The sequence below is a fragment of the Winogradskyella sp. genome, assembly GCF_028289625.1.
Taxonomy (GTDB): domain Bacteria; phylum Bacteroidota; class Bacteroidia; order Flavobacteriales; family Flavobacteriaceae; genus Winogradskyella.
On the sequence record NZ_JANQOM010000034.1, the window covers coordinates 1 to 57,671 of the forward strand.

52 protein-coding genes (1 of these 52 running past the window's edge) are annotated in these 57,671 nt (G+C 35.2%); 10 read left to right on the forward strand and 42 right to left on the reverse strand.

What is annotated here, in order from left to right:
- Positions 1–180: 180 nt before the first annotated feature.
- From Q0992_RS06985 to Q0992_RS07010, 6 genes are all read right to left on the reverse strand, one after another.
- On the reverse strand, positions 181–1,020 hold the full coding sequence (locus tag Q0992_RS06985) for a 1,4-dihydroxy-2-naphthoyl-CoA synthase (RefSeq protein ID WP_299521618.1): 840 nt from the start codon (positions 1,018–1,020) through the stop codon (positions 181–183).
- Positions 1,021–1,204: 184 nt separating this feature from the next.
- Positions 1,205–2,035, reverse strand: coding sequence for a S1-like domain-containing RNA-binding protein (locus tag Q0992_RS06990; RefSeq protein WP_299521619.1), 831 nt, complete (start codon positions 2,033–2,035; stop codon positions 1,205–1,207).
- A 116-nt stretch (positions 2,036–2,151) separates the two neighbouring features.
- Complete coding sequence (locus Q0992_RS06995) at positions 2,152–2,490, reverse strand: DUF2853 family protein (protein WP_299367353.1); 339 nt, start codon at positions 2,488–2,490, stop codon at positions 2,152–2,154.
- A gap of 106 nt (positions 2,491–2,596) precedes the next feature.
- Positions 2,597–4,357: a 2-succinyl-5-enolpyruvyl-6-hydroxy-3-cyclohexene-1-carboxylic-acid synthase gene (gene menD, locus Q0992_RS07000; protein WP_299521620.1), complete on the reverse strand. Its 1,761-nt coding sequence runs from the start codon at positions 4,355–4,357 to the stop codon at positions 2,597–2,599.
- A gap of 30 nt (positions 4,358–4,387) precedes the next feature.
- A complete protein-coding gene (locus Q0992_RS07005) occupies positions 4,388–5,503 on the reverse strand; it encodes a chorismate-binding protein (RefSeq protein WP_299521621.1) in 1,116 nt (371 codons plus the stop codon).
- Between the two features lie 4 nt (positions 5,504–5,507).
- Entirely contained in the window at positions 5,508–5,933 is a 426-nt protein-coding gene (locus tag Q0992_RS07010) for a PaaI family thioesterase (protein ID WP_299521622.1), read from the reverse strand.
- Between the two features lie 54 nt (positions 5,934–5,987).
- On the opposite strand from Q0992_RS07010, the gene Q0992_RS07015 reads away from it, so the two are divergent.
- Both Q0992_RS07015 and Q0992_RS07020 read left to right on the forward strand, forming a co-directional pair.
- Positions 5,988–6,626, forward strand: coding sequence for an esterase (locus Q0992_RS07015; protein ID WP_299521623.1), 639 nt, complete (start codon positions 5,988–5,990; stop codon positions 6,624–6,626).
- A gap of 191 nt (positions 6,627–6,817) precedes the next feature.
- Positions 6,818–7,390: a GNAT family protein gene (locus Q0992_RS07020; protein ID WP_299521624.1), complete on the forward strand. Its 573-nt coding sequence runs from the start codon at positions 6,818–6,820 to the stop codon at positions 7,388–7,390.
- Here Q0992_RS07020 and Q0992_RS07025 read toward each other — a convergent pair.
- From Q0992_RS07025 to Q0992_RS07070, 10 genes are all read right to left on the reverse strand, one after another.
- The gene (locus Q0992_RS07025; protein ID WP_299521625.1) at positions 7,387–7,710 is read right to left on the reverse strand and encodes a YtxH domain-containing protein; all 324 of its coding nucleotides are present in this window, start codon (positions 7,708–7,710) and stop codon (positions 7,387–7,389) included. The genes Q0992_RS07020 and Q0992_RS07025 overlap by 4 nt on opposite strands.
- Positions 7,711–7,839: 129 nt before the next feature.
- The gene (locus Q0992_RS07030; RefSeq protein WP_299521626.1) at positions 7,840–9,333 is read right to left on the reverse strand and encodes a serine hydrolase; all 1,494 of its coding nucleotides are present in this window, start codon (positions 9,331–9,333) and stop codon (positions 7,840–7,842) included.
- A 21-nt stretch (positions 9,334–9,354) separates the two neighbouring features.
- Entirely contained in the window at positions 9,355–9,963 is a 609-nt protein-coding gene (locus tag Q0992_RS07035) for a GntR family transcriptional regulator (protein ID WP_299521627.1), read from the reverse strand.
- 170 nt (positions 9,964–10,133) lie between these two features.
- A complete protein-coding gene (locus Q0992_RS07040; RefSeq protein WP_299521628.1) occupies positions 10,134–11,573 on the reverse strand; it encodes a serine hydrolase in 1,440 nt (479 codons plus the stop codon).
- A gap of 150 nt (positions 11,574–11,723) precedes the next feature.
- Positions 11,724–12,734: a hypothetical protein gene (locus tag Q0992_RS07045; protein ID WP_299521629.1), complete on the reverse strand. Its 1,011-nt coding sequence runs from the start codon at positions 12,732–12,734 to the stop codon at positions 11,724–11,726.
- 83 nt (positions 12,735–12,817) lie between these two features.
- Entirely contained in the window at positions 12,818–13,441 is a 624-nt protein-coding gene (locus Q0992_RS07050) for a HEAT repeat domain-containing protein (protein WP_299521630.1), read from the reverse strand.
- Positions 13,438–13,974 carry an RNA polymerase sigma factor gene (locus Q0992_RS07055; RefSeq protein ID WP_299521631.1) on the reverse strand — a complete coding sequence of 179 codons (537 nt, stop codon included), beginning with the start codon at positions 13,972–13,974 and terminating at the stop codon, positions 13,438–13,440. The genes Q0992_RS07050 and Q0992_RS07055 overlap by 4 nt, the downstream gene beginning before the upstream one ends.
- A 117-nt stretch (positions 13,975–14,091) precedes the next feature.
- Entirely contained in the window at positions 14,092–15,132 is a 1,041-nt protein-coding gene (locus tag Q0992_RS07060) for an alpha/beta hydrolase (protein ID WP_299521632.1), read from the reverse strand.
- A gap of 353 nt (positions 15,133–15,485) precedes the next feature.
- Entirely contained in the window at positions 15,486–16,343 is an 858-nt protein-coding gene (locus Q0992_RS07065) for a hypothetical protein (protein WP_299521633.1), read from the reverse strand.
- Positions 16,344–16,555: 212 nt separating this feature from the next.
- Positions 16,556–17,596: a CaiB/BaiF CoA-transferase family protein gene (locus Q0992_RS07070; protein ID WP_299521634.1), complete on the reverse strand. Its 1,041-nt coding sequence runs from the start codon at positions 17,594–17,596 to the stop codon at positions 16,556–16,558.
- 307 nt (positions 17,597–17,903) lie between these two features.
- On the opposite strand from Q0992_RS07070, the gene Q0992_RS07075 reads away from it, so the two are divergent.
- Positions 17,904–18,764 (forward strand): GyrI-like domain-containing protein, encoded by an 861-nt coding sequence (locus Q0992_RS07075; RefSeq protein ID WP_299521635.1) that lies wholly within the window; start codon positions 17,904–17,906, stop codon positions 18,762–18,764.
- Between the two features lie 182 nt (positions 18,765–18,946).
- On the opposite strand, the gene Q0992_RS07080 is transcribed toward Q0992_RS07075, so the two are convergent.
- The 4 genes from Q0992_RS07080 to Q0992_RS07095 form a co-directional block, all read right to left on the reverse strand.
- Positions 18,947–21,187 carry a glycosyltransferase gene (locus Q0992_RS07080; RefSeq protein ID WP_299521636.1) on the reverse strand — a complete coding sequence of 747 codons (2,241 nt, stop codon included), beginning with the start codon at positions 21,185–21,187 and terminating at the stop codon, positions 18,947–18,949.
- Positions 21,180–22,220 carry a pesticidal protein Cry7Aa gene (locus Q0992_RS07085; RefSeq protein ID WP_299521637.1) on the reverse strand — a complete coding sequence of 347 codons (1,041 nt, stop codon included), beginning with the start codon at positions 22,218–22,220 and terminating at the stop codon, positions 21,180–21,182. Before Q0992_RS07085 ends, Q0992_RS07080 begins: the two co-directional genes overlap by 8 nt.
- 162 nt (positions 22,221–22,382) lie before the next feature.
- Positions 22,383–23,627 (reverse strand): sigma-70 family RNA polymerase sigma factor, encoded by a 1,245-nt coding sequence (locus Q0992_RS07090; protein ID WP_299521638.1) that lies wholly within the window; start codon positions 23,625–23,627, stop codon positions 22,383–22,385.
- The gene (locus tag Q0992_RS07095) at positions 23,627–23,974 is read right to left on the reverse strand and encodes a YciI family protein (protein WP_299521639.1); all 348 of its coding nucleotides are present in this window, start codon (positions 23,972–23,974) and stop codon (positions 23,627–23,629) included. The genes Q0992_RS07090 and Q0992_RS07095 overlap by 1 nt, the downstream gene beginning before the upstream one ends.
- Positions 23,975–24,194: 220 nt before the next feature.
- Between Q0992_RS07095 and Q0992_RS07100 the strand changes: the two genes are divergently transcribed.
- On the forward strand, positions 24,195–24,563 hold the full coding sequence (locus Q0992_RS07100) for a hypothetical protein (protein ID WP_299521641.1): 369 nt from the start codon (positions 24,195–24,197) through the stop codon (positions 24,561–24,563).
- Here the strand turns inward: Q0992_RS07100 and Q0992_RS07105 are convergent.
- From Q0992_RS07105 to dnaK, 6 genes are all read right to left on the reverse strand, one after another.
- Positions 24,547–25,494, reverse strand: coding sequence for a nitronate monooxygenase family protein (locus Q0992_RS07105; protein ID WP_299521643.1), 948 nt, complete (start codon positions 25,492–25,494; stop codon positions 24,547–24,549). The genes Q0992_RS07100 and Q0992_RS07105 overlap by 17 nt on opposite strands.
- A gap of 56 nt (positions 25,495–25,550) precedes the next feature.
- The gene (locus tag Q0992_RS07110; RefSeq protein WP_299521704.1) at positions 25,551–26,771 is read right to left on the reverse strand and encodes a class I SAM-dependent rRNA methyltransferase; all 1,221 of its coding nucleotides are present in this window, start codon (positions 26,769–26,771) and stop codon (positions 25,551–25,553) included.
- Positions 26,772–26,824: 53 nt separating this feature from the next.
- Positions 26,825–27,886 carry a hypothetical protein gene (locus Q0992_RS07115; protein WP_299521645.1) on the reverse strand — a complete coding sequence of 354 codons (1,062 nt, stop codon included), beginning with the start codon at positions 27,884–27,886 and terminating at the stop codon, positions 26,825–26,827.
- Between the two features lie 12 nt (positions 27,887–27,898).
- Positions 27,899–28,675: a hypothetical protein gene (locus tag Q0992_RS07120; protein ID WP_299521647.1), complete on the reverse strand. Its 777-nt coding sequence runs from the start codon at positions 28,673–28,675 to the stop codon at positions 27,899–27,901.
- On the reverse strand, positions 28,662–29,210 hold the full coding sequence (locus Q0992_RS07125) for an RNA polymerase sigma factor (protein WP_299521649.1): 549 nt from the start codon (positions 29,208–29,210) through the stop codon (positions 28,662–28,664). The genes Q0992_RS07120 and Q0992_RS07125 overlap by 14 nt, the downstream gene beginning before the upstream one ends.
- A gap of 323 nt (positions 29,211–29,533) precedes the next feature.
- Positions 29,534–31,441, reverse strand: a complete 1,908-nt coding sequence (gene dnaK, locus Q0992_RS07130; RefSeq protein WP_299521651.1) for a molecular chaperone DnaK — start codon at positions 31,439–31,441, stop codon at positions 29,534–29,536.
- 184 nt (positions 31,442–31,625) lie between these two features.
- Between dnaK and Q0992_RS07135 the strand changes: the two genes are divergently transcribed.
- Positions 31,626–32,129: a hypothetical protein gene (locus Q0992_RS07135; protein ID WP_299521653.1), complete on the forward strand. Its 504-nt coding sequence runs from the start codon at positions 31,626–31,628 to the stop codon at positions 32,127–32,129.
- Positions 32,130–32,193: 64 nt separating this feature from the next.
- Here the strand turns inward: Q0992_RS07135 and Q0992_RS07140 are convergent, their stop codons facing one another.
- Entirely contained in the window at positions 32,194–32,649 is a 456-nt protein-coding gene (locus Q0992_RS07140) for a nuclear transport factor 2 family protein (RefSeq protein WP_299521655.1), read from the reverse strand.
- Between the two features lie 106 nt (positions 32,650–32,755).
- Here Q0992_RS07140 and panB point away from each other — a divergent pair, with 106 nt between their 5' ends.
- The 3 genes from panB (at position 32,756) to Q0992_RS07155 (ending at position 34,807) form a co-directional block, all read left to right on the forward strand.
- Positions 32,756–33,574, forward strand: a complete 819-nt coding sequence (panB, locus tag Q0992_RS07145) for a 3-methyl-2-oxobutanoate hydroxymethyltransferase (RefSeq protein WP_299521657.1) — start codon at positions 32,756–32,758, stop codon at positions 33,572–33,574.
- A gap of 132 nt (positions 33,575–33,706) precedes the next feature.
- Entirely contained in the window at positions 33,707–34,060 is a 354-nt protein-coding gene (locus tag Q0992_RS07150; protein WP_299521659.1) for a four helix bundle protein, read from the forward strand.
- A 39-nt stretch (positions 34,061–34,099) separates the two neighbouring features.
- The gene (locus Q0992_RS07155; RefSeq protein ID WP_299521661.1) at positions 34,100–34,807 is read left to right on the forward strand and encodes an RluA family pseudouridine synthase; all 708 of its coding nucleotides are present in this window, start codon (positions 34,100–34,102) and stop codon (positions 34,805–34,807) included.
- On the opposite strand, the gene Q0992_RS07160 is transcribed toward Q0992_RS07155, so the two are convergent.
- The 7 genes from Q0992_RS07160 to Q0992_RS07190 form a co-directional block, all read right to left on the reverse strand.
- Positions 34,804–35,469: a sensor histidine kinase gene (locus Q0992_RS07160; protein ID WP_299521663.1), complete on the reverse strand. Its 666-nt coding sequence runs from the start codon at positions 35,467–35,469 to the stop codon at positions 34,804–34,806. The two genes, Q0992_RS07155 and Q0992_RS07160, sit on opposite strands and share 4 nt — an antisense overlap.
- 819 nt (positions 35,470–36,288) lie before the next feature.
- Complete coding sequence (locus tag Q0992_RS07165; RefSeq protein WP_299521665.1) at positions 36,289–36,678, reverse strand: hypothetical protein; 390 nt, start codon at positions 36,676–36,678, stop codon at positions 36,289–36,291.
- A 133-nt stretch (positions 36,679–36,811) separates the two neighbouring features.
- Complete coding sequence (locus tag Q0992_RS07170) at positions 36,812–37,660, reverse strand: biotin-dependent carboxyltransferase family protein (RefSeq protein ID WP_299521667.1); 849 nt, start codon at positions 37,658–37,660, stop codon at positions 36,812–36,814.
- The gene (gene pxpB, locus Q0992_RS07175; protein ID WP_299521669.1) at positions 37,653–38,381 is read right to left on the reverse strand and encodes a 5-oxoprolinase subunit PxpB; all 729 of its coding nucleotides are present in this window, start codon (positions 38,379–38,381) and stop codon (positions 37,653–37,655) included. Before pxpB ends, Q0992_RS07170 begins: the two co-directional genes overlap by 8 nt.
- Before the next feature lie 7 nt (positions 38,382–38,388).
- The gene (pxpA, locus tag Q0992_RS07180; protein WP_299521671.1) at positions 38,389–39,129 is read right to left on the reverse strand and encodes a 5-oxoprolinase subunit PxpA; all 741 of its coding nucleotides are present in this window, start codon (positions 39,127–39,129) and stop codon (positions 38,389–38,391) included.
- Positions 39,129–40,352 (reverse strand): Nramp family divalent metal transporter, encoded by a 1,224-nt coding sequence (locus Q0992_RS07185; RefSeq protein WP_299521673.1) that lies wholly within the window; start codon positions 40,350–40,352, stop codon positions 39,129–39,131. The genes pxpA and Q0992_RS07185 overlap by 1 nt, the downstream gene beginning before the upstream one ends.
- Positions 40,352–41,464, reverse strand: a complete 1,113-nt coding sequence (locus Q0992_RS07190) for a DUF2891 domain-containing protein (protein WP_299521675.1) — start codon at positions 41,462–41,464, stop codon at positions 40,352–40,354. Before Q0992_RS07190 ends, Q0992_RS07185 begins: the two co-directional genes overlap by 1 nt.
- 142 nt (positions 41,465–41,606) lie before the next feature.
- Between Q0992_RS07190 and Q0992_RS07195 the strand changes: the two genes are divergently transcribed.
- Together Q0992_RS07195 and Q0992_RS07200 are read left to right on the forward strand one after the other, a co-directional pair.
- Positions 41,607–43,778, forward strand: a complete 2,172-nt coding sequence (locus tag Q0992_RS07195) for a hypothetical protein (RefSeq protein ID WP_299521677.1) — start codon at positions 41,607–41,609, stop codon at positions 43,776–43,778.
- A gap of 102 nt (positions 43,779–43,880) precedes the next feature.
- The gene (locus Q0992_RS07200; RefSeq protein WP_299521679.1) at positions 43,881–46,031 is read left to right on the forward strand and encodes a hypothetical protein; all 2,151 of its coding nucleotides are present in this window, start codon (positions 43,881–43,883) and stop codon (positions 46,029–46,031) included.
- 162 nt (positions 46,032–46,193) lie between these two features.
- Here Q0992_RS07200 and Q0992_RS07205 read toward each other — a convergent pair whose 3' ends face one another.
- From Q0992_RS07205 to Q0992_RS07240, 8 genes are all read right to left on the reverse strand, one after another.
- Positions 46,194–47,561: an outer membrane beta-barrel protein gene (locus Q0992_RS07205; RefSeq protein ID WP_299521681.1), complete on the reverse strand. Its 1,368-nt coding sequence runs from the start codon at positions 47,559–47,561 to the stop codon at positions 46,194–46,196.
- The gene (locus Q0992_RS07210) at positions 47,558–48,040 is read right to left on the reverse strand and encodes a sigma-70 family RNA polymerase sigma factor (protein ID WP_299521707.1); all 483 of its coding nucleotides are present in this window, start codon (positions 48,038–48,040) and stop codon (positions 47,558–47,560) included. Before Q0992_RS07210 ends, Q0992_RS07205 begins: the two co-directional genes overlap by 4 nt.
- A 174-nt stretch (positions 48,041–48,214) precedes the next feature.
- A complete protein-coding gene (locus Q0992_RS07215) occupies positions 48,215–49,492 on the reverse strand; it encodes a hypothetical protein (RefSeq protein WP_299521683.1) in 1,278 nt (425 codons plus the stop codon).
- A 250-nt stretch (positions 49,493–49,742) separates the two neighbouring features.
- Positions 49,743–51,347: a hypothetical protein gene (locus Q0992_RS07220; protein ID WP_299521685.1), complete on the reverse strand. Its 1,605-nt coding sequence runs from the start codon at positions 51,345–51,347 to the stop codon at positions 49,743–49,745.
- Between the two features lie 41 nt (positions 51,348–51,388).
- Positions 51,389–52,927 (reverse strand): YifB family Mg chelatase-like AAA ATPase, encoded by a 1,539-nt coding sequence (locus tag Q0992_RS07225; protein ID WP_299521687.1) that lies wholly within the window; start codon positions 52,925–52,927, stop codon positions 51,389–51,391.
- A 60-nt stretch (positions 52,928–52,987) separates the two neighbouring features.
- Positions 52,988–53,587 (reverse strand): N-acetylmuramoyl-L-alanine amidase, encoded by a 600-nt coding sequence (locus Q0992_RS07230; RefSeq protein WP_299521689.1) that lies wholly within the window; start codon positions 53,585–53,587, stop codon positions 52,988–52,990.
- Positions 53,588–53,714: 127 nt separating this feature from the next.
- On the reverse strand, positions 53,715–57,278 hold the full coding sequence (locus Q0992_RS07235) for a T9SS type A sorting domain-containing protein (RefSeq protein WP_299521691.1): 3,564 nt from the start codon (positions 57,276–57,278) through the stop codon (positions 53,715–53,717).
- A gap of 104 nt (positions 57,279–57,382) precedes the next feature.
- Positions 57,383–57,671 carry the 3' portion of a T9SS type A sorting domain-containing protein gene (locus Q0992_RS07240; protein ID WP_299521693.1) on the reverse strand. 3,278 nt of this gene lie beyond the right edge of the window, so 289 of the gene's 3,567 nt are visible here — the last part of the coding sequence; the start codon falls outside the window, past its right edge — the gene reads right to left on this strand; the stop codon is at positions 57,383–57,385.

Consider the following 57,671-nt stretch of genomic DNA (forward strand, 5'->3'; position numbering starts at 1 on the left):
TTTGAAAGTATCTGTAAACTTATAGTAGTTAATATTGCCAAAACCAATATCCACCAGCTAAAACGGCCATTATAATAGGCGAAACAGGTTCCTAAGATAATTCCTGAAACAGAAAGCGGAAGTGTTCTGAGTCTCATGGCAGAAAGCCATGGTCTAATTTCTTTCATACCAACTCATAGGTTATGGGATCCATTTTTTTGGAAAGTTAGGTTTCCTTTTCTCCAAAAAGGCATCTCTACCTTCTTTTGCTTCATCCGTCATATAAGCCAAACGTGTTGCTTCGCCAGCAAATACTTGCTGACCAACCATGCCATCGTCGGTTAGATTCATAGCAAATTTCAGCATTTTTATAGATATTGGTGACTTAGCCAATATCTCTTGAGCCCACTGATAAGCGGTAATCTCTAACTCGTCATGTGGAATAACTGCATTGACCATTCCCATGTCCAAGGCCTCTTGCGCTGAATAATTTCTGCCCAAGAAAAATATCTCCCTTGCTTTTTTCTGCCCCACCATTTTGGCTAAATAAGCCGAGCCATAACCTCCGTCAAAACTCGTAACGTCAGCATCGGTTTGTTTAAAAATGGCATGTTCTTTACTAGCAAGTGTCAGGTCACATAAGACATGTAAACTATGTCCGCCACCAACAGCCCAGCCAGGAACTACAGCAATCACGGCCTTGGGCATAAAGCGAATAAGGCGTTGTACTTCTAAAATATTTAAGCGATGGTAACCGTCATCTCCAACATAACCTTGGTGACCTCTAGCTTTCTGGTCTCCACCCGAACAAAAACTCCAGACGCCGTCTTTAGAAGATGGCCCTTCTGCACTTAATAATACGACTCCAATGTTTACATCTTCATTGGCATCATAAAACGCATCGTAAAGCTCTGAAGTCGTCTTTGGACGAAAGGCATTTCGCACGTCTGGACGATTGAATGCTATCCTAGCGACGCCATTACATTTATGATAAGTTATATCTTTATAAGATTTGGCAACTTTCCAATCTATATGACTCATTTTTCTCAATAATTTGACAGCAAAAATAAGGAATTAATAATAATTGATTTGTAGTTTATAATACAATTACTAAACCTGTTTTTGAAATAGAAAATCATTTTTTGAGTTTAACGGAAATACATTTTAAAGCTTGGAAGAAACCGTAGAATAGGTTGAAGAAGTAATATTTATAACAACTTGATTTCTACTTAAGGTATATACCGTCGTCCTTTATCTCTATTTGCCGTTCTTTATAAAGTGAGCCAATAGCCTTTTTAAAGCTCTTTTTGCTCATTTGAAGCTGTTCTTTAATGTTTTCTGGACTCGACTTATCATGAAGAGGAATAAAACCATTGTTATCCTTTAATGCATTCAAAATAAATTCTGCATTGGGCTCAATATTTCTATACCCTATTTCGCTTAAGGAAATATCTAGTTTATTATCGCGACGTACTTTCTTTACAATGCCTTTCAGCCGATCACCAACACTAATATCTTTATAAATATCATCCTTAAAGACAAGGCCCAAATGTTTTTTATTCACAATAACATTCATTCCTATTTCTGAAGGATGAGAGACTATTAAATCTACCTCATCGAACTGGGAAACTGTTAATTCTTTATTATCTAAAAAGCGATTGGTTTTACTCGAAGCGACGAGGCGTTCGGTTTCTTCATCCAAATAACAGTAAACCAAATACCATCCGCCTGCCTTCATTTTAAATGCTTGTTCCTTAAACGGACAGAATAGTTCTTTCACCAAGCCCCAATCTAAAAAAGCACCAAACTTGGTGACTTGATTACAACGCAGTAATGCAAAGTCCCCCTTTTTTACATAAGGCTTATCTGTTGTGGCAACAGGTCGCTCTTCATTATCCAGATAAACAAAAACCTCTAGTTGGTCACCGATTTCAAATTCCTCAGGCACATAACGATTAGGTAGCAGAACCTCCCCTTCATCACCATCACCTAAAAACAAACCAGGTTCGGTATCCCTTAAAATCTCTAATGTATTGTATTCGCCTAAATGTACCATGGCACAAAGGTATTGATATTAGCGATATACTGAAACGAATTTTTATATAAAGAAAAACGCTGCAATTGTACAATTACAGCGTCGATATATGATTTGTGTGCCTAATACTTAATTATTTAGTAAACAGATGCTTTATTAAAATGTGTTACTAATAAGTAATACACAACTGCTCTGTATTTGTTTCTGTTAGATTGCCCATAGGTATCCATAACGGATGCAATGGCACCATCTAAATCGTCACTCTCGCTAAGCCCCAATTTTTTAATTAAAAAATTGTTCTTTACAGTAGCTAATTCTTTTTCATCAGAACCAGATACTGTAGATGAATCAGCATTGTAAATTGAAGGTCCTAATCCTACAGTGACTTTAGTTAATAAATCCATATCAGCATCTACACCGCATTTTTCCTTTAAGTCTGCAGCATACTTGGCGATTAATTCATCTCTTTTACTCATCTTGTTATTTGTTTTAGGTTAAATATTATTGTTCCTCTAAAGGTAAGTATTTTTTAGACACACAAAAAATGATATGGTCACGTCTAATTGATATTTAACCTAAAAATTACTTTATAAATTTGAAGTAGTTTAAAAGAATCTCGTCATTGATTTCTGAAGGCGTAAATATTTCTAATAATTTTGGACGACCTGAAGCTTCATAAAATGAATCAAAAACCGTATTTAAGTCTTCTTCATTGGAAGCCTTTAGATATTCAATCCCAAACATATCACAAAGTTGAATAGCTTTTAAATTATGTTTAGTTTCAAAATACATATCGAAATTTTTAGTGTTTTTATGACCAGGTAAAATCCTGAAAATTCCACCTCCTTGATTATTAACAACTATGATTCTGAAATTGTTAGGAATATAATTATTCCAAAGTGCGTTGCTGTCATAGAAAAAACTTAAATCGCCAGTAATAAATGTTGTGCGCTTTTTGTTAACGACAGCTGCACCAATTGCTGTACTGGTGCTACCATCTATACCACTGGTTCCTCGGTTACAAAACACTGTGATATCTTTTCTCAATTGAAACAATTGTGTGTATCTAATAGCTGAACTATTACCAACTTGCAATTGGCTTTGCTTTGGAATACTCTTGAGCAAGATATTGAAAACCGTAAAATCTGAAAATGGAATGGTCTTTAAATAGTGGTCATGCAGTTGACGACGCTTTTGTCTTACGGCTAGCCAAGATGCTTTATAATCACTTTTCGCATGGAACTCAATCTGGGGAAAGAAGGCTTCAAAAAAAGTATTAACTGATAGTTTTATGTGCTTATCCAAACTAAAAAATGTATCATTTGCGCTAAATGCACCAACATGCCAATGGTGTTGTGGTTTATATTGTCGTAAAAAGGCCTTAATCTTTTTAGATACTACCAAACCTCCAAGCGTTAGTAAAACATCTGGTTGTAGCAATTCAAATTCCTTCTCCTCTAAAGGAGCAATAATTTTATCAATTTCAGGGAAAAAATCACAATGGTGTAAATTGGAGGTGGTTTCCGTAAAGACCAAAATACTGTCATCATCAGCCAATTCCTGCAACCATTGTTCTTCTACAGAATTTGGTTGAAGTACACCAACCAGAATCATTTTTCTCTTGGCTAAGTGCCAAATATCCAGCAAACTTTTAATCTCAAAATCATCAACCGCTTCTTTTCTATCCTTTAAGCTAAAAGGTTTGGGATTGATGGTTAATTCATCAACGGTTTCATATAAAGGCTCATCAAAAGGAATATTAATATGTACTGGTCCAGAATTAATTCGTGCTACTGTTAGAGCATCGTGGACTTCGGATTCATTATAGGTCTGAATTCCTTTTTGAAGTCCAAGGAAATGTTCGAGTTTATTCTCTATACTCTTAAGAATGGGCAATTCATCATCTTGCCCTTTGTGACTATCCTCTTTAAGGTCTAACTTCAAACTCGTACTGTACAAAACATGCTCTCCATAGACATTTTTTTGTTTTATTGTTTGTCCGTCTCCTATGTCAACTAAATGCTTTGGTCGGTCCGCTGATAAAACCACAAGTGGAATATTGCTGTAGTAGGCTTCAGAAATTGCCGGATAATAGTTTAACAAGGCACTACCAGAGGTACAAACCACAGCAACTGGTTCCTCTAATTGTTGTGCAATTCCTAAAGCAAAAAAAGCAGCACAACGTTCATCTACGATACTATAACACTCAAAAAAATCATCATGAGTAAACCCAATGGTTAATGGTGCATTTCTACTACCGGGTGAAATCACAATGTGCTTCACATGATGTGTTTTGCATTCGGTAACAACCGTTTGAGCCAATGGGATTTTAGAGTACTTCATCAAACCACAAAAATAAGGAATCTCTTTATTTTAGCTTAAAACGTTAAGGATTGTTTTGGCTTTGTTTACGGTTTCCTCCCATTCTTTTTCCGGAACGGAATCCTTTGTAATTCCACCGCCTACATAAATGATGGCCTTATCAACCTTAAGCTGCATGCAACGTAGATTTACATAAAAATTAGAGTGTGTTTTTATTATGGCATACACATTATTCTCAACATTTCTCCTATTCGTATTTCTGGTTATAGACTGTTTCAAATTGAGTTCCCCTAAGAATCCTGTATAATATTCTCGGTTGTAACCTTCATAATTTAGAATAAAGTCTTTCGCTTCTTGTTTTGGAAAACCGCAAACGGCTGGTGTAGGATGTAAAACTTCGATTATTGACTTTAGGTTATAATCGTCTTTAATGATGCTTCTAATGTAGGTCTTAAGATGTAAAAGGTTACCTGCCCTTACCGTTTCTACCTCCGTAATGCTTACTTGACTCGTGTAAGGTGCTAGTTGTGTCGTAATATAATCCGTAACGATTTGTTGTTCTTTATACTCTTTATCCGTCCATGGTAACTGATCATTCTCCGAGTATGGTTTCGTTCCAGCCAATGAAATAGTTGTTACACGTTTTCCTTCTACTTTGAACAACAGCTCTGGAGTCGCACCCAACCATAGTCCTATTTTAGGGTGATACCAACAATAGACCATGGCGTTCTTGTAAGTATTGAAGAGTCTTTTGAACACCTCGATTGGATGATCTGAACCCGAAGGTTGTTCTACTTTTCTAGATAATACTACCTTTTCTAAATTGTTACTTTGGATATTTGCTATACCCTTTGTAACAAGGCTAATATGACGCTCCTTATCATTATGATTTATCGAGGCTGATTCAAAATGATTCTTCGTCTCTAAAGCATTAATTTCCAGTGCATGGTATTCACATTGATCTTCATGTAATAATATACTTTTGTTATTTAGATTGAATGGCGCAAACACAAAACCGCTTTCCGAAAAATCAGTTGTAGTGTGTAATTGGTCATCGTTTTGCAACCAACATTTAATAATCGAATTGATTGGCCTACTATAGACCACAAAAGGTAATCGCTTCTTATACTGATGTTCTAAGGCTTCAAAAAAAGAATCTACAGTCATTAATCTACTTCTTCTTTGGCAATGAAATAGTCGAAAGCCTGCAAATAGACACTAAATTATCAGCTTCGTCCGTAATTCTTATATCCAATAATTGCGTAGTACGACCTTTGTGCAAAAATGTTGCTTTTGCATAGACATAACCCTCTTTTACGCTTTTAAGGTGGTTGGCAGTAATCTCTAACCCTCTTACAAAATAGTTATCTAAATCCGTAAAAATATGTGAGGCAAAACTACCGACACTTTCCGCTAAAGCGGCTGTGGCTCCACCATGCAAAACACCATCGGGTTGATGCACTCTTGGTGTTACTGGCATTCGTGCCACTAAAAAATCATCACCATAATCAACAATTTCAATTTCTAAAGTTTCCATTAATGTGTTTTTACTAACCGCATTAACTCTTACGAGGAACTCTTCTTTAGATTTTTGCATATAAAATGAGTAGTTTTATTGTCGATTACAAAAATACTGAAACTACCAAGAATAATGAATTCGGAAGAAAAAGAAATCACCTATCAAACAAGTAACTCCTACTCTACTTTAAATATGCTAACGGAGGCTACCAAAACCGTTTGGTTTGTATGCCATGGCATGGGCTATTTAAGCCGTTATTTTATGCGTTACTTTAAAGATCTTAATCCTGAGGAAAATTATATTATAGCACCACAAGCACCCAGTAAATATTACATTCAGCCTAAAATGCACGTCGGTGCCAATTGGTTAACAAGAGACAATACCAAGGCCGGAATGCAGAATATCCTTAACTATTTTGACTCTATTTTTGAAGCCGAGCAAATTCCAGAGCATCTTAACCTCATCGTTTTTGGCTATTCGCAAGGCGTCAGTGTTGCCATGCGCTATATGGCTTACAGAAAATTACAATGTTCGCAGTTGGTTTTGCATTCTGGTGGTATTCCAAAGGAGTTGACTGCTGAAGATTTTGAGTATTTAAATACAAATACAAAAGTGAAGCTCATTTACGGTACTGAAGATGAATATTTAGATGAAAACAGAATAGCCCATGAGACGGAGAGAGTGAAAGACTTATTTGGTCAACGTGTGACCATACTTCATTTTGAAGGCAAGCATATCGTTAATGTTGAATATATAAATCACCTAGTTTAAGACAAACGTCATCTCTCGATACGCCCAACGTTAGCAGTCGGGACACTGGAACTGATAGAAAAAATTGAAATGTCATTACGAGGAATGAGGAACGAATGACGTGGTAATCTTATTAAATTAACAACCACTAACAAACAGATTGCCACAGCTACGCTTTTGCGTAGCTTCGCAATGACAGAACATGAAGTACTATGAAAGCACCAAGCCTTGAAAACAAACGTGTACGATTGAGTCTTTTAGACCTGACCAATTACCAACATCTTGAAGACATCGCCCAAGAAAAAGACCTTATCTTTTATTCCCCTTCCGATATTTCAACTCCCAAAAAATTAAGAGCCTATGTACAATTGGCAGTGGATGGCTTTTACCATAAAACCATAATTCCATTCATCATTTATGATAAAAAAAAGGAAGCTTATGCTGGCTCTACACGCTTTGGATTAATCCACTGGAAAAATAAATTATTACATATTGGATGGACTTGGATTGGTCATGAATTCCAAGGTACTGGGTTAAATGCCAACATGAAGTTTTTAATGCTTCAATATGCGTTTGAAACCTTGGAATTTGAAAAGGTAGAATTCAGAATTGATGAACGCAATACTAAATCGAGACGCGCTGTTGAAAAATTAGGTGCAACACTAGAGGGTATTTTGCGTAAGGATACGCTTATGAAAGACAGTTTTAGACGAAGTACTTGCTGCTATGGTATACTAAAAGAAGAATGGCCGCATATTAAAGCGACCATTTTTAAAAACTTTTAACTCGGCTGTTGTAGGGTCTTGTTCTTTTCTTTAAGAATCGCTAATTGCTTTTCTAAAAAGGTAATGGCTTGTTCGGTTTTGTAACTGGTTTTAGAAGCAAATTCTTTCAAATCTTCCTTAAACTTGTCCTTACCAGACTTTGCCGCTTCAGACATATCTTCTTTTACTTCCTTAAAATCACTGACCAACTGATCTTTAACTTCTTTACCTTCTTTTTTTAATTTGTCTCTTGTTTCACTGCCTTTGTCTGGTGCGAATAATACTGCAACACCAGCGCCTATTAAAGCACCTAAAACAAGTGCTCCTTTATATTGTATCATATCGTTTTCGTTTTAAGATTAATAATTCCTTTACTTGTTAGTAGTAAAATCTACTGATTTGTTACAAACAAATTCAATGCCAAAACATTAGCATTAAAATAAGCCTCTTAAAACTTATGAATTATTCTTCTAACCTTTAGGTTGACTCTCAAGAAGTTCTTTTAATTTCTTCTGTGAAAAGTCTTGATCAGGTTTCATTTCTAAGGCTTTTTCATACCATTTTATGGCCAAATCTATGCTATCCATGGCCTTGTAAGCATCGGCCACGCTATCTACCCAACCTGCATGCTCAGGTTCTAATTCGGTATTAAACATAAATACTTCCAATGCCTCTTTCAAATAATTTCTATCTATTAACCAATAGCCTAAGTCATCTATACCTCCACTATCAAACGTGTAATCCTGTGGTGATTTCTGCTTTTCTTCAAAATAGACTTCTTTGACTTTTTCAATCCCATCTGTAAGAACATAATCTTTTAGTTTGAAGTGAATAGGCCCACGTGTTCGAAGCGTATCATTAAAAATGATATTCTTTAATATAATTGCCGCATTACTTTGTCTCCAGAAATAGTCTGTGTTTGTCATCATGACGATAGCCGACTTTTTCTCTGGCATAAACCCAAAGAAGCTATTAAATCCCGTATCTTGACCATTATGATAGTAAATAGGTGACTCGTTAATCCTTCCAGGAAACCAGCTTAGACATACCTTTCTTTCGTCTTTAGGCGTATGTACAGTCGTTAATAACTCATAGGATGCTTCGCTATAAATTTGCTTTCCGTTGATCATACCTTTATTCAAATAGACTTGCGCCCACAGTAGCATATCCTCAACATTGGAATGTAAAGTTGAGCTTCCTGCATGCCTTCTGTTATAAGGATAAATGTCACTTACTTCATTTTGAAGACTATCTCCAAAGACATGGGGTTGCGTTGCCAAATCCTTAGGCACTTCTGGCTTAAAGAAGGTACTATTCTTCATACCAATAGGTTCAAAAATATGTTGTTTCATGTAGTCCTCAAAAGTCATCCCAGATGCTTTAGCAATGACATCGCATAGAATATCGAAAGCAGGATTACTGTAACTATATGCTGTACCTGGCTCAAAATCCAATACTTCGGTTTTCTGACTTCTAGCGTAGCGTTCAGCCGCACCATCATCATATTGTGGTTTGTCCCATTCATAATCACCAGTATTAGGGATACCCGAAGTATGCGCTAACATCTGTTTTATGGTAATGTCCTTATAACGCTCATCAGCCATCGTATAGTAAGGCAGATAATGCGTCAACTTTTCATCTAAATCAACCTTCCCTTGTTCTACCAATTGGACAATAGCCGTAGCTACAAAAGGCTTAGACACCGAAGCCATATGAAATAAAGATGTCGTTGTTAATGAGTCCTTGGTATTTAAGCTTTTTACTCCATGAGCACCCTTGTAAATAATAGTATCATTTTTTATCATACCAATCACTATACCAGGTGCATCAAACAACTCTTTTTGTTTAAGTACGGTCTCTTCAATTTTTAAAGCTTCTGGGGAAAGTAAATTTTTTTCTTCTTCTTTTTCTTTACAATTGAAAAGTAAAAGGAGGCAAACGATGGTGTACAGTGTTTTTTTCATTATTAAAATTATGGTTTTTAGTTATTTTGATTGATTCTTTTTGAGTTTATCAATGATGTATTGCACACCTTGAATCCAATTATCTTCGACATTAGCTACTGCTTTATTAATATTATTAGAGGCCAAATGACCAATGATTTTTTCGTGCATAGCTATTGATGTTAACTTTTGGTCTTCGTTCCAAAAGGCGTAATCATACAAACTGATTCTCACCCTGAGGTTTTCAATGATTTTGATGGCTAACCCATTATTATAGGTCTCAATGAGTTTTTGATGAAACAAGCGGTCGTAATCCAACATTTCTAAAGCGTTTTTCGCATTTATAAACGCAGCATTTATACGTCTTAATTCTTCAATTTGTTTGGAGGTATACGATGAATTTTTAACGGCATTACACTCTAGTACAGCCATTAGATTATAAATCTCTTTAGCTTCAGTAATAGACAATTCCATCACAAAGAAACCGCGATTGGCAATGTAATTAACGATACCTGTTTCTGATAACTGCGTTAGCGCCTCTCTAATCGGTGTAACACTTAGCTCTAATTCTGAAGCAACACTAGGAAGTGAAATGCGTTCTCCAGGTTTTATATGACCAATAAGAATATGCTCCAGGAGAATTTTTTTCACTTCATCTTTAAAAATTATTTTTTTCAACATATTCATAAAAATAATATATCGTATATGATTTTAGTATGAAAATTATATAAATGCTGTATAACACTTATTATTTTTCAACTTGTTAAACTAAAGATAACTTTATCACATAATTGTTACACCTGCTACATAAAATATTATTGCTATTTTACTTTTTTACCATTATACCTAGTAACTTTCATACTTGTTACCGATTCATTTTCAAAACTAAATTCAAAATATAATCCTGTTTTAGCACTAAAGAATAAGGTATCTGACTCTGGTAATAAAAAAATAGAATTGGTCACAAGACCTCCTCTAAATTCCAAACCATTATCCTTTACAATGATTTCGGATGTGATGTCCTCGGAAAATTGATATTCGCCAACATAGCGTAATAGTTGCTCGTTAGATTGTTCATTATACTTTCTTAATCTTGGGTAGACTCCTGGTAAATCATATTCTTTTGCGATGCTCAAAAATATCTCTTTTATAATATCATTCCCTTTATCAGAATTAACCATAATTGCTACAGAAATAGGATGCTCCTTCCAAATTCTTAGGTCGGATACAAAGCCTTCGTCCGAGCCACCATGCCCAAACAAATGCTCAACCACATAAGGACCCATACCTTGATTATTACCATAATCGGTAAGCATTTCGTTGACCGTTGTCGTCTTTAAAAAGCCATCTTTTTGGGTTTGATAGGTGTTTTGGATTTCCTTTGCCCATAACAAAAGTTGAGAAGGTGTTGTCCAGAGTCCAGCAGCAGCCATTTCTGGATAAGTGTGCCATTTTCCAGTTACTTGAGAACCATCAGATTTATAACCCGCAGCTGCTATACCATGATAAGCCTTTGGCAGTGGGTTTTCATAAGTACTCGATGTCATACCAAGAGGATTGAGCACTTCGTCTTGCATAATATCATAAAAATTTTTCTGCTCTATTTCTGTAAGCATTAGTTGCATTATGGTATAACCACCACCAGAATAACCTACCTTTTCGCCAGGTTCCCTAAAGACACGTACTGGGTCCGTGTTACCCTTGCCATCCAATATGTCTAAAATACTAGGGATTTTATCATCAACAGAGTAGCCCGGAAAACCATGAACGGTAAGTCCTGCAGAGTGATTTAAAAGACGCCTTAAAGTCACTTTCTCTTTGGTTGTAAATTCGTTTTCTGGTACTTTCCAACGTTTTAAAACGTCATTGACGTTATCATCTAAATTGAGTTGGCCTTGTTCAACAAGTTGAAGCGCTCTAGTAGCCGCAATAGGTTTGCTAATAGAACCTGCCTGAAACAAGGTTTTTGCCGTAACCTTTCTATTCTCACTAGTATCTGCCATGCCGTAGCCTTTAGCCCATTCTACAACACCATTATTCATAACAGCTATACTAACACCATGAATATTTAATTCCTTTATTCGCTCTTCAATATTATAGTATTTAATACTTACACTATCCCCATATTGAACTCTTAAATTGGACTGAAGACCATTTTCTATTCTGTAGATTCTTTCTTTTAAACTTTTATTCTTTTCATTCTTTTGACCGTGACAACCACTAATAATAAATAGGGTTGCGACATAGCATAATATGCGCATAATCGAATTTTTAAAATTAATTTTTTGATGAATTTTTATAAGCTACCGCATGGAATTATCATAAATTACCATGCAGTGCTTAAGGTTTTAGAACTATTAATTCTAAAAAATGTGAAGATAATCTAGCTGGATAACTAGATTTTTTAAGATTTAATCTTGCTTTCTTAAATAAACGCTTCCTGAACCTGCGTCTAATTTCATCTTTGTATTGCCAGATTTTAACTGAAGCTCCATCCCTTTTACGCCGTTAACTATGGTTTCGTTTAACACCTTAAAATCAATATTGCTTAAAATGCGATATCCAGTGGCATCAACGTTGAGATCAACACCATTAGGCAAAGTGACATCTATATAGCCATCATTACTTACCAATGAGTATAACTTTTTAGGGGCCTCATCAAAAACTACTGTGATGTTGCCTCCAATGGTATTAGCTATAACTGGCCCATCCACATTGGTGAGGTTAATAGATTTGTAGGACGTGGAGATTTCTACGTCTCCTTTAAAATCTGATAATGTCCATGGTTCAGATGTTGTTCTCAGGAAGAAAGTATTTGAATTTTTCTTTTTACAGTTTTCAGCATTCCACGATAGTTTAATGCTATTTGGAATTAATATTTCATACTTATTATTGGCTTGAAAAAAGCTATTGAGTTTTGTTGTGACATCTTTCTTCGATTTCCCTTTTTTATCTTTGACAAAATACGAGTAACCATCTACCTTGCTCTTATCCGATACACTATAATCATAGTCTTTAATGATTAACTCTCCGGGTTTTTCTATAATATTTAAATACAGATTATCTGCCGGATTAGTGGATTTATTGCCTAATGGTTTTAAACCTTTCTCTAACTCTGCATCCTTATATTTTGAGGATAACAGATAAAAACTTTGCCCTGATGATTCCTCTAATGAATCTAATGATCGTTCTCTCTTTATTAAACTACCGTCTTTGTTATCAAAACTATAATAATAGGAAAAGCCTGATTGGTCAAGACTCTTAATGACCACCTCATCCCCATCATAGCCTTTAATGGTCATATGCGAATTGGAGCATATTTTTAAAGTCCCCTTGTTGAATTTAATTCGTTTTTCTTTGTCTTGTGCATGAGTTACTCCTGTGATTAAAAGAAGTGTAACTATTGTGATTATGTTTTTCATTTCTGTTCGTTTTTTAGTTCACCGTAGCTTTTTCAGCCTTCGTAGCCATAGCAACTATGGCGAAGTTGGCTAGCGTAAGCGAATTATTGATTTAACATGGCTAATAATGCTGATGCATTGTCTTTTACTAATGGTAAAGATTCTTTATCCTCCATAATTTTTTGCAACGGTGCTTTGGCACGTTGTTCTCTTAAGATAGCGATAGATTTTATGAGCTTAAGTTGTACGATAGGTTCATTTTCGGTACCTAGAGCATCAATAAGGTTATTTCTAACCATTTGATTATCCGGGAACTTTAATAGCGCATCGATAACAGCAATCTTAGAATTAGCATCAGAATCCTCTTTTAGGATTTTGAAAAACGCATTGAGAATTTTTTCGTCCTCTTTTTTATTCTGAAACTCATCTTCTATGTCGTAAATAGCTTCTAAACGCGAACTATTGGTATCACTCTCATCTAAGGCAGTTACTAGATTGTCTCTAATCTCATTTTGCTTCATCTGCTCATTGTAGAAATAACCAACAGTGATCAGTAATGCCACACTTGCTGCAATAGAGGCATATCTAATAATGTGTAATCGTCTTACGCGACCTGATGGATGAAGTTCCTTTTTTAGTCGAGCTTCAAAATCCAAAGATGCACTTTCTGGCATTTTTTGGTCATCAAAGTCGGATTTGTGCTCCTTAACAAATTTCTCTAAACTCATAATACAATACTATTTTGCAATTGTTCCTTTAAAAGACGTTTCCCTCTTACATATTGATTGCGTACCGTGCTTTCCTTTAAGCCCAATTGCTGTGCTATTTCCTTATGGGAATAGTCTTCAATGAGGTACAGCACAATAATGATGCGGTATTTATCCTTTAAATTAGCTATCGCTTTTTTAACGTCTTCAAACTTTAAAGACTTTTCCTCGTAATCGTCTTGTGTGTCTTCTGTTTCTGGAAGTTGATTGGCATCGTGTAGCCAACTTAATTTCTTTTGCTTCCTTAAAAAATCTAAAGCACAATTCACAACGATACGTTTTAACCAAGGCCCAAGGTTAAGGTCATGTTCTAACTTCGACATATTCTGAAACGCTTTTATAAAAGCATCGTGCACAGCGTCCTGCGCATCGTGTTCGTTTTTAATAATCCTATAGCTCACGTTATACAGCATATCCTTGTACATCTGATATACTTGCATCTGCGCTTTTAGATCATTCTGCTTGCATGCTCTTATTAATTCTGAACGTTCCAAAAATTAGTTTTCGATAGGTTAGTTTTCTTAAAAACGTAAGACATTAAAAAATGTCACAAAAAATTGAATTTAATTTTAAAATTAGGGAATGTTTGGGATATCTGAAGAGAAGTCATCTCACAGGTCAGCTAACCAATCTGATATAGTTTGTAAAAACCCTTCTGGTCGCTCCCAAGTTAAGTCATTGTCTTGAAATTCATAAAAGCCACCTGTTTTACACTTAAACATATTATGATTAGCTTCTGGGAATGATTTTATAGTCAACTCAGTAGCTTTACCAAGCGTGCTTTCATAAAGTGCTTTGGTTTTTTTCCAATCGACATGCATATCTTTCTCTCCAAATAGGGCTAAAACAGGACAACTGATATTCATCAACATGGTATCAAAATTTTCAATGACTATGGGTAATCCAGTGACCTTATCGAGCTTTTGTGTTATGGCTGTTTCCTGATACTTATAATATGCTTCTTCCTTGTAAGGACCACCATTAAATCGCAATATAAATGCATTCTTACTTAGATTTGGTGCCGCTTTTTTAGCACTTTCAAAACTACCACCAGTATATTGAATCTTAGTCGCTTTTGACCATTCATCAGTTAATAAACTAATGGAATCTTTTGGTACTCCTTCTATACGTAAGTTATTTTCTAAGAGGTACTTAAAGTTTTCTTTACCATCTACACCACTAATCGAAATCCAAAAGGCAATGTCTTTATATTGATTAATGATGATTGGATTGACCCAACTGGCTCTGCTGCCACCATATAATCCAATATTATCTGATCCTGAAATTTTCTGTTCTTTAAGCACATTAATAGCTGCAATAGCCTCGGAAGCACTATCGTATACGGTTTGACCATAACTAAACGTACCTGTACTTTGTCCACAGCCTATTTTATCCCACATATAAGTGGCATAACCACTATTTACAATAGTTGTTCTGATATCGGCGTACCAATTTTGAGCAACGGCATTAGTTTGACCAGAACCATGCATAATAAGCACCAAACCTCTAGGAATAGTATCCTTAGGCATATCTAAAACACCATTCAGCGTTTGATTTTGATAGTTAAATTCGAAGATTTGTCTTTGTTGTTGGGCAGATAAAAAGAGTGTTATAAAAAGACTAAAATAAAGTAAGGTATGTAGTCGTATCATTCTAAGTGATCATATGGATATGATTCAAAGACCACTTAGAATTGAAAATGTTACAGTTTTACACTAGTTAGAACAAGTCGCACTAATTTGGATTGTTGCACTAAAATAGTTGCTTTCATAATATGGTTTTGTGCTTAGACTAAGATAAGGGATTAAGATTTAATGTAAGAATATAAATAAAATTGAGTTACACTTATTGTGCTGGTTTATGGTCTAAGCATTTATTTGAAAGTCCTAATTACTCCAAATTTGTTCATTATCCAGGGCATGAACCATATATGCTATTGCAAAACGTATTTACACCGTCGATCTTAATCAATAATTTTTTTGTTAACTAACAAAATTAGAAATAATTAATCTAGAATAATTTTGAGGGAATCTCGCTCTCCTTTACTAGCTGAAAGTTTGATAATGTACTGTTTTTGGTCAGCAAAAATACCAACGGCACTAGTATTTGGTGGATTAGTTCCTATGTTTAAGGCTTCTATTTCGATAATGTTTTCTCCTAATTGCAGCTCAATATCAAAAAATTTACCTTCATTAGAAAGACCTAAATTTGAATCTAAAACTTTGCTATTTAAATAAATATTAATGCTATCATTATCTTCTACATCTCTGTCCCAGACCTTAATCTTGATATCTTTTGTAAAAAGTTTAACTTCTTTCTTATTCAACTCTATGGTTTCGTAATTAATTGAATCTGTAGTAGTTATTTGCTCTTCCTTTATTTTTTGAGTTTGGTTATCAATTCTGCTTTTAGTTAGCTTGAATGTTCCTGGATAACATTTTCCATTCATGAATTTTTTATTAATAGCATCATAAGTATTAGTGGAGTCCCATATTCCTACTATAGTTAATTCGTTATCTATTTCGTCTACTTTGATACTACCTCTAAACCTCTTAAGGCAAGAACCTGTAAATCCCGATTCAGGGCTAAATTGCACTTTTATAACTTCATTTTCTTTTATTTCTATAATATTTTCTTTTATTGAACCCTCAAATTTGTAAGATGTATAGCAATTTAAATCGTTTTGAACATATACTGATGTTCCTGATAGCATATACCCATTTTGAATAATATTTACCTCCATGTCCCAGTCATAAGGCTTATTATTTTGTATAATTTCACCACTCCATTTTCCACTCAAATCTTGGCTAATGGACAATAATGGAATTAAAAAAGTAAATGATAGAATGATAAATTGTTTCATAATATTTTGAAACTTATATGTGTTCAGTTATAATTAAACTTATTGGATGATACTAAAGCTAGTTTAGCACTTGTAAGCGAAGTTAGTTTTTCTGTATCAAGAAATCAATATGTAGAACTACGTAATTATAAACAATACAGCAAGATTGGAAAAGTGATGCTCTTATTCTACCTTTAATTTTGTAGTCAGTGGAACAAAGCACATGGCAACAACTAAACAAGTGCCGTTTTCACCCTAACCGTTTCAACACCTTCAATAACATCATGTAACAACATTTTTTTTGCCTTGCTATCGCTAAAAACCTCTTGCATGTTTTTTACAATGCCATAAGGGATGTTGTTTTTTTCAAGATGAGACACCCAATACCTTGCTGTTTTTTGGACGATGCACTCACTAATTTTAAGGTTTAAAGCGACTCTTTTAGTTACACGTTGGGCATTGGTTTCAAACCCATCATATTCTATTTTTAAAAGATTATATAGATTTTCAAACTGTTTATCTGAACCAATGGCCAAAACAAGTAATTTGTCATCTTTTGTTGTGTACATATCTCCATAGGGTGCAATATTGGGATGCTGGGTGCCCATAGGTTGTGGAATATGCTTTTCCATTAACCAATTCGTCGCTTGATTTGCCAAAGAAGCCAATGCACTCTCGTAAAGTGATACTTTGATATGCTTTCCTTTACCAGTTTTTAATTTGTTAATCATGGCGCAAAGAATGGCTTCCTTTAAGTGATGCGCAGCGAGAATATCGATTAGAGCCACTGGCATTTTCACTGGGTTTCTATTCTGTTCACCATTCATATACATAAATCCGGTTTCAGCCTGCAAAACCACATCAAACGCCGGTCTTTGATTGTCATTACCAAAACCTGTAAGTTCTGCATAAATGAGCGTTGGATTGTAGGGCTTTAGATCATCATAACTCAATTTAAGTTTTCTAGCAGTATTCGGTTTATAATTGCTTATGACAATATCGGCATCCTTCAAATGATGAATTAAAATATCATAATCTGTAGCATCCGTTATGTTAAGAAGTAAACTTTCTTTCGAATAATTTGCAGCACTATAATAGACAGATACAGGCCTTTCTTTAGATTCTGTTGGGAGTTTCCATGTTCTTGTAACATCACCATTGGTGAGCTTATTTTCTATTTTAATAACCTTGGCACCCAACTCTGCAAAGAAAGTCCCTGTTAAAGGGCCCGCCAAGACACTTGACAACTCTAATACTTTTAAGTTTTCGAACATAAGATGATTTCAAAAAAAAGTTTTTATTCATCGTTAAGAAAAACCATGATTATCGTCTGTATTCATAGATTTTTCCTTTGTTACATTAATGATCACCAACGTTAAAATCACTTTACTAAGCTGTGTAAGGGTTCAATTTATCATGTGATGGTGGAACATTTTCAACACATATAAGCGAAGTTAGTGTTTCTATCCCAAGAAATCAATATGCAGAACTGCACAATTATAAACTTATAAACGGTTTAGCAAGATTGGAAAAGTGATTCCCATAGCCTACCTTTAATTTTGTAGTCATAAAACAACGTACATGGCAGCAGCACCCAAAACCAAGCACATTTATCAAGAGCAACTCAATACCGTTGTGGAATACATCCATAACCATTTGGATCGCAAAATTGATATCGCTCGGTTGGCTGAACTATCTCATTTTTCACCCTTTCATTTTCATCGCATTACGCGTGCCATGCTTGGAGAACCTATTGGCACTTACATTACCAGAGTGCGTATTGAAATGGCGGCTCGGCTTTTACGGTATTCTGACAATTCGGTAGAGCAAATCGCCTATAGTGTGGGTTTTGAGACACCCTCTTCTCTATCCAAAGCCTTTAAAAACTACTTTGGAATCTCGCCAAGTGCCCACCGCAACAAAAAAGAATTAGTAATCAAAAAACAGAACAGAATGACTACAACACTCAACATCAAAACACCAAAAATTCTAGACCTCAACGATCAAAATTGTTTGTATTACACCATGTATGGTGCCTACCAAACTCTAGACTATGCCAGCGCCTGGCAAAAATTATGGGCAGAAGTGAAATCCCAAAAACTATTTACCAAAGGCATACAGATGATAGGCTTACCTTACGATGACCCAAATGTGACGGATCCAAACAAAACCCGTTATGACGCTTGTTTGATCATCCATAAAGACGCCAAACCTAATGGTGACGTCGGTGTCAAAACCCTAAAAGGTGGTAAATATGCCATGTTCTTATACCAAGGGAGCTACAAACATTTCCCACAAGTGTATGACTATATGTTTAATGAGTGGTTGCTTAATACCACATATGAATTAAGCGATGCACCTCCAAGAGAACGCTATATCAGCCATCCCGACCGTGTGGCCGAAGACAAGCTAAAAACGGAATTTTATATTCCGATTAAGTAACAACGACAAGCCATTCACTGAAGTACAATTAAGTGTCAGTTCGAGTGATTCCGAAATATGAGGAATCGTATCGAGAACTACTTTTAGTTAAATAAGAGTTCTCGATACGTCGCGCCAAAAGCGCGACACTCGAAGTGACACAATTTTTTAGTTTTTAATGGTGTAAAACCACAATGAGAAGGTCAGCTAACTTGTTCTTCTAATTGTCGTTGTTTGAGTAATTTTTCAACCGTCAATAAAGATACCAAATACGACAAGGTGGATTCCGCTCCTTGGTTAAGATTGACTCCATGTGCTTCTATACCGTCGTGACCACCACCTGTGGCTGGATTATAAACAATTTGATGCAACACGTTATTACCCATAAACCAGGTAAAGGCACAGATAAGTAAATCGTAGTAACGGTAATCATTAGTCACTTTGTAAGCAATCTCCAAACATTCAATAAGCGAGGCGATTTCAACGGGTTGCTGACCAAATTGGTCAATATGATTGGTACTTTCCTTGGTGATTTGGCTACGGTTAGAAATCGGATTGATCATCCCTTCATGATACATATTGGCAATTAAGAATTCTAAACTCTGAACAGCAATGGTCTTGTACTTTTCCTTTTTGGTAATCTCAAATGCATAAAACAAACCTTCTGGAATGTCACTGTTAGAATAACTTAAGTTATTCTCAAACCAATGCCATAATTCGGAAGCCGTATTGTCGTATAACTCACAGAGATAGTCTGCCAACGTCGTAATTCGCGATTTAAAATCGTAAGTGTTATTGGCTAGCATCAATCCTGAAAAAGCTTTGATTAATTTCCCAACAGCTCTTGGGGATTTTACCTGTGGTATTAAAGGGATGTAAGTGTTTAAAATAGCTTTAGCGGTAGCTTTTGATTCTGGATTTGATGATTTACTATTAAGCACTTCACATAATCCTAAAACAGCCCTTGATGCCGCTTCGTCGGTATTGACATAATAGTTCTGGTCGGTAAACTTACCAAACTCATCTACATAATTCAAAAATATACCATCCTTGAGCTGACACGATTTTATAAAGTTCAAATAAATCGCTTCAAGGTAGGTCACGGATTCATCTTCAGGATATATAGCACGATACTTTAACAAGACGTAAAGCGCTCTAGCATTATCATCCAAGGTATAGCCGTATTCCTTGTTTGGGTATTCAAAATCCGTAAATTGATACATGCCAATCTCATCAGTGATATTGATGAAGTGATCAAGATTAAGTTTTGGCTTTGTATAAACTAGTCTGCCTTTAATCTTCAAGATATCCTTAAAAATATCTGCATAAGCAATTGCAATATTTTCCCAAAGGCCTTTGCGCGATAGGATATGTGCCCTTATGCTTAATTCCTTTCTTAAAGCCTCGTCATCAATCAGTTTATTAATTTTTGAAGCCAAATCCTGGCTATCCCCAAAATCGAACGACAATGCCGCATTCTGGTCTAAAATCTCCTTAGCGTGTGAAATTGGAGTGGTTAAAACGGCGCATCTGGCTCCTAGAGCATAGGTTAACGTACCACTAATCGCTTGTAACGGATCTTTGGACGTAAACAAATAGATATCGGTCATTTCGAGATACTCCAATAACTCGTCTAATTCCAAAAACCTATTGATAAACCGCACATTATCCTCCAGCCCATTTTCTCTCACCTTTTGCTCTAAGTATTCCCTGTAGCTCTCGCCTTCGTGCTTTATAACTTCAGGATGTGTTTTTCCTAATACAAAATATATGGTGAAATCGCGACGCGTCACTTGCTTTAAGGCATCTAGTGCCAATTCAATACCTTTATTTCTGCTCAGTAGCCCAAAGGTGCTTAGTACTATTTTGTTTTCGCAATTGTATTTGGCCTTTAAAACCTGAGGTGGTACTGACGGTCTAAGGTGAAATCCGTGAGGAATGATTTTAATTTTATGCCCAGGGATTTGATACGTATTTATCAATAATCGCATGGAATGCGCTGTCATCACAATGGCTAATTCACTGTTATTGATAAGATTAAACACTACGGATTGCATTTGTACTTCTGGATTTGGTAATACCGTATGAAGTACCAAAACATATGGTTTAGTCAATCTTGTGGTTAATTCTAAAATATCTTTGCCAAATTCCCCAGAATACAATCCGAATTCATGCTCTAAGACGACAAGTTTTATGGAATCATCCGCATTGATTTTTTCTGAAAGTGCTATATAGCCATCAATCGATTTTTCAACTTCAAAAATAACTTCTGGTGGATAGATTCTATCCACTTCAGAATGTTCATTGAGTGCCGCAACTACCAAATCAAAATTAGATTTAAATGATTTATTAATTGCGTTAATGGTATCTTGCGTAAATGTTGCTATACCACATTCTCTTGGTGGATAGCTATTTATAAAAAGGACTTTGGGTTTACTAATCATGGCTAGGGAATTTTAATAGTTGTTCTAGCAATTCTGAAAGCTTCATTCTCGCTACGGCAATGGTATTATCTGCAGCACCGTAATAGATATAGAAATCATCTTCAAACAAACTTGTTCCTGAAGGAAAGCAAACGTTATTCACATAACCCACTTTTTCGTAAGGCTGATCTGGTGAAAATAAAGGTGTATTGAGCCTGTGCGTCACCTTCGTAGGATCTTTCAAATCCAACAATGCTACAGTAGCATGGTAATTTCTTCCTTTTGGAGTTGATTGTACACTATGATTAATAAGCAACCAACCTGCTTTAGTTTTTATGGGTGGTGCGCCAGCACCAATATGCATATTTTCAAAATCGAACAAAGGATCCATTAATATGTATTGATTGAGGTGAAATAAATAATCTTTCCAGAAGGCTTTATCCAAATCTGAAAAACTTTTAAACTTCACCCACTGCATCCCTGGCAATAATCGGTGTATCATCATAAAATGGCCATCGATCTTTTCGGGAAACATTACCACATCTTTATCCCATACCTTATATTTTGTTTTATGAATCAATCCACGGTCGATATAAGTCTGCAGATGCTCAAAATATTTTGGGAAGATAGATCTGTTATTATCTAGCGCTATTTTATAGGATTGTAAGGACGCTGATGGTGTTATGATGCCGTGCTTTTCAAATTGTTGAAGATCAGTGCTCGTAGCTAAGCAGCCAAGGGCATTCTTTCCATCGTAACCAGTGTAAGTCACATAATAAACATCATCAATCTTTACGATTCTTGGATCTTCGACACCATGAATCTCGTAGTTCTTTTCTGGGATAAGTATTGGAATATCGTGTCTAGACTTTAAACTAATAGGACCATCAAATTCGCAATAGCCAATGGTCGAAAAATTGCCATCCTTAAAAGCACGGTAAAGCATTTTCACATCGTTACCTTCTTGAATTACAGCAGGATTTAAGACTCCAGCACTTTCAAAATCGTGCGATGTGGCCTCTAAAATAACACCAAGCTTTTCTACCTTTAACATAGCTTAAAATGATAAAAGCTAAATATATGGAAAATAAATGGGTGTTTTATTAACAAACTGATAATATATAGATATTAAAATGGGAATTTTACAATAATCCTTAAGGTTTAGCCGTGACTTTTCAGAGCATATTTTAGTTTGTAGTCTAAAGTTTTTCATCAATTAAGCTTTAGATAAAAGTTCTGTATATTTTCTTTGTAGATAATCCTTTTCTGAAGTGTTATTAACACGATTTAATGCATTTAGGAGATGGTCTAACGCCAGCTTTAGGTTGTCTTGTTCAGCATAGAGATCGGATTTTGCCGCATAGTAAAGATAACTTCGTTGTTCTAGTTGATCTGGATCTATCTGCTGAAAGTAATTATTAGATTTATCATAGTCCTTAATCTGTATACATATTACTGCCATTGTAAGTAGATGAATTGGCATGGGTTGTAAATTGTTAAGTGCTTCATACCATTGTAAGATTTTATTCCAATCCGTATCTTCAAATGATTTTGCTCGTAAATGTTCGGCAGCTATAGCAGCTTCGTAATGATAGCAGGAAAACACATCGGCTTTAACAGCTTTATACATAATGGTATTGCCTAATTCGACTAAAGGGAAATGCCAAAGGTTTCGATCTTGTTGTTTTAAATCTAGTATTTCATTATTGAGACCTATTTTTGCTTCTAACCTTGCTGAATGAAAACACATTAATGCGAAAAGTGCATAGCTTTCCGAAGTTCTAGTATCCTTATGCTTTAGCAGCAACTGACATAAACGCATGGCTTCACCACACAAATCCTTACGTATTAATTGATCCTTGTTATTAGAGTGAAAGCCCTCATTAAAAACAAGATAGAGTACTTCCATAACACTTTCTAGCCGGTGTTGCAGTGCTTTTCCTTTAGGAATATGAAATTTTATGTTAGACTTTTGTATGGCCTTTCTTGCCCTAGATAGGCGTTTCTTAATAGTTTCTTCTTTAGTTAGTAACGCTGTAGAAATCTCTTTAATACTAAACCCAGAAATAGTTTTTAAAGCAAATGAAATACGATCCCTTGGATCTAATTTTGGGTGACATGCCGTGAAAACCATTCGTAGCTGTGCATCTTCTATTTCAGAATCTAAAAATAATTCATTAATAGCGATAGCATCAGTTCCCGTTTTAATTGATGACCTATATTTTCTCTGAGTATTTAATGCTCTAAAAATATCAAGGAGTCTGTTCTTTGCAGCTTTGGTCAACCAAGCTTCAGGGTGCTTTGGTATTTCTTTTCTCCAAGAAATACTAGCCTTAATGAAGGTATCTTGAACAGCATCTTCGATGATATCGAGATGTTTCAGCCCGAATATACGAGTTAAGACAGAGACCATCTTTCCACTATGATGGCGAAACAGATGGTCTATGTCTTTATGTTCCATTATTTATCGAAAACCATCACTTCTCTAATCTCTACAGTTCCACCTAAATCGTAATCTGGAAAGTCTTGTGCAATTTCTTCTACGGCATCAAAATCTTTGGCTTCCACTGTGTAGTAGCCACCAACAATTTCTTTTACTTCAGCAGATGTTAAATCTGTTACCGTTCTGTTTTCCCCAACAATACGTCGTATTTGTGGTGTCAACGCTTCACCACCTCTTAAAATACCTGCTTGTTCCATTTTATTGCCCCAAGCAAACCATTTGCCCATTCTGCTCTGTAATTCTTCAGGTGATAATCCTAAATCTGCGTAATCGGCTCCGATGAAAATCATCATAAAATTTTTCATAAGTTCTAAAATTTAAAAGTTTATATCCTTAAGACGTTTCTTAAAATATAAAAGGGGACACTTTTCTTATTTTTTTTAAATATATAAACTATAAACCACTTGAAAAACAAAATTAAAAGTGATAATTATTACCATTTAATCGTATAAATGGCTATTCAAACGATTAAAAAGTCTATTATGAATAATTAAACATACTTTTCAAAATAGATACTAACCAATCATGAAATTGATAATCACGTTATTAGCTTTTAGCTTTTTCAATTTAAGTCTATCACAAGTTACTTTAAAAGATGAAGGTTTACATTTTGCTACAGGTGCTGTAATATCTGCTGGAACTTATGCCTTAGTCTATTCAACAACAAAAAACAAAAAGAAAGCATTTTGGTATAGTCTAGGAATTTCTACTTTAGCTGGACTCTCTAAAGAGATCCATGATGGTTTTATTATTGATGGAAAATTTGATACTGGTGAATTTGTGGCCACTGCACTTGGTGGATTAACAGCCAGTTACACCTTTAATATATTCACAGGAAAGCAAAAGAAAAAAAAGAGAGAAAAGGAGTTAGAAGCTACTAAGCAACGAGCTTAGTTACGATGTCCTTTACTGGTAGTATTTCTTTAGTATGCTCTATACTTGGTCCGGCTACCCAAACCGTTTTATAGGTTGCTTTCTTAGCAGCCTTCTCTGTAGCCTTCATACCAATTGAAAAACGTATCATCTTTACCCACTTTTTTAGTTTTCGGTTTTTGTTGAGAAGATTTTCTATCCAAGTGGCCTTAGTACCAATTTTTTGAACATATGGCGTATTGATGACCGTACAAGGTGTGCCCGAAATACGCTCGGTCATAATAATATCTTCAGCTCCATAGTCCACACAAGCCTGCTTATACTCTTCGGTAACATTAGCTTCGACTGAGGCAATAAAAGGGCTTCCTACGGATACACCTTCTGCACCATAACTCAACATTTCATCTATATCTGCCTTGCAACCTACTCCACCTGCTGAGATAACGGGAATTGAACAGTTAGCATTCAATTGTTTTATCAATTCTTCTGGCGAAAGATTGCCACGGTGGCCTCCAGCTTCATTATTAACTGCAATAAGTGCATCAGCACCCAATGCTTCAACTTTTTTAGCAAATCTTAAATCCGTAACATCACAAAACACTTTAATACCAACTTTATGGGCTTGCCGAATTGTTTCCTCTGGACTTCCAAGTGAGGTAATAATAAAGTCACAGCCTTCTTTACATAATACTTCGAGTTGTCCTTTGTACTTTATATTGGATTTATTGACTATTAAATTAAATCCAAATGAACCACCTTCAGCCTTATTCTTGTGCAACTCTTTAATTGCTTCCGATAACTCTTCGAGCGTTCTATAATTTAATGCAGGAATACAACCAGCAATCCCAGACTTCATAGCCTCTGTTACCATGGCCACATTAGATACCAAAAACATCGGCGCTTGTATTACTGGGTACTTGATGTTAAGTAATTCGGTCAGTTTTGTTTGCATCGTTAGGAAGAATTTTTTCCAAATATACTAAAATATATTATGCATGCATAATACTTTTATTCCAAAAAACGATAATAGCCACATTTTAAATAAGCCCCTTCTGGGAATGTGACCGGATGGTCGATATCATGTTGAGTTTTAAGTATAGTTTTAAAACGCCTAGGTTGAGAATTTAAGACATTTTGGTTAAGGTCAAAAAACGACTGCGCTAAGACTCTTGAAGAACATGATGCCAATACCAATAACCCTCTTTTTGCTGTAAGTTGAATACCCAACTCTGCCAGTTGTGTATATTTCTTTTTTGCTAAATCTACTTCGGATTTTTGTTTTGCAAAGCTCGGTGGATCTATGACTACCACATCAAAGGTTTTTTTACGCTTTATGAGTTTTTCCATTTCTTGAAAAGCATCACCAGCTATGGTTTTATGTACCCCTGAATAACTATTACGTTTTCCGTTTTGAACTGCTACTTCCAAAGCTTGTTTACTAATATCCAAACTTGTGACTTCGGTAGCACCATTGGCCAAAGCATGAACAGAAAATCCTCCTGCATAAGAAAATACATCCAATACTGTTTTACCCTTACTTAATTCACCAACACGTCTTCTGTTATCCCTATGGTCTAGAAAATAACCTGTTTTATGCCCTTTAATAACATTAGCTGAAAAATGAACACCATGCTCTACAAATTCTACGACTTCATTTTCTAAAGTTCCATGGACGATATCACCATCTTCTAGACTATGATTTTTACTGTTTTGAAGATTTCTACTTAAGCGAATTACTGTACTATTGGCATTGGATATCTCTTGAAGGCTTTGTAGTATCGGTTCTAGATAAGGCAACCATATTTCAGAATAGAGCTTTACGACCAAAACCCTATTGTAAATATCAGCGATTAGTCCTGGAAATCCATCATTTTCACCGAATATAAGTCTATAACTATTGGTATTGGTCTTTAACAGTTCCGATCGCTTATTAAAAGCCACTTCAATTTTATGATGAAAAAAAACAGCATTGATTTCTACTTTTGTTTGGCCATTATGAATGATTTTTATTCGTATTGGGGAATCAGCATCATACAGACCAATACCAATGACTTTGTTTTTATTTTTACTAAAGATAATCGCCAAGTCTCCTGTCTTGGCATTGGCATTAATTTTAACAATACTATTGGAGAATACCCAAGGGTGTCCTTTGACTACGGATTGTTCACCTTTAACATTAAGTTTTACTGCAAGTCTTGAAATGGTTCCTTGTTTTAAAATGCGATTGATTAAGCTTGTGTAATTTAAGAAATTTCATAGTAGTGCAACCAAACGGGTCATGTTTAATTAAAATCAATTCTTAAGCCAATGGAAAGGTTGTGAATATCCTGAGGATTATTTCTAAACATCGGATTGGCATTGTATTTAACATATAGACTAAAGTCTCGAAAACCTACATAAGCGCTTGGTCCTAAGATAATATCATTCATATTAAAATTACCATCCTGATGTAATCTAATACGCTCGTTACCTTCATTATATCTTATAAATTGTGAGGTGAATACTCTAAACCCGATGAAACCACCAAGTCCAAACCGAAATCCTCTTTGCGTTCGTAAGTAGGTCTGCTTTGTATCACTATCAAATTGAGGTTTAGATAAATCTATCTCCAAATGTATTGGTATGGCCAAATATGTATTTGCAAATCTTGTGCGCTTTAAATTAAAATCGGTCTCTTGAAGTGATGTTTGCCCATTTTCGTTTACAAAAATCGTATTATCAGCCTCGGGTCTAACTTCATCAATCATTGTAGACAATCCAAGCTTCAGATTCCAAAGTGCAGAGTCTTCCTTCAATCGGTACTTAAATGTAAAACCTACTTCAGCATATCCGAGCGGATTAACCTTGAAACCGTTACCATAAAAGCCTCCACCATCATTAGTAACCATACCAGCAGCAAGAGCCACTATAAATTGAGTTGTCCAACGTTTTTCGACCTTTAATCCAGTAATAGAATCCTTCTTTAAATTGCTTTCTGACAGTTCAAATAAGAAAAAGTCCCCATCATAGTCCTTTGATTCAAAAGATTTTAAAGTACCATCGGCTTTGGCTTTAACCAAACTCTGTAGCTTTAGTTCTTCCTTAGCTATAGCATCATTAATTTTTGACGCATGGTATTCTGCTAAACGGGTTTTTTCTACTTTGGCTTGTTCTTCACTGATTTCTTTTTTTCTAAGTTTTTTATCTATTTGGGCCAATGCTTTTTTTAAAGCACTTTTTTCGGCTTTTGAAATAGAATCAATACTATTGGCAATTTTAGAAGCTTCTTTTTCAAACCTTCCATTTTGAGCAAAAGTAATTTGTATTGAACACAAGGTTATTAATAGGAATATTACATACTTCATAATTCGAGGTTTTTAATTGTTGCTTTTGTTGTTTTCATTGCTTTTATAATTTCTATTAGCTAAAGCTTCCTTCACTTTTTTAAGTTCTCTTCTCGCCTTATTGAAAATCCCTTTATTTTTTTCATCAAACCGTTGTCGTTCTATTTCAAGCAAAAGTGCTTCAGATTCCACATACTTATCTTGTGGCTTTTTTAGAGTCTCATTCAACTTTAAGGAACTGCTATCAGTGGTTAAAGAAGCTAGTAAATCTTCTGCCGTGATGTATATAAACTGGTTTGGTAATACTGAGATTGCAGAATCTACCTTGAAAACAGTTTCATTTTTAGGTTCCAAAAGCTCTGATTTAATACTAGCTAGCATCTCTTTGTGTTGTATGGGCAATTCATCATGTTTAATTTCGGTTTTGACTGTTACAACTTTGACTTTTGGTTTTGGGTCTTTTTCGATTTCTTGAACACCAACTACATTATTGAAACTATCAGCTCCCTTAGCCTCTAATTCTCTTTTAATGATTGATGGTTTTTGTTCAATTGGCAAAGGCTTATTATCATTGACAATCTTAGGGGTTGGTTCCGACTCGTTTATACGTTCTAGCATCATTTTTGCACCTACATAACATAAGGTAACAACAATGGAAGCTGCAATAGCATAGCGCAACCAGATGACCTTTTTTTCTTTTCGCTTAGAGTTTAAAGCAGCTATCAAACGCTCTCTAGCTTTGTCCGTGGGAGTTATTTCGCGATTGTTAATAATCTCTTTTATTAAATCCTCCGTATTATCTCGTTCCATAGTAATTAGACTTTAAATGTGCCAATCGTTTTCTAAGTAAGGTTTTGGCGTGCGCCAGTTGCGATTTTGATGTCCCTAAACTAATTCTAAGTAGTTCTGCTATTTCTTTATGCTTATAGCCTTCCAAAACATATAAGTTAAATACCGTTCTGCAGCCTACTGGTAAGCTATCAATAGCGCTTTGAACGTCGTCTAACGTATTATCATAATTCTCTATTACTTGATTAGAAAAATTGTGATTATATACCTCTACAACACTAAATCTATTCTTTTGAACACGTAAATAGGAAATGCATTCTCTAACCATAATTTGTCGCAACCAAGCTTCAAAACTCCCAATGGGTTTGTATTTATTAATATTTTGAAGGGTTTTTTGAAACCCTATGAGCATAACGTCTTCAGCAAATTGCAGGTCTCTGATATACTGTCTGCAGACACTGAGCATTTTGGGTGCGTAGAGGTCATAAAGTGCTAATTGTGCCTTTTGGTTAGACGTCTTAGCCAACCTAATAAGCTCTTTAACACTTTGATTCATAGAAATTAGTTTAGGCATCCTTTCGCTTTCTATTATTAAAAACGCTTTTGGATAAAAAAAGGTTGGATGCGTCGTTAAGTTTTTTTGTGAAAGTTAAAAAAGATGGGCAAAGTCTAAAATTGAGGGCATAAAAAAACGCAATCAAATTAAATGATTGCGTTTTTGTTTTTTGAGATTCCTGTCTTGCGCCTCCGCTAAAGCTTCCGCGACATGCATGTGCTCAGTGTGACAGTTTGGAATGACACTTTATTTATATGAGATGCTTCGACCATGCTCAGCATAAGCGACTCACACAAATTGTATGCAGCAATTAGGTTCGCTGCTTACTTGACTTCTTCGAAGTCTACGTCTTCTACATCGCTGCCTTCATCAGATGGTTGTCCATTTGAACTAGCATCAGGACCCTCAGCACCGCCTTGTTGTGCTTCTGCTTGTGCTTTGTACATCTCTTCACTAGCCACTTTCCAAGCTTCATTGATTTTTTCTAAAGCTGGCTCTATCACTGCAATGTCCTTAGTTTCGTATGCCTTTCTTAATTCTTCCAAAGCATCTTCAATCGGCTTTTTCTTATCATCAGATAACTTATCCCCAAATTCCTCCAATTGCTTTTCGGTTTGGAAAATCATAGCATCTGCCTGATTCAATTTATCTGCAGTTTCTTTGGCCTTAGCATCGGCTTCGGCATTGGCTTCTGCTTCTGCTTTCATCTTTTCGATTTCCGCTTCGGTTAATCCAGATGAGGCTTCAATTCTGATGTCTTGTTTCTTACCAGTCGCTTTGTCCTCTGCAGATACTTTAATGATTCCATTGGCATCAATATCAAACGTTACTTCGATTTGAGGTGTTCCGCGTCGTGCTGGTGGAATGCCATCCAAGTGGAAACGACCAATAGTTTTGTTATCCGCTGCCATAGGACGCTCGCCTTGTAGTACGTGAATCTCTACCGATGGCTGATTGTCAGCTGCTGTTGAGAATATTTGCGATTTCTTCGTAGGAATCGTTGTATTGGCTTCAATCAACTTGGTCATTACATTACCCATCGTCTCGATACCTAATGACAATGGAGTTACATCCAATAATAAGACATCCTTAACATCACCTGTTAATACTCCTCCTTGAATACCAGCACCTAGAGATACGACTTCGTCTGGGTTTACACCTTTGCTTGGTGCTTTTCCGAAGAATTGCTCTACGGCAGCTTGTACAGCAGGAATACGTGTTGAACCACCTACTAAAATTACCTCATCAATATCCGACTTCGATAAACCTGCGGCTTTTAAAGCGGTCTCACATGGCTCAATTGTACGTTTGATTAAATCATCAATTAATTGCTCAAATTTAGAACGTGACAATGTACGCACTAAGTGTTTAGGTCCACTCGCTGTAGCTGTAACATATGGCAAGTTAACTTCAGTCTGTGAAGATGATGATAACTCAATCTTTGCTTTTTCAGCGGCTTCCTTAAGACGCTGTAAAGCCATAGGATCTTCTCTAAGGTCGAGACCTTCATCACTCTTAAATTCTTCAGCTAACCAGTCGATAATTCTTTCATCAACATCGTCACCACCTAAGTGTGTGTCACCATCTGTTGATAATACTTCAAAAACGCCATCACCTAGTTCTAGGATAGAAACGTCGTGTGTACCACCACCAAAGTCGAATACTACGATTTTCTGGTCTGTAGATTTCTTATCCAATCCATAAGCCAAAGCTGCTGCTGTTGGCTCATTAATAATACGTCTTACCTTTAAACCTGCAATTTCACCAGCTTCTTTAGTCGCTTGGCGCTGTGCATCGTTAAAATAAGCAGGTACCGTAATTACCGCTTCAGAAACATCTTGTCCTAAATAATCCTCAGCGGTTTTCTTCATTTTTTGAAGAATCATTGCCGATAATTCTTGTGGTGTGTATAAGCGACCTTCAATATCCACCCTTGGTGTATCGTTATCACCTTTTACCACCTTATATGGTACGCGTTCTGCCTCTTTTTTAGATTCAGAATATTTATTACCCATAAAACGTTTAATAGAATAAACTGTTTTTGTTGGGTTAGTTACTGCTTGTCTTTTTGCTGGATCACCAACTTTAATTTCACCTCCTTCTACGAAAGCAATCACCGAAGGCGTTGTTCTTTTACCCTCAGCATTTGGGATGACAACCGGTTCGTTACCTTCCATCACGGAAACGCAAGAGTTAGTTGTCCCTAAATCAATTCCAATAATCTTACTCATAATATTAGTGTCTATATGTTGTTCTGTTTTTAATTTTAAACTCGCTTTCTATAAGTCAAGTATTATGCCATGACAAAAATTATGACATGATGTCATACACCTTTTTTTAAAAAGAATTATCTATTCAGTATCAGTTTGGAATAGCATTTGATACATAAATAAAAATAATTTAAACCATTTACCTATGAAACGCATATTATCCTTTATTACCGTGTTTGCTTTAGTATTAACCGCTTGTGAAGGCGATCCTGGACCTCCTGGACCTCCTGGTTTTGATGGGCTAGATTCGGACCAATTTGCAGCTGAGGCATTTGAAATAGTCTTAGACTTCACTCCTCAAAATAATTATGAATTTATTGAGCCCTATGGTTTCCCTGTTGCTCAATCGAGTGTTACTCTTGTTTATATTTCTTGGGAGGTTGATAATGGCCAGGATATCTGGAGGCTTCTTCCACAAACTGTAATCTTTGAAGACGGCAATGATCTCGTATACAATTTTGATTTCACCCAAAACGATGTTAGATTTTTCCTTGAAGGTTCAGACCTAGATGGTTTAGACGCAGTATGGACACAGGCTCAAGTTTTTAGGGTCGTTGTATTACCAACATTAAACGCAGGGCGATTAGATGTATCAAATATTGATGCCGTTATGGAAGCCTATAACATAACATCCTTTGAAAGTAGATAAATAGATCATATACAAAACTAAAAAGCCGAAATCAAGATTTCGGCTTTTTCATTAGTCTTGTTTATTATTTACACCCTTCTTTACGCCTAGTATCCACGAGGTAAATAATTCTCCATTTATTATCTTCTTTAATCAACTGAAAGGAATTCACGCCACAATGGCTAAAATTTCCGTTATACCAAAACTCATAGGGTGTCCAAGCATTGGCCATCTTACCATCAACCTGAATACTGAAACTTAGGAGTTTCTCCTCAAACGTATTATCCTTTGGTATGCTCGCAATACTTTTTATGAACTTTTCGTAGCTGCTTTCTTGAAGAATTGTTTTACCTTCTTTATTTACTGCAATGGTTTGTAATTTAATATCACCTTTAGCCATAGACTTTAAGGCTACAGTGTCTTGCTTATGGAAGGCATCAAAGAACTTAATTATAGTAGCTTTTACCTCATCCTTTTCGGAATTCTGAGCATTAATATTTAATCCCAGACATAGAATAAGTATCCATATTGGTTTTTTCATGATTGATATTGTTTTGACTGAAATTAAGTATTCGCTACTATTTCTAAAGGGCATTAAACAAAAGTTTAACAAAACTCTTATTTTTACGTACTCTAATATATACACTATGTCAATCGCCAAAAAAGAATACAAAAGAATTACCGTAAAGACTTTAGTAGATATGAAGTCTAAAGGTGAAAAGATATCAATGCTCACCGCTTATGATTACACGATGGCAAAAATCGTTGACGGTGCTGGAGTTGATGTTATCTTGGTAGGTGACTCTGCAAGTAATGTCATGGCTGGCCATGAAACCACACTGCCAATTACCTTAGACCAAATGATTTATCATGCATCTTCGGTCGTAAGGGCTATTGATCGTGCTTTAGTAGTGGTTGACTTACCGTTTGGAACCTATCAAAGTGATCCTAAGGAAGCTCTACGCTCTGCTATACGAATTATGAAAGAGTCTGGCGCACATGCCGTAAAATTAGAAGGTGGCAAGGAAATTAAAGAGTCCTTAAAACGCATTTTAAATGCTGGAATTCCAGTGATGGGCCATTTGGGTTTGACCCCACAATCTATCTATAAATTTGGCACTTACACGGTTAGAGCCAAGGAAGAACATGAAGCGAAACAGTTAAAAGAAGATGCTTTAATGCTAGAAAAAGCAGGTTGTTTTGCCATAGTTTTAGAAAAAATTCCTGCCGCTCTTGCAAAAGAAGTCGCCGAAAGTGTTTCGATTCCGATTATAGGTATTGGTGCTGGAGATGGTGCTGATGGCCAAGTTTTGGTACTTCATGATATGATTGGAATGACCCATGAATTTAATCCACGATTTTTACGGCGCTACATGAATTTGTATGAAGACATGACCAAAGCTATTAGTCAATATGTAGAGGACGTAAAATCTGAGGAATTCCCAAATGACAAAGAGCAATATTAATTTAGATTGTTGCTCTATTGGATTTTTGGATTACTGGAGAATTGGATAATTAGACTATTGGACTTCTTACATGGAGATTTGTTTTATCAAGTTAATTAGCCAATAAACTCAAATTTTAATACACTTTATTGCATGGCTCACAATTTCAAGGAACTACAAATTTGGAAAAAAAGCAGAGTTTTTTGTTCGAAAATATATAATGCCACTTCGAGATTTCCCGAATCAGAAAAGTTTGGACTTACTAATCAGTTGAGAAGAGCTTCAATCTCAATCCCCTCAAATATCGCAGAAGGTTCTTCGAGAAATTCTGATAAAGATTTTTCGCGATTTCTTCAAATTACTTTGGGCTCTGCATATGAAATCGAAACGCAATTATTAATTGCCAAAGATCTTAATTTCATCAAAGAAGAAGAACTAATGGAACTTTTGAATGAATTGAATTCGATTGTGAAAATGACTTCAAAGTTTAAATCTACTCTTAAATAAGTCCAGATATCCAAAAATCTGACGTTCTAATAATCTAATATGTCTAATCAATCCACAAAGTCTAACCCATCCAACCTTCAGGTTCTATACGAAGACAATCATATTATCGTCGTTAATAAACGTGCTGGCGATATTGTACAAGGTGATAAAACCGGTGATGCACCTTTAAGTGATATTGTAAAGGATTTTCTAAAACAGAAATACAAAAAGCCTGGTAATGTGTATCTCGGTGTGGTGCATCGGCTCGATCGGCCAACGACAGGAATTGTACTTTTTGCAAAAACCAGTAAGGCGTTACCAAGATTAAATAAATTGTTTGCAGAAAAAAAAGCAAAAAAAACCTATTGGGCTTTGGTTAAAAACAAACCGCCAAAGAGCGACGACCGACTTATCCATTGGCTAAAAAAGAATCCTAAAAATAATAAATCTACTGCTTATAACAGTGAAGTTGAAGATAGTAAAAAAGCTATTCTCAACTACAAAATCATTAAAAAACTCGACTATTTTTATCTGTTGGAAATAGATTTAGAAACTGGACGACACCATCAAATACGTTCGCAATTGTCTAAAATTGGCTCACCAATCAAAGGGGATTTAAAGTATGGCTTCCCAAGAAGCAATAAAGACGCGAGTATCAGTCTTCATGCAAGGCAGTTAGCATTTATTCATCCTGTAAAACAAGAATCCTTAATCATCACAGCACCTGTACCAATTGATGCCCTTTGGCAAGCTGCTAACGAATCTTAAATATCTCGATAAGGATATATTAATTTGAGTTTAGTGCCTTTATTAAGTTGCGAGTCAAGATGAAATTCGGCATTAATTAATTCGGCTCGTTTTTTCATATTGGTCATTCCCGAACCTTGTTCTACAAGTTTAAGGTCAAAACCAATCCCATCATCTTCTACATCGATTCTAAGAGCCTTAGGGCTATAATTTAAATAGACCTTTAGATGTTCTGCCTCGGCATACTTGAGAGTATTTGAGAAAAACTCCTGTAGTATTCTAAATAAAATAGTTTCGTCTTTATTGTTTTCAAAATTTTCGTTTTCTCCAACCATTTCCAAGCTTGCCTCAATTAACCCAGATTTATTTAAACGATCAATTTCATTTTTTACTGATGCACAAAATCCAAGCTTGGCTATTATATCGCTATTTAGTGATTTAGATAGATTTCTCACTTCAGTCAAACTTTCCCTTAAGGCTTCCGATGCGTTGGCCACTTTCGGTTTTACATCATCATTGACTATTTTGGCAACGACATTCATCTGCATAGTAGCCACGGATAGTAGCTGGCCAACATTATCGTGTAGCTCTCTACCGACGTGCTTTAGGGTTTCTTCCTGAATTTCTTGTTGGGATATTAATAGCTCTTCATCAAATTGTCTTTGCTGCTCGGCATTTTTCATTAAGAGTTGGTTCTTTCGCTTTTGGAAAGTCAAAAAAAACACTACAAACACAACAATTAAAGTAACTACAAAAAAAACTACATAAACGATTAATGCAATTTCTTCCTTGCTTATTGTTTCTTGAACTGAATTGTATAAAGAAAAGCAAATGTAAAGCATGAATACAAAAAGATATTAATAGCAAACATAAACACGTTTCGAAATGCAATAAAGCTATTGTTTATTTCATAAAAATAGCCATCAAAAGTGAATAAAGGTGCTGCACATAAATAAAACAATAATATACCGGTACTTATGTAAAAAACAGGTAATTTGTAAAAAATTAAGACATTATCACTTTGAAGTAATTCTTTATAATATAGAATTACAAAAGTAAAAACTATGAAGGTCTCTAAAAACATATTATAAGGAAGTGACATGTAAAAGAATGTTCCACTTAACATAAAATATAAAATGGTAAAGACAGTGTAGATAATAGTGGAAATTTTGATTATAATCCTTGATGATTTTTGATTTAATATATTATAATAAAATTTTCCAAATACAAGTACTGAAACTACAGAGAGTATGTTATAAAGCCAAGTGTTTGAGCAGAATACGCTATTTTTTATCCAAATAAACCAGTTGATGTCATAATTATTTTGAAGTAAATAACCATACATACCAACAGTTTCAATAAAGATGACAAACCACAAATACCAAATGAAAATTTTCATTTGAGTATCTGTAGTTTTTAAATAATAATAAGTGCCAGCCAAAGCAGCCACTAATTCTATAATATGTATAGCTACTAGATAACTAGACACTATTTAAACATTTTTATTGCGGATAATTTGCATTAGGTGGTTGTCCCATTCCACCTCTATTTAAGCCATTAGCACCTGGCATATCACCACTTTCTTCACCACCATCTTTACCTAAGCTACCACTTGCCGTAGGTACAATGAACGATGTGGTATAGCCTTTTTGCCCATCTTCATCTGGATAAGCACCACAGTAAATACGGATACCATCTATTTTGTAGCCTAAATCTTTGGCCTGTGCTTCGGCATACGCTAAGTAATCTTTGATGTCTTGGAGAGGATACCAGACAGAACGATTGTCTGGCCGTTTTGTAATCTCATTGCTAATTAATTCATGACGCTCTGAATAGGCATCATTTAGTGCTTTCGCCTCTTTGGGCGTAATCAAACCTTTTGGGTTACTCATTTTTCAGTTAGTTTAGAAGTTAATAATTAGTTTTAGAATACTAATTAAGGGTTGTTAGAAATTAAGGGATTAATTATAAATTTATGGAAATTATAATAGACCACAAGATTTTATTAAAATTTTTCTTACGCCATCAATCTTTTAGTCTGATTTTTAAGATATTCCCTGTTGTTTTTTGACTAAGGCAGTTTATTGCTTTTTCAGTTAGCTGTAATACTCTTGGATATCCTCCCGTTGTTTGGCAATCGCGCATAAGAACAATTAAATTTCCTGAAGGTGTCAATTGTACTGTACCTGGCAAGACTGGAGCGGTTAATATTGACCTTAAGTCGTTTGCAATTAAAGGTTCTAATTGATACGCCATTCTATTGTTTAGCTTAGAAATCTTAAGTTCCCTACTGAGCAAATGATGCCTATGGAACTCCGTTAGTTTATTAAATTCTGGTCCTTTGTAGGCGTCTAGGACATTATTAAATAAAACCGAAGCATCATATTTAACCGAAGCGTTTAATTGTTGTGGCTCTTGGGCCAAAGCTTTATAGTTTAGGATGTCATTTTTATAAATCTTACCATTTGTAGTGATGGGTTTGTATTGGCTTTGACTGTTCAATACCCTTTCTGACATTAAACCATCTTTAATTGCCAAATAGCTCCTAACACCTTTACTTGCGTTACCAAAGCTTAAAATATCTTCTGCATTAATCGATATAATACGATTATGCTCTATAGGTTCATTATTTAATTTAGCGTTCATATCTGCACCAGAAATAGCTATCATGGTCGGCTTCATAAACTGAAATATACCTCCAACCATAATCATCTCTATCAAAGCACTAGACTTACTATTGCCCAACAATGCATTAGCAAACTGGCTGGAATAAGAATCCATAGCGCCAGATACTGGAACCCCAAAAGCTCTAAAACCAAATCGTCCAACATCTTGAATCGTCGTATAAAATCCAGATTTTAAAACTCTAAGCATTCGGTATGGGTTTGAGTTGAAATGAAGATTTAGCTATTTGGCTTTCAATATCTAAATAGGTGGCCTTATCAATAGAAACAAATTTCACTTTATCACCTGGTCGAATCTTACATGGTGGATTAAGGGATGCATTAAATAATTCAACAGGCGTTTTGCCTATAACATGCCAACCACCAGGACTGTCCTGAGGGTAGATTCCGGTTTGCTGTCCTCCAATGGCAACAGATCCTTTTTTAACATCTAAATTTGGTCTGGTTTTACGATCGAAATGCAATTTAGAATTAAGTCCTCCCAAATATAAAAAACCAGGCAAAAAGCCAATAAAAAAAACGGTGTAAATAGCACTTGTATGGTGGTTGATAATATCATCTTTCGAAAGCTTTTTTGCCTTTGAAAAATTGTCCAAGTCAATTCCAAATTCATCATTATAGTAAACAGGAATTTCCCAAACCCAAGACTCTACCTCTAGGTCTTTGTCTTGACTTTCAAAAAGGCGTTTTAGTTCAAAAAACTTATCATTGACGTTTTCAATAGTAAAACTATAAATAATTAATATTGAGGTATATGTGTGAATTACCTCAACTTTTTGTTTAGTATATATTTTTAAAACTTTTTTTTTGAAATTCAAGATATTTTTCAAAATATCTTCATCAATAATTGCAGGCCATTCTATTAAAATTGACCGTTCGTTATATTGTGAATATCTAAGCCTATATTCCATCAACTTGCTACTGGATTTTAATGTGATGCTTTGGTAATTCCCGATTTAGAAACTTCAAAATTTGAAGTGCATTTTTGGTATCTCCATGCACACAAAATGTTGCTGCTTTTATCGATACTTCTACTCCATCAATTGCAATAAGTTTTTGATGTTTTACCATTCTTAAAACATGACTCAAAACTTGATGCTTATCATTCAAAATGGCGTCATTATTTTTTCGAGACACTAAAGATAAATCGGCATTATAATTTCGGTCTGCAAAACCTTCATAAGTTACTTGAATGTTTTCACTTTCGGCCAAGTAAGCTAAAACAGATTTATAAGGTGCATAAAGTTTAATTGGTAGCGCAATGCTTTTTATAACTTCTATAATGACATTGGCCGTTTTATCGTCTTTAGCTGCTAAATTATATAAAGCACCATGAGGTTTGATATGATGCAGCTGGGAGTTTTCTTGATAAAGCACTTTCTGTAAGGCTCTAACTTGCTGCTTTAAAGTAGCATATAAATCTGCTGCTGACATATCCATAACCATTCGCCCAAAATTTTCCTTATCTGGAAACGATGGATGTGCTCCAATTTTGACTTTATGTGTTTTGGCCAATCTTACGGCCTCTGTCATGATTTGTAAATCACCTGCATGACCACCGCAAGCGATATTACAAGAAGAAAGATAAGGCATCAAATCGGGCTCATTATTTAAGCCCTCACCTACATCTGCATTAATATCTATAATATATACGTTCATCAAAATACATTAAAAACACTCAAAACTCCCTTTACCCCGAGACCTAAAGCCACCAAAACTATTAACAATCCAAAAAAGTTTTGAATTTTAGAATTTCTATAGCTTCCCAAAACTGATACTTTATTCATCACCCAGAGTAAAAATCCAGCAATTATGGGCAATAACAACCCATTGGCCACTTGCGCAAACTTTATAATCTCAATAGATTTAAATCCAATTGATGAGAATATCACACCTAATCCCAGTATAAATATCCAAACTGCTCTGAATTTTAAGGATTTGAGATGACTTTCCCACCCTAAACAACCACTAGCAACAAAAGCAGCAGCCAAAGGTGCCGTTATTGCACTTGTTATTCCTGCAGCGAATAATCCTATAGACAAGAAATATTTGGCATAAACTCCAAACAAAGGCTCAAGCCCTTTGGCAAGATCAGAAGCATTAGAGATATCTTGGGCCTGAATTGCTGAGGCCGATATAATAATGCTCATGGATACAATACCTCCTAAAACTATGGCTATAATAGTATCCTTTCTAGCATAACTTAAATCGGCTTTGTCTTTCCATTTGGTTTTTGCCAAGGATGCATGCAAAAAGAGATTGTAAGGCACCACTGTTGTACCAATAAGCCCTACAATGGTCAGAATACTTTTTTCTGGAATAGAAGGCACAAAAGCACTTTTTAGTGTTTGTAACAGGTTAGGTTTTGTGATGAGTGCTGTCATCAAAAAAGAGAGGCTCATCAATACTACCAGACCCACTAAAAACCGTTCTAAAATTTTATAGTTACCTATATAAAGTAAGGCAAAAGCCAAAGCACCTATAGCTATTGGTAGTACTTTCAACTCTAAACCATATAATGCAATGGTGGGATTGCCAAAAAGCGTTTCCATACCTAATGCACCACCACTAATGTTTCCCGCTTCATATGCTGCATTACCAACCACAATGGCACTAATAATTAAAAATACGGCAAAGCCTTTTAAAATGGGATGGCTAATTTCTTGCCTAATAATTTCTGACAATCCTTTTTGTGAAACTACACCCAATCGGGCAGCCATTTCCTGTAAAACCATGGTTGCTATAATGGATAATACCATAGCCCACAATAGTGCATATCCAAAATTAACACCTGCTAAAGTGCATACGGTTACAGTACCTGGACCGATAAAAGCCGCAGCCACTAGAGGTCCAGGCCCAATATGTTTAAAGAACTTTTTCACTAGTTTTCAACCGAATTCAAAGCATAAATCGCAAAACTGCCTAACCAATGGCCTCCTTCATAACTATCGCCTATTATACTTGGCAATGAATAATTAATATGTTGATTGGCGATGTTTTTAAGGTGTTCGTACTCTGGCAAACCTTTAGCGATATAGTTTAAACTCCATGCCCTCGAAAAATTCACACCATCTAGGTGCACCAGCTTCCCATCTGTTCTATCCGATACTTTTCCTGTTTCAACTTCAAATGATTTAGACTTTAACTGAGGCAAAAATTCATCTATCCAAACCTTGAATTCTTCTTTAGGCAAGACCCGTTTCATTAAAGCGGCTTCTTCCAAGCAAGGTGATAGAAAATCAAATCCACTTGGTTCCCAATCCAAAGGGCAGGCTTTATCGTTCATATAAAAGTCTTTTGCTCTTTTTTCTATCAAAGCCTTTAATTCCGAATGGCCCATTGTCATTGCATAATCATAGGCAAAGCTTAATCCAAATGCCGTATTGGGATGCTCACCTACACGAATTGGATAGTTGAGTTTGGGAAGAAATTCTAGATAGCGTTCTACAATTAAATCCGTTAATGGCTGGAGATTAATTTCCGCTTTTCTAGCCACTACATGATCCCATTTATGCAATTCCTCAGCAAGTTTTAACAGCCATGCCCAGCCATAGGTACGTTCGTAAGACTTATTATGTGTTCCGTTAAAATAAGCCACTTCGTTTAGAATATTATTCTTGGAAATACTTTGCAATAGCCATTCATTGATTTCAATTTTCTTTTCCAAATCAGGAAACTGACGTGCTAAACTCACTAAACTCCAATGCCCATGAACGGCTGAATGCCAATCGAAACATCCAAAAAACGTTGGGTGTAATTCTTGTGGTGATTTTAAATCTTCATCACCTCCTAAGGTCTGCCCCAGTTTATTTGGATATTCTGTATCTACACATGCTAAAGGTAATTCAGCCAAACGGTTGGCTTGTTCTAGGTTTAGTTTTGGCACTTTAACTTCATCAATACGATTTTCCTCAATGTTAGGAGTAACGTTTTCAGAATTCTGGCAACTAAAGAGTAAAACTAAAATACAGATAGTAGAACGGTAGTATTTCATAAGAAAGCTAAATTAGTCTAGTAAAAATACACTAAAATGTAGTTTTAAGTAACTTTTAAGTGAATACCCTTGAAATACTAAGAATACTATTTATCTTTAAACTTTAATTTTAATGCGTTTCAATTAGAAACAAATAGTTTTTATGTCTCCTGAAGTAAAAAAGAAATGGATTAATACCCTAAAATTCTTTGCCGCCTATCTTGTAGCGGCTTGGACTTTTTTACAGTTCGTGGATTGGGTGTTAATCCGCTATAATATTTCACCACATTGGGTTGATATCTTATTGTGGTTTTTTATTGGTATAAGCCCTTCTCTAATTATCTACCTATACCATCAGGAACGCCTTAGTAAACGCATTGTTAAACTAAGAGAAAAAATCTTTATTCCTTTAAACTTTATCATACTATTCATTGGCCTCTACTTCGGATTTGGCAATACTGATCTCGGAGCTACTACAAAAGAAATTAATTATACGGATGAGCAAGGTGAAGCCCAAACCAAAACCATTACAAAAGAAGAATTTAGAATAGGAATTCCAATTTTTAATTTCGACCAAATCAATAAGGACAGTACAACCACCTGGTTGCAATGGGGTATCGGACAACTATTGAATGAAGATCTTTTACAAAACAAGAATTTAAGTCCAGAATACCTGGGCGAAGCTAATACCTCTGATAAAATAAGAACGGCCTCTTTATTCTATGATTATTACGTGGATGGCAACTATCAAAAAGTAGGTGATGATTATGAAATTACAGTTCATGTAAGAAAGGCGACCAACGGTAAATCTTTAAACAAACAAACGTTTAAAGGACCAGACGTGCTAAAGTTACTCGATGATATAAGTGTATTTATCACTTCATCGTTAGGTTTTGTAGAAAGTAATAAACTTAACTATATAGATTTACCCATTAGTGAGTTTATGAGCAATTCACTACCCGCCATAGAAGCTTACGTCAGTAATAATTACACAAAAGCATACAACATAGACGAGACTTTTGCACTGGCATACTTAGAAGAAGCTAAGATAAGTACAGCATTCAATAAAGGAAAACTAGAAACACAAGATATAACGGACAAGGCATTTACATATAAAAGTAAGTTACCTCTGCAAAAACAACTCGAGGTTTATATACAACGCAGTTTAGCATACGACAACTATGACGAAGCCGAAGCACAGGTAAAATTGCAGTTGGAAGTTGATCCTAGCAATGATTTTTACAACAATGTCTTATTTTCCATTTATGGGGAAACGAAAAATGTGGAAGGCTATCTTAAAGCTTCAGAAGCTTTATTTAGGAAAGACCCAAGTAATGAGAGTGGCCTAAGCTTAGGAACTGCATCTTTGGTGAGTGGTAATGATGATGAGTTTTTGAAAGCACTAGCACCCTTTGAGCTTATTAATCCTGATTTGAAAATTCTTAAATTAGAACCGCTAATTTTAAAAGGAGACATAAAAAAAGCTGAAGCTATCTTTGAAGAATACAAACTGGCTGAACCTAGAAATACCAATAGATTTAGGGCATATGATTCCATCTTTAAGTTCTATAAAAACAATACGCCAAAGGTTGAAAATCTAGAACAATTTGTTGGCACCTATCGCTCTGGAGTTAATGAACAAATGATAGACTTTTGGATTAACGGTGATCGACTGGTACAATATGTAAAAAATCAAAGTATGCGCCCTCTAGTATCAGCTGGGCCAGAAGCCGTGGGTGGTGGTTTTCTTTTGGGTGACACATTTTATTCAAAACTAATTAAAAGCGAAACTAACGGAAAAGTAATAGGAATTAGTGCTTACCAATTTTTTTGGAGAATTACAGATAACCGAATTTATTGGAAACTTGATGATGATATCATTGCAGCTAATGAAGCCTTTGAAATGAATAATATTGAAGAAGCCATTGGTCTTTATGAAGTCGCTATCGCCAGCAATCCAAAACATGGTTACCTACCCAATATCTTATCACACTTAAAATATACTCAAAATAAAGATAAAGATTCGCTTTTAATGCAGCATCAAAAGTTTGCAGGGTCTTATGGTCCACGAAAATTTTGGGTTGAGGATGGTAAATTCTATTACAAGCGCAAAGGTGAAGACAGTGAGTTATCAAAGGTAGAGCTACTGTCGGTCTCGGAGAATCGCTACATGGATTTAACACGTTTGGGAACGATGATGGCATTTGAGAAGGATCCTTCTGGAAAAATGGCTTCTAATAGCTATAGCTTTATTATTGGTGAAGACTTAGTGTTTGAGTGGAGAGTTAGTGATAATAATGATAGCGTTACTAATTATTTTCTAAAGGATGATTAGAGCTTAATATGACCATCTCTCGTCCTATAATGTAACTTTTCAATACATTGTTATACAAATAATTAGTTCTTATATTCGTAAGGCTACTAACCAACTACACCGATGAATAAAAAACGATGGATCAATACCTTTAAGTTTACTGCTGCTTATTTGGTTGCGGCATGGACGTTTCTGCAATTTGTAGATTGGGTACTCAATCGGTATAACATATCACCCTATTGGGTGGATCTATTGCTTTGGATATTTATTGGTATCATCCCATCACTGCTCATTTATTTTTACCATCGAGAGCGCATTAATCAACGTAAATTGCACCGACGGGAAAAAATCATCTTTCCTTTAAATATACTTTTAATAATGGTAGTGACCTACTTCGGATTTGGCAATTCAGATTTGGGTGCGACGACCAAGGACATTAATTATACCGACGACGAAGGTATTGCACAAAGTAAAACCATAACAAAAGAAGAATTTAGAATTGGCGTTCCAATATTTGAATTTGACAATCTCACCAATAATGATTCTATCGACTGGTGGAGCCCAGGCATAGCCAAACTGTTAGAATATGACCTTAAACAAAATAAAAGTTTAAGCCCACTGTATTTACCATATTCAGAGACAGCAGATAAAATTCGTCAGGCATCTTTATTCTATGATTTTTATATTGATGGGGCTTTCAAAAAGGAAGGCGAGACTACTGTAATTGAAGTCTGTAAAAGACAAGCTTCCAATGCTAAAGTATTGGAGTCGCAACGATTTGAGGGTAACGATTTTTTAAGTCTACTAGACCAAATAAGTATATTCATCACTGAAAAAGCAGGATTCCTTGAAACCAACACCATTAAATATCTCGACTTACCAATTAATTCCTTTATGAGTAACTCTGAGGAAGCTATAAAACAGTTTCTAGATCTTAAATACGAGGCAGCCATAGACCTTGACAGTACATTTGCTATGGCCTATCTTGAGAAATCCAAGCACAGTCGTATTTATGGTCAGAGCAACGCATATACCAGAGAACTCACAGAAAAAGGCTTAAAATATCGGCAGAAATTACCCTTACAAAAGCAACTGGAGGTGGCCATAGAGCATAGTCTCGCTTATGGTAATAAAGAAACCGCAGAGCAGCAGGTTAATCTTCAACTCGAAGTGGACCCCAACAACTTTGATTATAATCTGATACTTTATAGTATCTACTGCGAGAATAAAGAACTGGATAAATTTCTGCAACATTCCGAAAATCGATTTAATAAAGATCCAAGTCTTGCCAACGCCTCCAGTTTATTAACTGCCCTGCTAGGGAATAAAAAAGAAAAGAAGTTATTGAACCTTCTTGAAAAATATGAAATCATAAATCCTGATATTCGAATCTACAAGATGACACCCTTACTTTTTCAAGGAAAAATAGATGAAGCAGAGACCTTACTCAAGGATGTGAAAATGACTTTTCCTCAAGTTGAAAACACCCTCAAACCCTTTGAAACCATCATAAATTATCAAAAAACAGTAAAACCCAGCCCTGATAAACTGAGGCAATTCATAGGTCAATATCGTTCTGAAAATAATGAGCAGACCTTTACCTATTGGTTAAATGATGATCGAATTATGCGCTGGGCTAAAAATCAATATGCCATACCATTTCTACTGGCAGGAGAAAATACCTTAGCAGGTGGAATTATTGGGAGTCAATCAGCAATAGATAAATTAATAAAAGATGAGGAAGGACAGGCTATAGGCGTATTGATAAGTCAATCTGACAACAATGAAACCTTACACCTGTGGTATTGGAGGGAAGATGATAGTATTTTAAAAGCGCATGAGGCTTTTGATAATGGGGATTTAGAAAAGACGCTTGAGTTATACCAAATTGCCTACAAAAAGAATGCTGAGCACAAATATCTTGAAAGTATAATAGAGCACCTCAACTATATTAAAAGCAAAGACCGAGAGGAATTATTAGCACAACACAGGTTCTATGAGGGTTCTTACGGACCACGGAAATTTTTCCTTAAAAACGACAAGTTTTATTATTATCGGGAAGGTACCGAACAATCTAAGGTGGAACTATTACCGATTTCCGAAAATCGCTATATGACCAGAGCAGGTTATAGAGTTCAATGGTCCTTTGAAAATGACCCTTCAGGTAAAATGGCATCAGTAAGCCATAGATTTGAAGTTGGAGAAGACTTAAAGTTCGAATGGTTATCCGATGGTAGTAATGATCCAAACAACTACTTTTTAAAGGATGATTAGCCCAACCACCCTTCTCTATCCAAACTTCGGTATTGTATGCCCTTAAAACTATACTTCTATTGTTTTTGGAGACTTAGCATTTGAGTGGAGAGCTAGCAACAATAATGATAATGTGACTAATTATTTTCTAAAGAATGATTAGACTTACTTTCCTACAGACCCTTAAAGTTTATATCGTATTCCAAATAAAAATCTCAATTGCGTATTAGAAAATTCCTGATTTGAATTGTTTATAGGCTTTTGAAAGTAATTGTAACTTGGCTCTAAAAATAAATTCATTCGTTTTGTCAATTGATAAGAAACATTGGAGTTGAGTGTTGCACCAAAAACCGTAGCATCGACACCTAAGCTTTCACCAATTTGCTCATCATCTAGAAAAGCCCTATTATCCGTTAAAAAGTTAACATTACCTCCAATACCAAAGGACAAGGTGTATTTTTGATTTTTCAATACGTGATATGAAAATTCTAATGGTATCTGAATATAATTAAACTGTTGCTCTAAGGTCCCTACATCAGTGGTAGTATCAGAGGCGCCATCCTGACTGGCAGAACCTGGAGAAACAAAGAATAACACCTCTTGATTGTTTACTAAGCTCTGCGCATCTCCTGCAAAAAGAGAGGTGCCAGGACTCACATAACCAATATTGTTAATCTCTTGACCCAATACATTATTCCCAATACCAGACTTTATAACCCACCTATCTGAAAGCGCATACCCAACCTTTAAAGTATATACAAAATCGTTTTGCGACGAGGTATTTACCGAAGTTCCTTGAATAGATGCATCAGAAGCCGTATTTGACACTCCGCCTAAAACCTCAACAGTCCATTTAGAAATCGCTTCAAATTCAGTATTCAATGTATCCTTAGTATTATTGTTTTCAGCTAAAAGCTCTTCAGAAATATCCAATAAGGAACGCTCTTTAATCTTTACAATAGAATCATTATTTGCTATAGCCGTTTCTTTTGTGCGGTCAATCGTACTTCCGCTCTCTGTTTTTGACATTTGAATATCCGCACTATTAATCTTGTTGTTTTCCTCTTCCTGAACAACTAGAGCATAATCCTTATTATATCTGGATTTAGCGTCTTTCTCGTCTTGTTTTTTGTCAATGACATACTCAGATAAGTTTTCCTTTTGTTCTTTTTGCTCGATTAAACCACTACTTATCGCATCATTGCCATTGACACTGTTTGGCAAATCATCTTCATCTGTATTAGTTGTAACAACTTCGTCTATGTTTTTAGTAGTATTGAAATCCAATTCATCAATGGTATCTCTTTCCTCTGAGTACTCAATATCTGTAACTTTCTTAACAGGACTATCGTTGTTTGCCAAATCATTAAGCATATATCCTATAAATACAATCAGTATGGCAGCAGCAGAACCCCAAATAAAGAACAAACCTCTTCGCTTCTTCTTTTTTGGATGTAACCTCGCTTCTATATTATCCCACAATGCTGCAGGTGGCTCCTTAGAAAGGATTTTTAGCGAATCATATAACTCTTCTATCTTATCCTTCTTCATGATACTTTTTTCTTTAATTCCTCATTTATTCTCGACCTTAATACACTTTTTGCCCTACTCAATAACGATTTTGATGTGCCTACTGCCATTTTTAATTTTTGAGCTATTACTTTATGATCATAGCCTTCAAAAACATAAAGATTAAAGACTATTCTATAATTATCTGGTAATTGCTGTATGTGCTTTAACAACTCATCTTGAGACAATTTAACATCGGGCTTTTTAATGTCTTCCTCTACCACATAGTTTAGACTAGAATCTTCAATCTCTACATACATATGGCGCTGTTTTTTTCTTAATACTTCTAAGGCTTTATTTATAAAAATACGTTTGGCCCAACCTTCGAAGCTTCCGCTAAATTTATATTGATCAATTTTTTGAAACAGCATAATGAAAGCCTCTTGAAAGACATCGTCCGCTTCGGTTTTGGTTTTCATATATTTTAAACAAATACCATACATTATAGGAGAAAGCAACATGTACAATTCATGTTGCCCTTCCCGATCTTTCTCAACACATTTTTGTATGAGTATTCGTAGTTTTTTATCCAAGTTGGTTCTAATCTATATGTTTGCTTATAAGGGGGTTAAATTTATTAATTATTAAAAACATTAATAGACCATAACCTGCAGTAGAGGTTTTTTACGGTTGCTTTAAAATTGAATTGTACTGATAAGCTCTAATCCGAAATCCTCTGTGTAATTATATTGATGAATTACATTTTCACCGACGGCAATAAGGTGAGATGATAGGGCAATAACATCTTTTGAAGTTACATTATAGGTGTTCTCCAACACTATCTGGTCAGGATTTTGTGCATTAAATACATTTAAACCTTGATTATTACATACATAAAGTACTTGATCCTTTACACCCAAACCATAAGGGCTAGACAGAAAATATGTAGAATACTCTACAGGATTTTCTATATCAGTAATATCAATAATATTAACTTGGTCCTCAATCGCACCACAAGTATTTCCACCTCTTATGGTAATATAAGCTGTCTGGTCTTCTACGACAACTGGGTCACAACCTGTTGCGTGCAAAAACGACGATGTATAGGTTGGACTGAATTCGTTCTGTAGACCGACAATGTGCATTCCGTTTGTTGCTCCGATAAATAAATAATCTTTTCTTATAAAGGTCGTTTCGAGAACAGCACCACCAAACCAGCCTTCCATCCAAGTTTCCGTTACAAATGAAATCGCATCATAATCTGTTATATCATAGGTGAATAACGAATAATCATTTATAGTGTACAATGCATTATTAAAAATCTGGAATTTGGCATAAGAACCACCTGTGCCAATGTTATTGCCAGCAACAGCTTCTCCAAGGGTATCTAAGAAAACTTCAGAATCCCAGTTGTATATATTAGGATTGCTTTCGGCTTCATCCCTTTCCGTAAAGACCGTTTCATAGTATGCGATAAACTCATCATCATTGGTTGGGAAAATATCAGTTTGATAATAGTCTACCTCATTAGGAAAAGTTGCATAAAATGGTAATATGTCTTCTTCCACATTTACTAGCTCTACATTGGATAAATTACTGATATCAAAAACCACTAAATCCATAAAATTATCCGCATACAAAATGTTGTTCTTTATGGAAATATCATTAACCCCTTCTAATTGAATAAATATCAAATTTTGGGGAGATTCAGGGTTTTGATTATCGAATATGTGTATTCCCGAATGCTGAGCTATATAAAACAATAAATCATCATAGACGTATATTTTGCCGTCCGAGTTTGTAGGTTGTGCACTTTCTATTGAAATTGAGCTTCTAAATTGAGATTTAGATTTTATTACTGGGACGGTGACAGCCACAGTATCAAAAAACCCAGGACTATCATCATTATCGCAACTATTTATAAACAAGCATATGATTACAATCAGAGCTAGAGCGGAAATTTTATGTTTCATGGTTAATTGTTTATTTATTAGATGAAAGAAACATAAAAGGTTGCAGTGGTTTTATAAAAAAGTTATCCCAATCACCCTTCTCGATCCCAGTTTTGGTAATGAATAGTTACAAAAGTCATAGTTTCATCATTGGTGAAGACCTAAATTTTTGAATGATTCATAACATTGGTGATGAAAATGCGACTGTTTTTTTATTAAGAATGATTAGTTTCTATATATTGTTTAAATATAATCTTTTTATTGTTTAAAATCAGATAGTTACAATTACATTAACTAAATAAGCTACACAGACTAACCCTGAGAAATACATAAAAAAGAAATACAATAGACCAAACAAACCTATTCCAGTTAGTTTATCTTCATATTTAAGCTTTTTATAATCAAATCTAATCCCAAAGAAAATTTGTGAAGTGTAAAATAGGGCTGATGGAAAGTTAATGATATACCTTATGAGCCTATTCTTATTTTTATTGGATTTAACTATTTCCTCTATATTTTTATTGACGTAAAGGTTAGATGATAGTTTTTTAAGAAAAAAGCAATTAATAATACTTAGGAAAAAAAATATAATAATTGTATTTCTAATAATAAGCATCTTATTATAACCGTAATTCCACCAGTTTTTGTCAATCCAATTCTGTAGATATTTATTATCCTTAGTATATAACCAATCCCTATATTGAATATCCAATATCTTTTCACTTTCAGCAAATCCAACTTTCCTAAAATGTGCTAATAGGTTCTGGTATGTAGCATTCAATTGATCATCATTATATGCATTATATGGCTTAATTAACTCATATCCCACCCACCTTGTATTAAGCTTAGAGTAGTCTATATTTTCTAAAAACAATTTGCTTTTCTTAACCTTAGTTTCTTGATAAATATAAATTTCCGAATCTTTAGTACCATTAATAAAAAGTGTATCCTGCATCTCATTAATTCTGAGTCCTCCTTCTGCATAAGAGTTAATGATATCAACTCTCTCAAATGAATCATCCAAATCAAATTCTTCAAAGTTATTATCATATGAGATAAAAGACTTTGATTTTTTATGTCCAAAATTATGGGCTTCTTCAAATCCTAAAGATTCTAAATCAGAAAATAAGTCATAGCTACCGTCATAATTAGTTATCCGAAGATTAAATGAAGTAACAGAAGATATATTCAAGTAATCTATTTTAGTATTATCCATACTTAAATCAAAGTCTTTTTTCCCATTAATATCTAAATCTCCTATATAACAACTCTGAAAACGAAATCCCTCATTATTGGGTTTTGCACCATTCGATATAATAGGATCGTTTCCTGTGTTTTCATTGGATGATGAGACATACACCCCATCAATTATGGAATTATAATATTCTCTAGCTAAAAAACTAGCGTTAAGAATACTATTTCTAACAACTGAATTATTCAGCTTTAGGTTAGAATCTTTTTCAAATACGAAATTGTTAAGAATAAAAAAATCATTTTTATTAAACCAATAGTTTTTAACATTATTAGAGTCTTCCAAAGACTCAAAAAACAATTCATTCGATTCTGTCAAAGAATAATTATTATCAGAATTAAAGACTTGAAATTCATTTCTATAAACCACAAAAGACAATGTCTCATCATTTTTAGTTGATATTATTTTCTCATTTTTCAGATCTTCAAGAGTAGTTAAAAAACTTACTTTTTTTTGTTGTGTATTACTGAAAACAGAATCTAGATATCTCACCAAATCTGGTTGTACCAAATCAAAGTACTTAACTAAAGGATCAAACTTAATATCATTATTATCTAACACTTGAGATATCAAGTTAAGCGGAAAGATTATGACCAATAATAAAATGTTCTTAAAACCTTGCATATAAAATTTTATTAATTCATTTTATGAAATCATTAGTAAAGTTACCCCAACCACCCTTCTCTATCCAAACTTCGGTACTGAATGGCTTCGCTGATATGGTTACCGTTGACGCTTTGGGAGTGTTCTAAATCGGCAATGGTTCTGGCAACTTTTAGAATTCTATCATAAGCCCTAGCCGAGAGATTCAAACGTTCCATTGCAGACTTCAATAATTGTAAAGAGGCCTCATCTAATTGACAATACTCACGGATTTGTTTGGTATTCATTTGTGCATTGTAATGCACATTTTCTAAACCTGCAAAACGTTTGGTTTGTAGTTCTCGCGCTGCGGTGACCCGCTTTCTTATGGCTACTGAAGATTCGCCTTTTCTATCATCAGACAATTTTTCAAAAGGTACTGGTGTCACTTCAATATGGATATCTATTCGATCTAACAACGGCCCTGAAATCTTGCTAAGATAACGTTGCATTTCAGCAGGACTAGAGGTTACTGGCGCATCAGGATCATTAAAATAACCGCCTGGACTTGGATTCATACTGGCGACTAACATAAAGGATGACGGATATGTCACCGTAAACTTTGCCCTCGAAATAGTGACTTCCCGGTCTTCTAGTGGTTGTCGCATCACTTCCAATACGCTTCGTTTAAACTCAGGAAGTTCATCCAAAAACAACACACCATTATGTGACAAGGAAATTTCGCCGGGTTGTGGATAAGCTCCACCTCCAACTAAGGCGACATCACTAATCGTATGGTGTGGACTTCGAAACGGCCGCTGTGCCATTAACCCTGTGTGTTCCTTAACGCGACCTACAACCGAATGAATCTTAGTAGTTTCTAAAGCTTCATGAAGCGTCATTGGTGGTAATATGCTTGGTAGTCGTTTCGCCAACATTGTTTTCCCAGAGCCTGGTGGGCCAATAAGAATAATATTATGACCACCTGCAGCTGCAATTTCCATACAACGCTTAATGCTTTCCTGACCTTTGACGTCTGCAAAATCGAATTCAGGAAAATCAAGATTTTTATAGAATTCTTCTCTAGTATTAATGATTGTTTTTTCCAACAATTCACCCTTATCAAAGTGATTAATAACTTGGGTAATCGTATCAACTCCATACACTTTTAAATCATTGACAATAGCCGCTTCTTTAGCATTTTGACTTGGTAGAATAAATCCTTTAAAGCCTTCTTCCCTAGCCTTCACAGCAATGGGTAAAGCGCCTTTTATAGGTTGTAAGCTTCCATCCAAGGATAATTCACCCATAATAAGATAATCTTCCAAGTCTTCAGCATTTATCTGATTGGATGCTGCCAAAATACCAACAGCTAAAGTTAAGTCATAGGCTGAACCTTCTTTGCGTAAATCGGCTGGTGCCATGTTGATGGTAATCTTTTTGCCTGGAATACGATAGCCATTATTTTGAAGTGCCGCGGCAATACGGTAATTGCTCTCTTTTATGGCATTATCTGGAAGCCCAACGAGGTGATAGCCAATACCTTTATCTACATTAACCTCAACGGTAATGGTTGTCGCCTCAACACCAAAAACCGCACTTCCGAATATTTTTTTGAGCATTTAGTTTCGTTTCTTTAAATGTAGACAAATCGAGCCAAATAAAAAAAATCCTACAAAATTTCATTCACCAAAAATTTCAGCTTTTGTCCTGACAATAGCCTTAACATGATAATCTACAATTTTTTGGCGACCTTCCCTAGTATTAAGGATGTCCTTGAATTCTTCAAAATTATCCATAAAGAAACTCTCAGTTAATATCGCAGGTATCTTGGTCTTAGTCAACACATAAAATCGACGCTCTTTATCTAGATCACCATCAGAGAAATCTGTACGCAGTTTTCTATTCGGGAATTCGTTTCTGTATGCTTCGCCGAAGATGGTTGCGATTTTATCGCTTTTGGTATTTCCGGGAGAGGTGAATATTTCACTACCATGTCCTCCACCAGCATTGCTATGGATACTTAAATAAAAACTTTTGCCCGCTGGATATTTATTGGCGCGATTAACACGAGTTTCTAAACGCACATCGCGATATTCTGGAGCAATATTGACATAAGGGATTTTTAGTAGTGTCAATTGCTCTACAATACCAGCAACTATAGCTCTGTTAAACTCCCCTTCATATATAATGCCAGCATTTCCCCAATCTTTGCGTTTGCCAGGAGTGGTATACTCACCATTGATTAAACCTCCATGACCATTGTCTAAAAGTACTATCATAATTAATCATAGTTTACAGGGTCAGCACGAGCTAATTTTAAGGTCTAAGGGAATGCTTAAAGTTACAAATAAAAAGTAAAGCAATAAGCACAGACTCTTAAAGTATATTAAAATTTATACAATTCGATTAATTCTTAATAAACTTCTGGGTAGACTTTAATTCGCCTGATTGAATTTCCAAAAAGTAGATGCCTTTTGATAAGCTGGACACATCCATACTGTAATTATTTGCCAATACTTCTATAGCATTTAATTCCCGACCATTCATATCTATAATTCTTAAATTATTTATTGGTTGGATTGAAGTTATTTTCAACCTATCCGAAACTGGATTAGGATAAAGCCTAACATTCTGTAATTCTTCATCAGCAACACTTAAAGGCTCAACAATTTGAGTATTGACCGTATTTGTTGTAATGGGTGCGTTAAAATCAAAGAAAATATCTGCTGTACCACTTATAATATCTCCAGCTTCAACATCTGGCAAAGGTTTAATTCTAAATGCTATATAACCTTGAGATTGTTCTTCACTTACACTCTGAGAAGGTAAATCAATGTCGTCAAAAATAAACTCAACAAAATTTCCATTGGTTATCTGTACCCGATAATTATGGCTCGAAGACATAATCTGAAGGGTTCGCCAGTCTAATTTAGAATCTAAAATATCCTCAATTCTTACTGTGATAGCTGAGGCCGTTCCCGTATTTTGGAATCGGACAATGTAATCTAGATAATTACTGATTTCATCTAAAAATATTGAGGAGCCTTGTAAAACAAGTTTATCATTTGGATCAAAAGAATTGACTACCACCTGATTTAAATTGAAAGTATTGTTCATAGGTGTAAAATCGTTCTCATTTGGAAATATTTCTGCAATAATTTCAATAATATCATCACCATTAACAATTGGAGGTTGAAAGACGTTAAACTCTAAAAATATAGATCTTGTCTCAAACGGATTTAGATCAAAGAATTCAAAAGAAAGCTCATTACTGGTTTCATTAATTGTATAATAATCTGTAAAAAGATAGGACATCATGGCATCATCAAATAGGAACGTCATCGTTCCGTCTGCTATTGAAGTTCCATTGTTTTTATAGATTATCTGATAACTTGTATCAAAACCGGGTCTGGCCTCATCAACAGGAAGTACTGTTATGCTCAAATCCTCAATATTTTGAGTGGCTTCTAAACAAAAATTATTGGAACTACTAGTATTTCCCAGTTCAGAAAAATTAATAGTAACAGACTGTGGGTTTACAGACAAATAACTCGCCAAACTCTGATCGACCTCAACATTAAAATCTCCTTCCAAAGTGGTCATCTCATAAAATCCGTTAGCCTGAGTGAGCGTTGCAAAGGTATCTGTCGTGCTTTCTGCTACAATCATAAAATTTTCCAAAGGTAAATCTGTTGCATCACAACCGTTTGCATCAATATCCATGGTTAAATTACCATTAATCACATTCCGCTTCCCCTTATTATTTACCCATGAAATACTATTGGCCTCATTAGATGCAAATAAAATGTCCTGCAGACCATCACTATTCATGTCATACGATTTTATAAAAGTAATGTCTTTTTCAACGGTAATAATTGATTCAGGAGTGCCAAAAGAACCATTGCTATCCAAATTTTCGTACCATTGCAGTTCTTTTGTTCCAAATCGCGTTGATGATATGATATCCATATCACCATCATTATCCATATCAGAAACCTCTAAAGATTTCACCCCAAAAGGATTCTGAAATACAGTTAAGGGTGCATTAAAATTACCTAAGCCATCAGAATTTTTTATCCAGAATATTCTATTCTCCTCACTAGAAGCCACCACAACATCTAGAAAATCATCACCATTAATATCTGAAACTACAAGGGATTCTGGACTATCAATGGCATTTGAAATGAGTTGTTCTGAACTAAACTGTCCTTGGCCATTTAAATTTTCAAACCACGAAACTCTATCACCAATTGCTGAACCAACCACTATATCCTGATCATTATCACCATCTATATCTGCACAAAATAATAAAGACGATTGAAAAAACGAATTGGTTATTATTTGTTCGTTTCCAAATCCTGAAAATGAGAGTTTGAACCATGACACTGTATCTTCGGTTATAGATATAATATCGTTTAAACCATCATTATCAATATCCACTGAAAACAGGGTTCTGTCTTGAAATGAGGACCCAGTTATAGGATCAGCGGATGGAAAGTCTGCCTGACCGAAATTTGGTAACAACACCAATTCCCCAGAATCGCCTGATGCAATAATATCTGGAGCGCCATTATTATCAAAGTCATTTACAAATGCTGTAGTTATTGGGCCATTAGTATCAAAGGTATAAATCTCCTCAGGCAAGGCAAAGGTGCCATTACCATCAATATTTTCGTACCAACTAATCTTTTTATCCAGCCTTGATGCAGATACAACATCGAGATCATTGTCCCCATCCAAATCTGCAGCATAAGCTACTGTCGGCTCAAGTGCTGAATAGGTTAGTGTCTGAGGAGGATTAAAAATACCCTGACCATTAAAACTTGGCAACCAAAAGATTTTTCTATTGCTAACTTGAGCTATTATGACATCTAAATGAGTGTCACCGTTTAGATCGGACATGTATATTGATGATGCACTGCCATTAAATAGAGTTTGTGGACTTGCAAAAGTACCTTGCCCATCTGTATTTCGATACCATACCACAGTGCCATTTGTCACAGTTGATACGACATCTATAAATCCATCCTCATCAATATCCTCTGCATATATTTTTCCCAAAACACCACTTGAAAAATTAGACGTTATTAGTTGTTGAGGACCAAAACTACCTAGACCATCCATATTTCGAGACCAATGCAATGTTCCATCATCTGTAGAGCTAAACACTACATCCATAAACCCATCAGAATCAATATCTGCAACGATAACCTCTATGAAATCGTTTAAGCTGTTCGATATAATGTTTTCTGAAGAAAAATCACCTAGTCCGTCAAGATTTTCATAATATACCACCTTAGGTGAACCAAAAAAGCTCGAGGCTGTAACAATATCATAATCACCGTCATTATCCAAATCCTCAACGGCCAATGAAAAAGCATCAATCAACGGATTAGTGGCACTGATATCAATAATATCAAAAGTACCTTGGCCATCTATATTCTCATACCAAGCCAACCCATCATCACCAGAGGATATAATATCCATATCGCCATCGTTATCCATATCTTTTGCAAGTATTTCGGAATCATAACTCTGGTCAAATTGCAAATCATAGATAATATTTTTAGCACCGAAAGTTCCCATACCATCCATATTTTCGTACCAAGCAATTTCATTTTGAAAATCCGCGGCAGAAATGACATCCATATCACCATCTCCATCAATATCTGCAGCATATACGGCTTGAGCCCGATCTGCTGTGCCGGAAATAATTTTAAGCTTTCCATAGGTTCCTAAGCCATCTAAATTTTCATACCATGCAATTCTGTCATCATTACGGGAAGAGGATAAAACGTCCATGTCGCCATCACCATCTAAATCTGCAGAATAGACAGATGAAGGAAGGTCAGGAAAAAAAGTATTGTCAATTACTGTGTTAAACCCAAACTCCAAGGTTGGGAAATCTGTTTGAGCAAGAGAAAACTGCAAACAAAAAATTAAAAAAAGATAAGTGTATTTTTTTTTCATTTAAAACCATTTTTATTTTACGAAGTAAGCGTTATTTATTTGATTTTTGAAATCTAAAGCACTTTGTTCATTATAATAAATACCTCCTTTATCGATAAAGGCTATCAATTCTTTATAAATTTTGTTGTTGTCCTTGATTCACCTGATCGAATCTCCAAAAAATAAATACCCTTAGATAAACTAGAAACGTCTAAGGTATAATCTTTGATTGGTGAAATATCGAAAATCTTTAACATCCTACCATTAATATCCAATATCTTAAGACCATCAATAAATCGTTGTGACGTTATCCTCAATTTATCAGAAGTAGGATTTGGATATAGCTTGATGTTATCCAATTCTTGGTCATCAATGCTAAGTGGTGGAACAATTTCGGTATTTACGGTATTAGTA

Bases quoted from the DNA above. Each gene is read 5' to 3' on its own strand.
- Q0992_RS07025 (WP_299521625.1), bottom strand. From the start codon at position 7,710: ATGATACAATATAAAGGAGCACTTGTTTTAGGTGCTTTAATAGGCGCT.
- menD (WP_299521620.1), bottom strand. From the start codon at position 4,357: ATGAAGTACTCTAAAATCCCATTGGCTCAAACGGTTGTTACCGAATGC.
- Q0992_RS07135 (WP_299521653.1), top strand. From the start codon at position 31,626: ATGAAACGCATATTATCCTTTATTACCGTGTTTGCTTTAGTATTAACC.
- Q0992_RS07045 (WP_299521629.1), bottom strand. From the start codon at position 12,734: ATGAAAAACATAATCACAATAGTTACACTTCTTTTAATCACAGGAGTA.
- Q0992_RS07230 (WP_299521689.1), bottom strand. From the start codon at position 53,587: ATGATAGTACTTTTAGACAATGGTCATGGAGGTTTAATCAATGGTGAG.
- panB (WP_299521657.1), top strand. From the start codon at position 32,756: ATGTCAATCGCCAAAAAAGAATACAAAAGAATTACCGTAAAGACTTTA.
- Q0992_RS07190 (WP_299521675.1), bottom strand. From the start codon at position 41,464: ATGAAATACTACCGTTCTACTATCTGTATTTTAGTTTTACTCTTTAGT.
- pxpA (WP_299521671.1), bottom strand. From the start codon at position 39,129: ATGAACGTATATATTATAGATATTAATGCAGATGTAGGTGAGGGCTTA.
- pxpB (WP_299521669.1), bottom strand. From the start codon at position 38,381: ATGGAATATAGGCTTAGATATTCACAATATAACGAACGGTCAATTTTA.
- Q0992_RS07080 (WP_299521636.1), bottom strand. From the start codon at position 21,187: ATGATTAGTAAACCCAAAGTCCTTTTTATAAATAGCTATCCACCAAGA.
- Q0992_RS07170 (WP_299521667.1), bottom strand. From the start codon at position 37,660: ATGCTTAGAGTTTTAAAATCTGGATTTTATACGACGATTCAAGATGTT.
- Q0992_RS07140 (WP_299521655.1), bottom strand. From the start codon at position 32,649: ATGAAAAAACCAATATGGATACTTATTCTATGTCTGGGATTAAATATT.
- Q0992_RS07150 (WP_299521659.1), top strand. From the start codon at position 33,707: ATGGCTCACAATTTCAAGGAACTACAAATTTGGAAAAAAAGCAGAGTT.
- Q0992_RS06985 (WP_299521618.1), bottom strand. From the start codon at position 1,020: ATGAGTCATATAGATTGGAAAGTTGCCAAATCTTATAAAGATATAACT.
- Q0992_RS07090 (WP_299521638.1), bottom strand. From the start codon at position 23,627: ATGGAACATAAAGACATAGACCATCTGTTTCGCCATCATAGTGGAAAG.
- Q0992_RS07050 (WP_299521630.1), bottom strand. From the start codon at position 13,441: ATGAGTTTAGAGAAATTTGTTAAGGAGCACAAATCCGACTTTGATGAC.
- Q0992_RS07030 (WP_299521626.1), bottom strand. From the start codon at position 9,333: ATGAAAAAAACACTGTACACCATCGTTTGCCTCCTTTTACTTTTCAAT.
- Q0992_RS07005 (WP_299521621.1), bottom strand. From the start codon at position 5,503: ATGACTGTAGATTCTTTTTTTGAAGCCTTAGAACATCAGTATAAGAAG.
- Q0992_RS06995 (WP_299367353.1), bottom strand. From the start codon at position 2,490: ATGAGTAAAAGAGATGAATTAATCGCCAAGTATGCTGCAGACTTAAAG.
- Q0992_RS07160 (WP_299521663.1), bottom strand. From the start codon at position 35,469: ATGAAAAATGCCGAGCAGCAAAGACAATTTGATGAAGAGCTATTAATA.
- Q0992_RS07120 (WP_299521647.1), bottom strand. From the start codon at position 28,675: ATGGAACGAGATAATACGGAGGATTTAATAAAAGAGATTATTAACAAT.
- Q0992_RS07220 (WP_299521685.1), bottom strand. From the start codon at position 51,347: ATGCAAGGTTTTAAGAACATTTTATTATTGGTCATAATCTTTCCGCTT.
- Q0992_RS07015 (WP_299521623.1), top strand. From the start codon at position 5,988: ATGAATTCGGAAGAAAAAGAAATCACCTATCAAACAAGTAACTCCTAC.
- Q0992_RS07065 (WP_299521633.1), bottom strand. From the start codon at position 16,343: ATGAAACAATTTATCATTCTATCATTTACTTTTTTAATTCCATTATTG.
- Q0992_RS07020 (WP_299521624.1), top strand. From the start codon at position 6,818: ATGAAAGCACCAAGCCTTGAAAACAAACGTGTACGATTGAGTCTTTTA.
- Q0992_RS07105 (WP_299521643.1), bottom strand. From the start codon at position 25,494: ATGCAAACAAAACTGACCGAATTACTTAACATCAAGTACCCAGTAATA.
- Q0992_RS07095 (WP_299521639.1), bottom strand. From the start codon at position 23,974: ATGAAAAATTTTATGATGATTTTCATCGGAGCCGATTACGCAGATTTA.
- Q0992_RS07100 (WP_299521641.1), top strand. From the start codon at position 24,195: ATGAAATTGATAATCACGTTATTAGCTTTTAGCTTTTTCAATTTAAGT.
- Q0992_RS06990 (WP_299521619.1), bottom strand. From the start codon at position 2,035: ATGGTACATTTAGGCGAATACAATACATTAGAGATTTTAAGGGATACC.
- Q0992_RS07070 (WP_299521634.1), bottom strand. From the start codon at position 17,596: ATGTTCGAAAACTTAAAAGTATTAGAGTTGTCAAGTGTCTTGGCGGGC.
- Q0992_RS07085 (WP_299521637.1), bottom strand. From the start codon at position 22,220: ATGTTAAAGGTAGAAAAGCTTGGTGTTATTTTAGAGGCCACATCGCAC.
- Q0992_RS07125 (WP_299521649.1), bottom strand. From the start codon at position 29,210: ATGAATCAAAGTGTTAAAGAGCTTATTAGGTTGGCTAAGACGTCTAAC.
- Q0992_RS07115 (WP_299521645.1), bottom strand. From the start codon at position 27,886: ATGAAGTATGTAATATTCCTATTAATAACCTTGTGTTCAATACAAATT.
- Q0992_RS07010 (WP_299521622.1), bottom strand. From the start codon at position 5,933: ATGCAAAAATCTAAAGAAGAGTTCCTCGTAAGAGTTAATGCGGTTAGT.
- Q0992_RS07155 (WP_299521661.1), top strand. From the start codon at position 34,100: ATGTCTAATCAATCCACAAAGTCTAACCCATCCAACCTTCAGGTTCTA.
- Q0992_RS07235 (WP_299521691.1), bottom strand. From the start codon at position 57,278: ATGAAAAAAAAATACACTTATCTTTTTTTAATTTTTTGTTTGCAGTTT.
- Q0992_RS07040 (WP_299521628.1), bottom strand. From the start codon at position 11,573: ATGCGCATATTATGCTATGTCGCAACCCTATTTATTATTAGTGGTTGT.
- Q0992_RS07075 (WP_299521635.1), top strand. From the start codon at position 17,904: ATGGCAGCAGCACCCAAAACCAAGCACATTTATCAAGAGCAACTCAAT.
- Q0992_RS07165 (WP_299521665.1), bottom strand. From the start codon at position 36,678: ATGAGTAACCCAAAAGGTTTGATTACGCCCAAAGAGGCGAAAGCACTA.
- Q0992_RS07200 (WP_299521679.1), top strand. From the start codon at position 43,881: ATGAATAAAAAACGATGGATCAATACCTTTAAGTTTACTGCTGCTTAT.
- Q0992_RS07215 (WP_299521683.1), bottom strand. From the start codon at position 49,492: ATGAAACATAAAATTTCCGCTCTAGCTCTGATTGTAATCATATGCTTG.
- Q0992_RS07225 (WP_299521687.1), bottom strand. From the start codon at position 52,927: ATGCTCAAAAAAATATTCGGAAGTGCGGTTTTTGGTGTTGAGGCGACA.
- Q0992_RS07205 (WP_299521681.1), bottom strand. From the start codon at position 47,561: ATGAAGAAGGATAAGATAGAAGAGTTATATGATTCGCTAAAAATCCTT.
- Q0992_RS07060 (WP_299521632.1), bottom strand. From the start codon at position 15,132: ATGATACGACTACATACCTTACTTTATTTTAGTCTTTTTATAACACTC.
- dnaK (WP_299521651.1), bottom strand. From the start codon at position 31,441: ATGAGTAAGATTATTGGAATTGATTTAGGGACAACTAACTCTTGCGTT.
- Q0992_RS07195 (WP_299521677.1), top strand. From the start codon at position 41,607: ATGTCTCCTGAAGTAAAAAAGAAATGGATTAATACCCTAAAATTCTTT.
- Q0992_RS07210 (WP_299521707.1), bottom strand. From the start codon at position 48,040: ATGTTGCTTTCTCCTATAATGTATGGTATTTGTTTAAAATATATGAAA.